This window comes from Mycolicibacterium sarraceniae (assembly GCF_010731875.1).
Lineage (GTDB): Bacteria > Actinomycetota > Actinomycetes > Mycobacteriales > Mycobacteriaceae > Mycobacterium > Mycobacterium sarraceniae.
The window spans coordinates 2,727,327-2,784,170 of record NZ_AP022595.1 but is presented as its reverse complement, the minus strand read 5'-3'; the positions used below and the strand labels follow the sequence as shown (position 1 = coordinate 2,784,170).

At 66.2% G+C, this 56,844-nt stretch carries 49 protein-coding genes and 7 pseudogenes (1 of these 56 cut by a window edge); 25 read left to right on the top strand and 31 right to left on the bottom strand.

Annotation, left to right across the window (positions count from 1 at the left end):
* Positions 1 to 225: 225 nt before the first annotated feature.
* From G6N13_RS13995 to G6N13_RS13980, 4 genes and pseudogenes are all read left to right on the top strand, one after another.
* Entirely contained in the window at positions 226 to 633 is a 408-nt protein-coding gene (locus G6N13_RS13995; protein ID WP_163697892.1) for an integrase core domain-containing protein, read from the top strand.
* Positions 634 to 661: 28 nt separating this feature from the next.
* A pseudogene (locus G6N13_RS13990) lies at positions 662 to 1,405 on the top strand (cytochrome P450); the annotation flags it as partial.
* A complete protein-coding gene (locus G6N13_RS13985; protein ID WP_163697890.1) occupies positions 1,405 to 2,031 on the top strand; it encodes a TetR/AcrR family transcriptional regulator in 627 nt (208 codons plus the stop codon). The pseudogene G6N13_RS13990 and the gene G6N13_RS13985, both read left to right, overlap by 1 nt.
* Positions 2,032 to 2,091: 60 nt before the next feature.
* Positions 2,092 to 2,949: an endonuclease domain-containing protein gene (locus G6N13_RS13980; protein WP_163697888.1), complete on the top strand. Its 858-nt coding sequence runs from the start codon at positions 2,092 to 2,094 to the stop codon at positions 2,947 to 2,949.
* A gap of 71 nt (positions 2,950 to 3,020) precedes the next feature.
* Here the strand turns inward: G6N13_RS13980 and G6N13_RS13975 are convergent, their stop codons facing one another.
* Together G6N13_RS13975 and G6N13_RS13970 are read right to left on the bottom strand one after the other, a co-directional pair.
* Positions 3,021 to 4,160, bottom strand: coding sequence for an acyltransferase family protein (locus G6N13_RS13975; RefSeq protein WP_163697886.1), 1,140 nt, complete (start codon positions 4,158 to 4,160; stop codon positions 3,021 to 3,023).
* On the bottom strand, positions 4,157 to 5,854 hold the full coding sequence (locus G6N13_RS13970) for a DEAD/DEAH box helicase (protein ID WP_163697883.1): 1,698 nt from the start codon (positions 5,852 to 5,854) through the stop codon (positions 4,157 to 4,159). Before G6N13_RS13970 ends, G6N13_RS13975 begins: the two co-directional genes overlap by 4 nt.
* Before the next feature lie 71 nt (positions 5,855 to 5,925).
* On the opposite strand from G6N13_RS13970, the gene G6N13_RS13965 reads away from it, so the two are divergent.
* The 4 genes and pseudogenes from G6N13_RS13965 to G6N13_RS13950 all read left to right on the top strand — a co-directional run bounded on the left by G6N13_RS13965 (position 5,926) and on the right by G6N13_RS13950 (position 12,850).
* On the top strand, positions 5,926 to 6,513 hold the full coding sequence (locus G6N13_RS13965) for an LppP/LprE family lipoprotein (RefSeq protein WP_407663732.1): 588 nt from the start codon (positions 5,926 to 5,928) through the stop codon (positions 6,511 to 6,513).
* 30 nt (positions 6,514 to 6,543) lie between these two features.
* Positions 6,544 to 9,933 (top strand): TM0106 family RecB-like putative nuclease, encoded by a 3,390-nt coding sequence (locus G6N13_RS13960; protein ID WP_163697880.1) that lies wholly within the window; start codon positions 6,544 to 6,546, stop codon positions 9,931 to 9,933.
* A complete protein-coding gene (locus G6N13_RS13955; RefSeq protein ID WP_163697877.1) occupies positions 9,930 to 11,282 on the top strand; it encodes an FAD-binding oxidoreductase in 1,353 nt (450 codons plus the stop codon). Before G6N13_RS13960 ends, G6N13_RS13955 begins: the two co-directional genes overlap by 4 nt.
* Positions 11,283 to 11,453: 171 nt before the next feature.
* Positions 11,454 to 12,850 (top strand): annotated as a pseudogene (locus G6N13_RS13950) (IS1380 family transposase).
* A 205-nt stretch (positions 12,851 to 13,055) separates the two neighbouring features.
* On the opposite strand, the pseudogene G6N13_RS13945 reads toward G6N13_RS13950, so the two are convergent.
* Positions 13,056 to 13,570, bottom strand: a pseudogene (locus tag G6N13_RS13945) (thioesterase family protein); the annotation flags it as partial.
* Positions 13,567 to 14,421 (bottom strand): SMP-30/gluconolactonase/LRE family protein, encoded by an 855-nt coding sequence (locus G6N13_RS13940; protein ID WP_163697875.1) that lies wholly within the window; start codon positions 14,419 to 14,421, stop codon positions 13,567 to 13,569. The pseudogene G6N13_RS13945 and the gene G6N13_RS13940, both read right to left, overlap by 4 nt.
* 85 nt (positions 14,422 to 14,506) lie before the next feature.
* Here G6N13_RS13940 and G6N13_RS13935 point away from each other — a divergent pair.
* Both G6N13_RS13935 and G6N13_RS13930 read left to right on the top strand, forming a co-directional pair.
* Positions 14,507 to 14,826 (top strand): annotated as a pseudogene (locus G6N13_RS13935) (alcohol dehydrogenase catalytic domain-containing protein); the annotation flags it as partial.
* Between the two features lie 80 nt (positions 14,827 to 14,906).
* Entirely contained in the window at positions 14,907 to 15,149 is a 243-nt protein-coding gene (locus G6N13_RS13930) for a hypothetical protein (RefSeq protein WP_163697873.1), read from the top strand.
* 9 nt (positions 15,150 to 15,158) lie between these two features.
* Here G6N13_RS13930 and G6N13_RS13925 read toward each other — a convergent pair whose 3' ends face one another.
* Both G6N13_RS13925 and G6N13_RS13920 read right to left on the bottom strand, forming a co-directional pair.
* The gene (locus tag G6N13_RS13925) at positions 15,159 to 16,913 is read right to left on the bottom strand and encodes an MFS transporter (protein WP_235678075.1); all 1,755 of its coding nucleotides are present in this window, start codon (positions 16,911 to 16,913) and stop codon (positions 15,159 to 15,161) included.
* A 235-nt stretch (positions 16,914 to 17,148) separates the two neighbouring features.
* Positions 17,149 to 18,399: a multidrug effflux MFS transporter gene (locus G6N13_RS13920; protein WP_163697870.1), complete on the bottom strand. Its 1,251-nt coding sequence runs from the start codon at positions 18,397 to 18,399 to the stop codon at positions 17,149 to 17,151.
* Between the two features lie 134 nt (positions 18,400 to 18,533).
* On the opposite strand from G6N13_RS13920, the gene G6N13_RS13915 reads away from it, so the two are divergent.
* Positions 18,534 to 19,274 carry a hypothetical protein gene (locus G6N13_RS13915; RefSeq protein WP_163697869.1) on the top strand — a complete coding sequence of 247 codons (741 nt, stop codon included), beginning with the start codon at positions 18,534 to 18,536 and terminating at the stop codon, positions 19,272 to 19,274.
* A gap of 178 nt (positions 19,275 to 19,452) precedes the next feature.
* Positions 19,453 to 23,190, top strand: coding sequence for a multifunctional oxoglutarate decarboxylase/oxoglutarate dehydrogenase thiamine pyrophosphate-binding subunit/dihydrolipoyllysine-residue succinyltransferase subunit (locus G6N13_RS13910; RefSeq protein WP_163697867.1), 3,738 nt, complete (start codon positions 19,453 to 19,455; stop codon positions 23,188 to 23,190).
* Positions 23,191 to 23,281: 91 nt separating this feature from the next.
* Here the strand turns inward: G6N13_RS13910 and G6N13_RS13905 are convergent, their stop codons facing one another.
* Positions 23,282 to 23,656: a DUF732 domain-containing protein gene (locus G6N13_RS13905; RefSeq protein ID WP_163697865.1), complete on the bottom strand. Its 375-nt coding sequence runs from the start codon at positions 23,654 to 23,656 to the stop codon at positions 23,282 to 23,284.
* A gap of 101 nt (positions 23,657 to 23,757) precedes the next feature.
* Between G6N13_RS13905 and G6N13_RS13900 the strand changes: the two genes are divergently transcribed.
* Positions 23,758 to 24,588 (top strand): SDR family NAD(P)-dependent oxidoreductase, encoded by an 831-nt coding sequence (locus tag G6N13_RS13900; RefSeq protein WP_163697863.1) that lies wholly within the window; start codon positions 23,758 to 23,760, stop codon positions 24,586 to 24,588.
* Between the two features lie 5 nt (positions 24,589 to 24,593).
* On the opposite strand, the gene G6N13_RS13895 is transcribed toward G6N13_RS13900, so the two are convergent.
* Together G6N13_RS13895 and G6N13_RS13890 are read right to left on the bottom strand one after the other, a co-directional pair.
* Positions 24,594 to 25,433: a glycine betaine ABC transporter substrate-binding protein gene (locus G6N13_RS13895; protein WP_170310493.1), complete on the bottom strand. Its 840-nt coding sequence runs from the start codon at positions 25,431 to 25,433 to the stop codon at positions 24,594 to 24,596.
* A 23-nt stretch (positions 25,434 to 25,456) separates the two neighbouring features.
* Positions 25,457 to 26,617, bottom strand: coding sequence for an NAD(P)-dependent malic enzyme (locus tag G6N13_RS13890; protein ID WP_163702101.1), 1,161 nt, complete (start codon positions 26,615 to 26,617; stop codon positions 25,457 to 25,459).
* Positions 26,618 to 26,764: 147 nt separating this feature from the next.
* Between G6N13_RS13890 and G6N13_RS13885 the strand changes: the two genes are divergently transcribed.
* A complete protein-coding gene (locus G6N13_RS13885) occupies positions 26,765 to 27,874 on the top strand; it encodes a magnesium and cobalt transport protein CorA (protein WP_163697858.1) in 1,110 nt (369 codons plus the stop codon).
* Between the two features lie 21 nt (positions 27,875 to 27,895).
* On the opposite strand, the gene G6N13_RS13880 is transcribed toward G6N13_RS13885, so the two are convergent.
* From G6N13_RS13880 to G6N13_RS13855, 6 genes are all read right to left on the bottom strand, one after another.
* Positions 27,896 to 28,492 carry a suppressor of fused domain protein gene (locus tag G6N13_RS13880; RefSeq protein WP_163697856.1) on the bottom strand — a complete coding sequence of 199 codons (597 nt, stop codon included), beginning with the start codon at positions 28,490 to 28,492 and terminating at the stop codon, positions 27,896 to 27,898.
* Complete coding sequence (locus G6N13_RS13875; RefSeq protein WP_163697854.1) at positions 28,493 to 29,662, bottom strand: ABC transporter ATP-binding protein; 1,170 nt, start codon at positions 29,660 to 29,662, stop codon at positions 28,493 to 28,495.
* An 11-nt stretch (positions 29,663 to 29,673) separates the two neighbouring features.
* On the bottom strand, positions 29,674 to 30,498 hold the full coding sequence (locus tag G6N13_RS13870; protein WP_179965152.1) for a carbohydrate ABC transporter permease: 825 nt from the start codon (positions 30,496 to 30,498) through the stop codon (positions 29,674 to 29,676).
* 11 nt (positions 30,499 to 30,509) lie between these two features.
* Positions 30,510 to 31,409 carry a carbohydrate ABC transporter permease gene (locus G6N13_RS13865; RefSeq protein ID WP_163697850.1) on the bottom strand — a complete coding sequence of 300 codons (900 nt, stop codon included), beginning with the start codon at positions 31,407 to 31,409 and terminating at the stop codon, positions 30,510 to 30,512.
* On the bottom strand, positions 31,406 to 32,818 hold the full coding sequence (locus G6N13_RS13860; protein WP_163697848.1) for an ABC transporter substrate-binding protein: 1,413 nt from the start codon (positions 32,816 to 32,818) through the stop codon (positions 31,406 to 31,408). The genes G6N13_RS13865 and G6N13_RS13860 overlap by 4 nt, the downstream gene beginning before the upstream one ends.
* A gap of 177 nt (positions 32,819 to 32,995) precedes the next feature.
* Positions 32,996 to 33,514 carry a general stress protein gene (locus tag G6N13_RS13855; RefSeq protein ID WP_163697846.1) on the bottom strand — a complete coding sequence of 173 codons (519 nt, stop codon included), beginning with the start codon at positions 33,512 to 33,514 and terminating at the stop codon, positions 32,996 to 32,998.
* Between the two features lie 151 nt (positions 33,515 to 33,665).
* Here G6N13_RS13855 and G6N13_RS13850 point away from each other — a divergent pair, with 151 nt between their 5' ends.
* On the top strand, positions 33,666 to 34,259 hold the full coding sequence (locus G6N13_RS13850; RefSeq protein WP_163697844.1) for a DUF4190 domain-containing protein: 594 nt from the start codon (positions 33,666 to 33,668) through the stop codon (positions 34,257 to 34,259).
* A gap of 22 nt (positions 34,260 to 34,281) precedes the next feature.
* Here the strand turns inward: G6N13_RS13850 and G6N13_RS13845 are convergent, their stop codons facing one another.
* Positions 34,282 to 35,250: an HpcH/HpaI aldolase/citrate lyase family protein gene (locus G6N13_RS13845; protein ID WP_163697842.1), complete on the bottom strand. Its 969-nt coding sequence runs from the start codon at positions 35,248 to 35,250 to the stop codon at positions 34,282 to 34,284.
* 24 nt (positions 35,251 to 35,274) lie between these two features.
* On the opposite strand from G6N13_RS13845, the gene G6N13_RS13840 reads away from it, so the two are divergent.
* From G6N13_RS13840 to G6N13_RS13825, 4 genes are all read left to right on the top strand, one after another.
* Complete coding sequence (locus tag G6N13_RS13840; RefSeq protein WP_163697840.1) at positions 35,275 to 36,582, top strand: magnesium transporter MgtE N-terminal domain-containing protein; 1,308 nt, start codon at positions 35,275 to 35,277, stop codon at positions 36,580 to 36,582.
* Positions 36,579 to 37,145, top strand: coding sequence for a DUF1003 domain-containing protein (locus G6N13_RS13835; protein ID WP_163697838.1), 567 nt, complete (start codon positions 36,579 to 36,581; stop codon positions 37,143 to 37,145). Before G6N13_RS13840 ends, G6N13_RS13835 begins: the two co-directional genes overlap by 4 nt.
* Before the next feature lie 115 nt (positions 37,146 to 37,260).
* Positions 37,261 to 38,466, top strand: coding sequence for a lytic transglycosylase domain-containing protein (locus G6N13_RS13830; protein ID WP_163697836.1), 1,206 nt, complete (start codon positions 37,261 to 37,263; stop codon positions 38,464 to 38,466).
* Positions 38,467 to 38,832: 366 nt separating this feature from the next.
* Positions 38,833 to 39,975, top strand: a complete 1,143-nt coding sequence (locus tag G6N13_RS13825; protein ID WP_163702099.1) for an Mrp/NBP35 family ATP-binding protein — start codon at positions 38,833 to 38,835, stop codon at positions 39,973 to 39,975.
* Positions 39,976 to 39,981: 6 nt separating this feature from the next.
* On the opposite strand, the gene tatB is transcribed toward G6N13_RS13825, so the two are convergent.
* From tatB to sigE, 4 genes are all read right to left on the bottom strand, one after another.
* Positions 39,982 to 40,386 carry a Sec-independent protein translocase protein TatB gene (gene tatB / locus G6N13_RS13820; protein ID WP_163697834.1) on the bottom strand — a complete coding sequence of 135 codons (405 nt, stop codon included), beginning with the start codon at positions 40,384 to 40,386 and terminating at the stop codon, positions 39,982 to 39,984.
* 4 nt (positions 40,387 to 40,390) lie between these two features.
* Entirely contained in the window at positions 40,391 to 41,887 is a 1,497-nt protein-coding gene (gene htrA / locus G6N13_RS13815; protein WP_163697832.1) for a serine protease HtrA, read from the bottom strand.
* 79 nt (positions 41,888 to 41,966) lie between these two features.
* The gene (gene rseA / locus G6N13_RS13810; protein WP_163702097.1) at positions 41,967 to 42,371 is read right to left on the bottom strand and encodes an anti-sigma E factor RseA; all 405 of its coding nucleotides are present in this window, start codon (positions 42,369 to 42,371) and stop codon (positions 41,967 to 41,969) included.
* Between the two features lie 113 nt (positions 42,372 to 42,484).
* The gene (gene sigE / locus G6N13_RS13805; RefSeq protein WP_163697830.1) at positions 42,485 to 43,258 is read right to left on the bottom strand and encodes an RNA polymerase sigma factor SigE; all 774 of its coding nucleotides are present in this window, start codon (positions 43,256 to 43,258) and stop codon (positions 42,485 to 42,487) included.
* Positions 43,259 to 43,466: 208 nt separating this feature from the next.
* On the opposite strand from sigE, the gene G6N13_RS13800 reads away from it, so the two are divergent.
* Entirely contained in the window at positions 43,467 to 44,135 is a 669-nt protein-coding gene (locus tag G6N13_RS13800; RefSeq protein WP_163697828.1) for an O-methyltransferase, read from the top strand.
* Positions 44,136 to 44,148: 13 nt separating this feature from the next.
* On the opposite strand, the gene G6N13_RS25155 is transcribed toward G6N13_RS13800, so the two are convergent.
* Both G6N13_RS25155 and G6N13_RS25150 read right to left on the bottom strand, forming a co-directional pair.
* A complete protein-coding gene (locus G6N13_RS25155) occupies positions 44,149 to 44,589 on the bottom strand; it encodes a LysR substrate-binding domain-containing protein (RefSeq protein WP_235677757.1) in 441 nt (146 codons plus the stop codon).
* Positions 44,590 to 44,752: 163 nt separating this feature from the next.
* Positions 44,753 to 44,809, bottom strand: a pseudogene (locus tag G6N13_RS25150) (hypothetical protein); the annotation flags it as partial.
* A 364-nt stretch (positions 44,810 to 45,173) separates the two neighbouring features.
* Between G6N13_RS25150 and G6N13_RS13785 the strand changes: the two are divergent.
* The 3 genes and pseudogenes from G6N13_RS13785 to G6N13_RS25890 form a co-directional block, all read left to right on the top strand.
* Positions 45,174 to 45,584: a hypothetical protein gene (locus tag G6N13_RS13785; RefSeq protein WP_163697823.1), complete on the top strand. Its 411-nt coding sequence runs from the start codon at positions 45,174 to 45,176 to the stop codon at positions 45,582 to 45,584.
* 71 nt (positions 45,585 to 45,655) lie between these two features.
* Positions 45,656 to 46,222: pseudogene (locus G6N13_RS13780) on the top strand (TetR family transcriptional regulator); the annotation flags it as partial.
* Positions 46,218 to 46,627 (top strand): annotated as a pseudogene (locus tag G6N13_RS25890) (DUF4126 domain-containing protein); the annotation flags it as partial. The pseudogenes G6N13_RS13780 and G6N13_RS25890, both read left to right, overlap by 5 nt.
* A 48-nt stretch (positions 46,628 to 46,675) precedes the next feature.
* Here the strand turns inward: G6N13_RS25890 and G6N13_RS13770 are convergent.
* Complete coding sequence (locus tag G6N13_RS13770; RefSeq protein ID WP_163697821.1) at positions 46,676 to 47,368, bottom strand: FadR/GntR family transcriptional regulator; 693 nt, start codon at positions 47,366 to 47,368, stop codon at positions 46,676 to 46,678.
* Between the two features lie 202 nt (positions 47,369 to 47,570).
* Here G6N13_RS13770 and G6N13_RS13765 point away from each other — a divergent pair, with 202 nt between their 5' ends.
* Positions 47,571 to 49,706: a hypothetical protein gene (locus G6N13_RS13765; protein WP_163697819.1), complete on the top strand. Its 2,136-nt coding sequence runs from the start codon at positions 47,571 to 47,573 to the stop codon at positions 49,704 to 49,706.
* A gap of 669 nt (positions 49,707 to 50,375) precedes the next feature.
* On the opposite strand, the gene G6N13_RS24460 is transcribed toward G6N13_RS13765, so the two are convergent.
* Both G6N13_RS24460 and glgC read right to left on the bottom strand, forming a co-directional pair.
* A complete protein-coding gene (locus tag G6N13_RS24460; protein WP_235677756.1) occupies positions 50,376 to 50,771 on the bottom strand; it encodes a transposase in 396 nt (131 codons plus the stop codon).
* Between the two features lie 45 nt (positions 50,772 to 50,816).
* Positions 50,817 to 52,031, bottom strand: coding sequence for a glucose-1-phosphate adenylyltransferase (gene glgC / locus G6N13_RS13755; RefSeq protein ID WP_163697817.1), 1,215 nt, complete (start codon positions 52,029 to 52,031; stop codon positions 50,817 to 50,819).
* Between the two features lie 151 nt (positions 52,032 to 52,182).
* Here glgC and glgA point away from each other — a divergent pair, with 151 nt between their 5' ends.
* Positions 52,183 to 53,346 carry a glycogen synthase gene (glgA, locus tag G6N13_RS13750; RefSeq protein ID WP_179964984.1) on the top strand — a complete coding sequence of 388 codons (1,164 nt, stop codon included), beginning with the start codon at positions 52,183 to 52,185 and terminating at the stop codon, positions 53,344 to 53,346.
* Positions 53,347 to 53,402: 56 nt separating this feature from the next.
* On the opposite strand, the gene G6N13_RS13745 is transcribed toward glgA, so the two are convergent.
* The 6 genes from G6N13_RS13745 to fadD6 all read right to left on the bottom strand — a co-directional run.
* Complete coding sequence (locus G6N13_RS13745; protein WP_068918317.1) at positions 53,403 to 53,570, bottom strand: DUF3117 domain-containing protein; 168 nt, start codon at positions 53,568 to 53,570, stop codon at positions 53,403 to 53,405.
* A gap of 161 nt (positions 53,571 to 53,731) precedes the next feature.
* Complete coding sequence (locus tag G6N13_RS13740) at positions 53,732 to 54,301, bottom strand: DNA-3-methyladenine glycosylase I (RefSeq protein ID WP_163702093.1); 570 nt, start codon at positions 54,299 to 54,301, stop codon at positions 53,732 to 53,734.
* 5 nt (positions 54,302 to 54,306) lie between these two features.
* Positions 54,307 to 54,657: a DivIVA domain-containing protein gene (locus G6N13_RS13735; RefSeq protein ID WP_163697815.1), complete on the bottom strand. Its 351-nt coding sequence runs from the start codon at positions 54,655 to 54,657 to the stop codon at positions 54,307 to 54,309.
* A 52-nt stretch (positions 54,658 to 54,709) separates the two neighbouring features.
* Positions 54,710 to 55,648: a glucosyl-3-phosphoglycerate synthase gene (locus tag G6N13_RS13730; protein ID WP_163697813.1), complete on the bottom strand. Its 939-nt coding sequence runs from the start codon at positions 55,646 to 55,648 to the stop codon at positions 54,710 to 54,712.
* A complete protein-coding gene (gene folP / locus G6N13_RS13725; protein ID WP_163697811.1) occupies positions 55,645 to 56,520 on the bottom strand; it encodes a dihydropteroate synthase in 876 nt (291 codons plus the stop codon). Before folP ends, G6N13_RS13730 begins: the two co-directional genes overlap by 4 nt.
* A gap of 81 nt (positions 56,521 to 56,601) precedes the next feature.
* Positions 56,602 to 56,844: the 3' end of a long-chain-acyl-CoA synthetase FadD6 gene (gene fadD6 / locus G6N13_RS13720; protein ID WP_163697809.1), read on the bottom strand. 1,557 nt of this gene lie beyond the right edge of the window; 243 of the gene's 1,800 nt are visible here — the last part of the coding sequence; its start codon lies beyond the right edge, outside the window — the gene reads right to left on this strand; its stop codon occupies positions 56,602 to 56,604.

Here is a 56,844-nt window from a genome sequence, read left to right as displayed (position 1 = left end):
CGTCGCCAAGGTGATGGCCGAGATGGGCGTCGAAGGCATCAGCCCGCGCACGTTCAAGGTCAAGACCACCGTTGTCGATCCGACCGCATCGTTCCCGCCGGACCGGGTCGGCCGGGTCTTTGACCAAGGGCGTATCGATGCGGTGTGGACCTCTGATATCACGTACTTGACCTGCGGTGAAGGGATGCCTTCCTGTGTGCGATTCGCGATGAACACTCGCGGCGGGTGTTGGGTTGGTCGCTGGCCGACCACATGCGCACTGAGCTGGTCGAAGCCGCCGTCGATGCTGCGGTGTTCATCCGCGCCGGCAACGTCGCCGGCACCATCCTGCATGCCGATCGAGGCGGTCAATTCACCAGCCACGACATGGCCCAGGTTTGTTCTGAGCATGGCTTACTGCGCTCTATGGGAGCGACCGGGATCTGCTGGGACAACGCCGGAGCCGAATCGCTATGGTCGACGGTCAAACATGAGTATTACAAACGCCACGCGTTCACCACGTACGCGAATCTTACTGCAGGACTTGACAATTACATCAGATTCTACAACCATGAAAGGCGACACAGTTCGTTAGGGATGATCTCACCCATCGACTTCGAGATCGCCTCACAGCCACGTCAGCAATCAAGCTAACCGTGTCCACTTTTTCTGGGGAACCTCACGCGACCAGTTCGACGGCTGGACCGACGCCATCGTAGCGGCCAACACCTCTACGGAGGGTATCGGCGGAGCACTGAGCGGCCTCACCGAGGCGCTGGGCCAGATGATGTGCTACTTCACCGAACTGATCGAGCGGCGCCGCCGCGAACCCGAAGACGACACGGTGTCGCACCTGGTGGCCGCCGGGGTCGGTGCGGACGGCGATATCGCCGGCACGCTGTCAGTGCTGGCCTTCACCTTCACGATGGTCACCGGCGGCAACGACACCACCACCGGCATGCTCGGCGGCTCGATGCCGCTGTTGCATCAGCGGCCTGACCAGAGGCGGCTGCTCATCGACCAACCGGCGTTGATCGCCGACGCCGTCGACGAGCTGCTGCGGCTCACCTCGCCGGTACAGGGGTTGGCCCGCACCACAACCCGGGCCGTCGAACTGCACGGCAAGACCATCCCTGCGGACCGTAAGGTACTGCTGCTGTACGGCTCGGCCAATCTCGACGAACGCCAATATGGCCCGAACGCCAAAGAACTCGACGTCACCCGCTGCCCGCGCAACATACTCACGTTCAGCCACGGTGCCCACCACTGCCTCGGCGCGGCCGCTGCACGCATGCAGGCCAGGGTGGCATTGACCGAATTGCTCTTGCGCTGCCCCGATTTCGAGGTCGACGAGGCAGGGATCGTCTGGGCCGGCGGCGGGTATGTGCGCCGTCCGCTGTCGGTGCCGTTCCGGGTGCTTGGCTGATGGCAGGCAACGATTGGCTGAGTTCACGACGCGCTGAAGTGGCCGCCGACCGCATTCTCGACGCTGCCGGCGAGTTGTTCGCCGGTCACAACGTGGGCAGCATCGGGATGAACGATATCGCCCGTGCCGCAGGGTGTTCCAGGGCCACGCTGTACCGCTACTTCGAGAATCGCGACGTGCTGCACACCGCGTATGTACACCGCGAAGCCTATCGGTTGCACAAGCAGATGTCCGAGCTGACCGGCGGCATTTCCGATCCGCGCGCGCGGCTACTGGCCGGGCTGACCACATCGATGGCGTTGGTGCGCGAAAGCCCCGCGCTGTCATCGTGGTTCGCCACCGCGGACTCCCCCATCGGCGCCGAGATGGCTGAGCAGTCCGAGGTCATTCAGGCGCTGACGTCGGGCTTCCTGCTGTCACTGCGGCCCGACGACCCCGACGTCGTGCACCGCCGCGCCCGCTGGCTGGTTCGAGTACTGACTTCGCTGCTGATCTTCCCGGGCCGCAACGCCGATGATGAGCGCGCGATGCTCGAGGAGTTCGTCGTTCCGATGGTGTGCCCCAGCGAAACCGAGCCCGCGACCACCGCATCGAGTCTGTCCACAGATAGCACTTCATCCCCATAAACGCGCACTGCGCGCAGGCTCGGTAGACATCGTGTCGGGCTCCGGTCCGACGCTGTCGGCATGGATATCGAAGGTCCCTTCATCGGCAGCGAAGCCATCGCCAATGGAGTTGTGCGAAGCCATCAGTTGCGCGCCCACTATCGCGCCGTCTTTCCCGACGTGTACGCCCTGAAGGGATCACAGCTCACCCTTCACCAGCGCGCCCGGGCCGGATGGCTTTGGTCGCATCGGCACGGCATCGTCATGGGCCTCACCGCGGCCGGCCTGCATGGCGCGAAGTGGCTGGATGACTCCCTACCGGTCGAACTCGTCGCGGCAAATGCCAGGCCGCCGCGCGGCGTAAGCACCCACGATCTGTCCCTCCAAGTCGGGGAGCGGATGGTGTTGGGCGGCTTACCTGTCACAACGCCGCTGCGCACGGCGTTCGACATCGGCCGGCGCCGTCCCACCCGAGTAGCGGTCGCTCGGATGGATGCACTGTTGCGCGCGACGGGTATTGGAGTTCCAGATATCAGCACGATGGCCATGCAACACCCTGGTGCGCGGGGCCTTCGCCAACTGGAGTCGGTATTGGCGCTGGTCGATGCCGGCGCTCAATCCCCGAGGGAATCCTGGCTGCGCCTTACGCTCATCAATGCCGGGCTTCCCCGGCCGCAGACGCAGGTACCTGTTCAGTGCCCCGACTCGTTCACGACCTATTACCTCGACATGGGATGGGAAGACATCATGGTCGGCGTCGAGTACGACGGCGACCATCACCGCACAGATCGTTGGCAGTACGCCAAAGACAATCGCCGACGCGAAGATCTGGAGCGCCTCGGTTGGGTCGTCATTCGCGTGCTTGCTTCAGACACGACGGGCGATATCGTGCACCGCGTGCGCGATGCGTTCGCACGTCGAGCATCGAGTCTGCGATGAGCGCACCGAGTCTGCAGCCAGCGCGGGATTTTAGGGAAAATTGCGCGCTCACCGCAGTCTCGGCGCAACAACTATGTGCGCACCCGGGTGAACCGGTGCAGCACCCAGGCCACCGGGATCGTCATCACCAGCGTGACCACGAACAGCGCCGGTGCCGACCCGGTGTAGACCGGCCAGCCCAGCACTTCGACCATGGCGATCTCCATCACCACGAGGTGAACGAGGAAGATTTCGTAGGAGATCTCCCCGAGCCACACCATCGGCCGGCTGCCCAACAGCCGGGCGTACCACCCCCGGTTGCCCAGTGCCAGCGGCGCGACCACCAGCGTCGCGATCGCAGCGTAGAACCCGGTTTTGACCAACGCCTCGGACAGACCTGTCGGTGAGGTGGTCGGCTCCCCGGCGATCGGGGTGGACACGATGAGGAAGCTGACGATCGCCAGCGATACCGCGATGAAGCCATAGACCCGAACTCCCATGGCCTGCAACACCGTCAGCAGCATGCCGCCGATGAACCACGACAGGTAGCCGGGCAGCCAGAGCCGGGCACCGCTGGGCAGGAAATCCGTCGTGTGCACCAGCACCATCCACGCCAGGCTGACGAGCGCGAGCACGACCAGCCCGGTCAGCAGCAGCCAGGGCCGCCACCGTCGCCGGCACACCACGACCAGCAGCAGCCACGCCAGCACCGGCAGAACGGCGTAAAACGCCACCTCGACGGCCAGGCTCCACATCTGCGTAAGTCCTTGGTGCAGATAGCCGTTGAACATGTAGTTGTCGGTATAGATCTGGGTCAACGTCAGGTTTCGCAGCAGGCCGATCCAGGTATGGCCGGGATTCGGCCCGGCGGAACGGAAGTGGTAGATCAGGTAGGCGGCCAGGACGGTGACGACGTAGGCCGGCATGATTCGCCGCACCCGGTGCCAGGCATAGCGGCGCACCGACGGACCTGTCCCACCGCTCGCCGCGGCCCGCACCCAGGGCCCGAACAACAGATAGCCCGATAGCACGAAGAAGATCGGCACACCGATCTCCAGGCGCGAATACACCAGGCCTACAAAGCCATGCGTGTACTTTCCAGTGGTGTAGGCCGCGTGAGTACCCAGCACCAGCAGTGCGGCTAACGCACGGACGCCGGTCAACGAGGCAACCCGGTGGACGCCGGAGACTGCTTCCAGTCCGCCTTGGTCTACCCGGCTGGACGCGGTCATCGACTCGTGCGCCGGGGCTTCCCGCCGGTGGGACGCGACTCGGGACGCGTGTCGTAGCGTGGACTGCCACGGTCGGGCTTCAGGTCGATCAAGATCCCGGAAATCCGGGTATTCTCAAGGGCTTTCAGCGTCTGCTTGGACAACGTCGCCGGCAGCTCGACCAACGAGAAATCGCTCTTGATGGTGATGTGCCCGAAATCGCTGCGGTGCAGCCCACCCTCGTTGGCCAGCGCGCCGACGATCGAGCCGGGACCGACCTTGTGCCTCTTGCCGACTGCGATGCGATACGTCGCCAGGTCGTCGCGAGTCTTGCGCGGCGCGCGTTCCCGCTCGTCGCGGTCGGGCCGCTCTCTACGCTTCTCGGGCGGCGGCTCGGTCATCAGGAATTCCGCACCGTCACGACTTTGTAGCGCCAGCGCCGCGGCAATATCGGCCATCGGCACGTCATTGTCGCGCTCGTAGTCCTCGATGAGGCGACGGAACATGTCGAAGCCTGGTGCGTTGAGCGCCTCGGTGATCGAGTCCTGGAACTTGGCCACCCGCTGGGCGTTGACGTCCTCGACACTGGGCAGCTGATCTTCGGTAACCGGCTGGCGGGTCACCTTCTCGATCGACTTCAGCAGATGACGTTCCCGCGGGGACACGAACAACAGCGCGGTCCCGGATCGCCCGGCTCGCCCGGTGCGCCCGATGCGGTGCACATAGGACTCCGGATCGTGCGGGATGTCGTAGTTGAGCACATGGGAGATGCGTTCGACGTCCAGCCCGCGTGCCGCCACATCGGTGGCGACCAGGATGTCGATCGCGCCGCTCTTGAGCGCAGCGATGGTCCGCTCACGAAGCGCCTGCGGGATATCACCGTTGATGGCGGAGGCGGCGAACCCGCGGGCCCGCAGCTTCTCGGCGACCTCCTCGGTGGCTTGCTTGGTCCGGACGAACACGATCATCGCCTCGAACGGTTCCACCTCGAGCAGCCGGGTCAGCGCATCCATCTTGCGCGGCCCGGCGACCTGGATATAGCGCTGGGTGATGTTTTCGGCGGTGGCGGTTTTCGACTTGACCGCCACCTCGACGGCGTCGTGCAGGTACTTAGAGGTGATCTTGCGGATCGCGGGCGGCATGGTGGCCGAGAACAGCGCGACCTGCTTGTACTCCGGGGTATCGGCCAGGATCCGCTCGACATCCTCGGCGAAACCCATCTGCAGCATCTCGTCGGCCTCGTCGAGTACCAGATAGTCCAGGTGCGACAGGTCCAGGCTGCCCTTTTCCAGGTGGTCGATGACGCGTCCCGGGGTTCCGACGACGACCTGCGCGCCGCGCTTGAGGCCGGCCAGCTGCGGGACGTAGGAGGAGCCGCCGTAGATCGGAAGCACATTGATGTTTCGGTGCGCGCCGTAGCGGCTGAATGCCTCGGCGACCTGCAATGCAAGCTCACGCGTCGGGGCCAGCACCAGCGCCTGCGTGGTGCGGCTGGTCGGGTCGATCTTGGAGAGAATCGGGATCGCGAATGCCGCGGTTTTCCCGGTTCCGGTCTGGGCCAGACCGACGACATCGGAGCCCGCCAGCAGCGCCGGGATGGTGGCCGCTTGGATCGCCGAGGGCGTTTCATAGCCGACGTCGGCCACGGCCTGCAGTACGGCGGGGTGGATCTGCAGGTCGGCGAAGGTCTGGGGGGTGTCGTCCGGGGATGTCATCGGATCTGCAGTCTACTGCCGGAGCGTGCCGTAATCGCGCTCCGCCCGCAAAGGCCGGTAGCGTCGCCCCTGTGTGGTACGAGCCGGCGGGCGGGAGCGCAGCGACCCGGGCAATAGGACTGACCATCGCAGCGGCGGGAGCCGCGCTGGCCGCCGCGCTCGCGGGCTGCAGTTCAGGCGACTCGACGGTGGCCAAGACCCCCCAGCCGACGACCACCGCTGTGACCACCACCGAGGCTCCGCCACCGCCACCGCCAGCGCCTCCCCCGACCACCACTCCGCCGCCGGATCCATGTGCGGTGAACCTGGCCGCACCGACCATTGCGCAGACCGTCTCTGAACTTCCCCGCGACCCCCAGAGCAATCAGGGCTGGAATCCCGAGCCCATCGCCGGCAACTACAACGAGTGCGCGCAGTTGTCGGCGGTGATCATCAAGGCCAACACAAACGCTGACAAGCCCAACACCCGCGCGGTGATGTTCCACCTGGGCAAGTACATCCCGACCGGAGTTCCCGACACCTACGGCTTCAACGGTGTCGACACCACCCAGAGCACCGGCGACACCGTCGCGCTGGCCTACACCAACGGCCTCGGCATGAGCAGCGTGGTGAAGTTCCGATGGAACGGCAATGGCGTCGAGCTGATCGGCAACGGCTGACCCGTCGGCCCGCGCGCCTACAGTAGGGCTGTGTTCGTCGCCGACGACCGCGTCATCTACAGCGCATCCGATCTCGCCGCCGCCGCACGCTGCGAGTATGCGCTGCTGCGCGCCTTCGATGCCAAGCTAGGCCGTGGCCCTTCGGTCTCGGTCGCCGACGAGCTGCTGGCCCGTACGGCCGAGCTCGGCGACCAGCATGAGGAACGTCACCTCGACGAGCTGCGCGCGACGACCGATATCACCGTCATCGGTCGGCCCGCCTACACAGTGGCCGGGCTGACCGCGGCCGCGCATGCCACTCTGCGCGCCGTCGAGCAGCGCGCGCCCGTCATCTACCAGGCCGCGATGTTCGACGGCCGCTTTGCCGGATTCGCGGACTTCCTACTGCTCGATGCCGACCGCTACCGGCTGCGCGACACCAAGCTCGCCCGTTCGGTGAAGGTGGAGGCGCTATTGCAGCTGGCCGCCTATGCCGAGACGTTGTCTGCCACGGGCGTGCCCGTGCACGACGAGGTGGAACTGGTGCTCGGCAACGGAATTACGCGGGGTTACCGGGTTGACGAGTTGCTGCCGGTGTACCGATCGCGCCGCACCGCGCTACAAGATCTGCTGGATCGGCACCTGGCCGGCGCCGTCGCGGTCAGCTGGGAGAACCAATCCGTGCGCGCCTGCATGCGCTGCCCGGAGTGCGAGGCGCAGGTCCGCGAGCACGACGACCTGTTGCTCGTGGCGGGCATGCGCGTCAGTCAGCGGGCTCGCCTCATTGACGCCGGCATCACCACGGTGGCCGAGCTTGCCGGCCACCAAGGCCCGGTGCCCGATATGCCGGCCCGCGCCGTCGCCGCGCTCAGCGGTCAGGCGCGGCTGCAGATCTCGCCCCGAGTGGAAGGCAAGCCGCCGTTCGAGGTGGTCGACCCGCAGCCGCTGATGCTGTTGCCCGATCACGATAAGGGCGATCTGTTCTTCGATTTCGAAGGCGACCCGCTGTGGACGGCCGACGGCACCGACTGGGGCTTGGAGTACATGTTCGGCGTGCTCGGTGCCGGTGGCGAATTTCGGCCGCTGTGGGCCCACGACCGCCGCGGAGAACGCAAGGCGCTCAAGGGCTTTCTGGAGATGGTCCGCAAGCGGCGCAAGCGGTACCCGAAAATGCACATCTACCACTACGCAGCCTACGAGAAGACCGCGCTGCTGCGGCTGGCCGGCCGTTACGGCGAGGGTGAAGACGAAGTCGACGACCTGCTGCGCAACGGTGTCCTGGTCGACCTGTATCCCTTTGTGCGCAAGAGCATTCGGGTTGGCACCGAGAACTACAGCCTTAAATCGCTCGAGCCGTTGTACATGGACGCCGAACATCGGGTCGGTGACGTCACCACCGCCACCGATTCGATCACGATGTATGCCCGCTACTGCGAGCTGCTGGCCGACGGCAACGACGACGAGGCCGCCACCGTGCTCAAGGAGATCGAGGAGTACAACCACTACGACTGCCGGTCCACCCGTCGGCTTCGGGACTGGTTGCTGCACCGCGCTTTTGAAGCCGGCATGCCACCGCTGGGGATGCAGCCGGTGCAGGACGGCGCACACCTGGATGTCGACGACGAGCTGGCGCGCAGACTTGGCTCCTTCGCCGGCGACGACGTCACGGCACGCAGTCCGCAGCAACGCGCGGTCGCGATGATCGCCGCGGCCCGCGGGTATCACCGCCGCGAGGACAAGCCGTTCTGGTGGGGACATTTCGACCGGATCAACAGCCCGGTCGACGAATGGTCGGACACCCCTGGTGTTTTCCTCGCCGATGCGGCAGTGGTCGACACCGAATGGCACGTTCCCCCGCGCGCCCGCAAGCAGCAACGCCGGCTGACGCTGACCGGGACGATCGCCGCCGGCGAGCTGAGCAGCGACATGTACGCATTGTACGACCCGCCGACACCCTCGGGCCTCTCCGACGACCCCGAGCGGCGGGCCTACGCCTCGGTGACCGTGCTCGGCTGCGATGACCCGGCGGCACCCACCGAAGTACTGCTCATGGAGCGAGAACCGAAGAACGGTGGGCCCTTTGACGCGGTGCCGTTCGCTTTGACGCCTGGCCCGCCGTTTTCGACCAAGGCGTTGCGCGAGTCGATCGACAGTGCGGCGGCCCAGATCGCGGCCGGACTGCCCGACCTGCCGTCGTCGGCCGTCGTCGACATCCTGCTGCGCCGCCCGCCGCGCACCGGCGCACCGCTGCCGCGCACCGGCGACAACGTCGCCGACATCACCGCCGCACTGCTGGCGCTGGACTCGTCGTACGTGGCAGTACACGGCCCGCCCGGCACTGGCAAGACGTACACCGCCGCGCGGGTCATCGCCAACCTGGCCAACGAGCATCACTGGCGCATCGGCGTTGTCGCTCAGTCACATGCCGTGGTGGAGAACCTATTTCGCGATATCATCGACGCCGGAGTGAATCCGTCCCTGGTGGCCAAGAAGCCCAGCGGCACCGGCCCGTGGACCTCTATCGACGAGAAGACCTACTCCGCATTCATCGCCGACCACGACGGCTGCGTGATCGGCGGCACCGCATGGGATTTCGCCAATCAGAACCGGGTGCCCCCGGGCTGCCTGGACCTATTGGTGATCGAGGAGGCCGGCCAGTTCTGCCTGGCCAACACGATCGCCGTCGCGCAGGCCGCCGACAACCTGCTACTGCTGGGCGACCCGCAGCAGCTCCCCCAGGTCAGTCAGGGCACCCATCCCGAGCCGGTGGACGCCTCTGCGCTGGGCTGGCTGGTCGACGGGCATCACACGCTGCCTGAGGATCTCGGCTACTTCCTGGACCGGTCGTACCGCATGCATCCGGCGGTGTGCGGCCCGGTGTCCCGACTCTCGTATGACAATCGGCTGCATTCGGTCGAAGAGCGCACTGCGGCCCGCCACCTCGCCGGATTCGATCCCGGGGTACGGGTGCTGGCCATCGAGCACGATGGCAACTCGACGGACAGCCGCGAGGAGGCCGAGGCGATCGTCGCCCAGATCACCCGCATGCTCGGATCGGCCTGGACCGATGAGGACGGCACCCGAGACCTACGCCCCGCCGACGTGTTGATCGTGACGCCCTACAACGCCCAGGTGGTGTTGTTGCGGCGGCTGCTGGACGCGGCGGGACTGTCCGAGGTGCAGGCCGGCACGGTGGACAAGTTCCAGGGCCGGCAGGCCCCGGTGGTGTTCGTCTCGCTGGTGGCCTCCTCGATCGCCGAGGTGCCGCGCGGAATTTCCTTCCTGCTCAACCGCAATCGGCTCAATGTCGCGGTGAGCCGGGCGAAGTATGCTGCGGTGATCGTGCGGTCGGCGATGTTGACCGACTACCTGCCGTCGACACCGGCGGGGTTGGTGGAGTTGGGGGCTTTCCTGGCCATGTGTGGTAAACCCACGGCATGAGTTCCTCGCTGCCCGAACGACTCCAGGCCATCCTGGGTGCCGCACACGTCGTCACCGACGCCGACGTCCTGGACGGCCGCAGCGTCGACCACACCGGGCGCTACCGCGGAAAGGCCAGTGCGCTGGTGCGTCCCGGCTCGGCTGACGAGGTGGCCGCGGTACTCAGGGAATGCCGTGACGCCGGGGTGTCAGTAACGGTGCAGGGCGGGCGCACGTCGCTGGTGGCCGGAACAGTGCCCGAGCACGACGATGTGCTGCTGTCGACCGAGCGGCTGACCTCCATTGGTGAGGTCGATGTCGTCGAGCGCCGAATCCGGGTCGGGGCCGGGGTGACGGCGGCGGCCTTGCAACGGGCGGCGGCGGCACAGGGACTGCTGTTCGGGGTGGACCTCGCCGCCCGCGATTCGGCCACGATCGGCGGGATGGCGTCGACCAACGCCGGCGGATTACGAACGGTGCGCTACGGCAACATGGGCGAGCAGGTGATCGGGCTGGATATCGCGCTGCCCGACGGCTCGCTGGTGCACCGGCACAGCCAGGTTCGCGCCGATAACACCGGTTATGACCTGGCCTCGTTGTTCGTCGGCGCCGAAGGCACACTGGGAGTCATCACCGGTGTGGACCTTCGCCTACACCCGGTGCCTGCATACCGGGTGACGGCAGTCTGCGGATTCGCCGACCTGACGTCGTTGGTGGCCACCGGCAGAGCGTTGCGCGACACCGAATCCATTGCCGCGCTGGAACTCATCGACGGGCGCTCGGCGGCGCTGGCGGCGGAGCACTTCGACGTGCCGGTGCCGACGGCCGGCGACTGGCTGCTGCTGATCGAGCTGGCCGGGGATACCGACCTGACCGAGCGGCTGGCCGACACGCTGGCAGACGCCGAACTGTGCGGCGAGCCGGCGGTCGGCATGGACAACGCCGCCCAGCAGCGGCTCTGGCAGGCCCGCGAGTCCACCGCCGAAGTGGTCGGCCTGTTCGGTCCGCCACTGAAATTCGATGTCTCCCTGCCTTTGTCGGTGATCCCGGCGTTCGCGTCAGATTCGGCCGCACTGGTCGCCGAGCACGCCGCGGATGCCATCCCGGTGCTGTTCGGCCACATCGGGGAGGGCAATCTGCACCTGAACGTGCTGCGCTGTGGCACCGAGCAGGAGGCCCACCTGTATGCAGCGATGATGAAACTCATTGCCGCCCATGGCGGTAACGTCAGCTCGGAGCACGGGGTGGGCAGCCGCAAGCGGGCCTACCTGGGCATGGCGCGTTCGGACGCCGATATCGCCGCGATGCGCACGATCAAAGCCGCCTTCGACCCGACGGGCTATCTCAATCCCGCGGTGCTGTTCGACTAGGCGCGCGGCGGCGGCTTCACGAGATTGAAATCACGCAGGAAAAGTGCGACTAGCCTGAATTTTTCGTAAAACGCGCTGGTCGGAGTGTGTTGATAGGCGAAAGTGCCTGTCCTGCAAGGCATGATGGGACTTGTCGAGAGTCCATGATGCGAGCTGGAAGGCACTTCGCAGGTGAAGAGTATCGCAGCGGTTTCCCGGGTGAAAGTCTCTGCGGACGGTCATGGTGTCGTGTCCCATGCCGGAATGGGCATGCTGCGGGAACTGGCGGAGCTGTCCGGGTTGTCGGCAGGGGTCACCGCGGCGTTGGCCGACACCTATCGGGGCCCGTGGATCTACCCGCCGGGCGCGGTGTTCGCCGATCTCGCCGCGGCGGTCGCCGACGGCGCGACCTGCATCGACGGGGTCGGACAGTCGTGCGGGGACCGTGAGCACGTGTTCGGTCCGGCCGCCTCGACCACCACAATGTGGCGGCTGGTCGACGAGCGGATCGACGCCGCCCACCTGCCCGCAATCCGTGCGGCGCGATCGGATGCGCGGGCCGCGGCGTGGGCCGCCGGGGCCGCGCCCGCCGGCGACGGGTGGCTGCACATCGACATGGACGCCACCATCACTATCGACCATTCCGACAACAAGCAGAACGCGGCCGCGACCTGGAAGAAGACCTATGGTCACCACCCGCTGCTGGCGTTTTTTGGACCGCCCCGAGGTCGCCGGCGGTGAAGCGTTGGCCGGGCTGCTGCGAGCAGGCAACGCCGGGTCCAACACCGCCGCCGATCACATCACCGTGTTGGGTCGGGCGCTGGAATCGCTGCCGGCCGCCTACCGACCCGACCCCGACGACCCCGCCGCCCAAAAAGATCCTGGTGCGTTCGGATTCGGCCGGCGCGACGCACAAGTTCGCCACCGAATGCCGCCGCCAAGGCGTGGGGTTCTCGTTCGGGTTCGCCGTCGACGCCCGCGTACGCGACGCGGTCGACACCCTCAACCTCGCCGACGCCTGGTATCCGGCGATCGACTCCGGCGGCGGGATCCGCGACGGCGCGTGGATCGCCGAGGCCACCGGCCTGGTCGACCTGAGCGGCTGGCCGGCCGGCACCCGGCTGATCCTGCGCAAGGAACGTCCCCATCCCGGCGCGCAACTGAACTTCACCGACGCCGACGGGATGCGGGTCACCGCCTTCATCACCGACACACCCAACGGCGTCATCGACGGGCAACTCGCCGGTCTGGAATTACGTCACCGCCAACACGCCCGCGTCGAAGACCGCATCCGCGAGGCCAAGGCCACCGGGCTGCGAAACCTACCCTGCCACGGTTTCGACGCCAACAATGCCTGGCTCGAAATCATCCTCGCCGCCACCGACCTCGTGGCATGGGCCACATTGATCGGCTTCACCGAGCATCCTGATCTGGCCACCTGCGAGATCGACACCTTCCGCTATCGGGTCCTGCACGTGGCCGCCCGCATCACCAAAGCCCGCCAAATCCGGCTGCGCATCGACGCCACCTGGCGCTGGGCGGCAGCCATCACCGCCGCCTGGCACCGACTCCGCGACGCCTTCCCCTGAATCCCCGCACCGACCTGTCCCAACGACTACGAAAGACCTACCGGCCCTTGGAAAGCCCGCCCAACCCGACGACACGGGACGACCAAACACGCCCCATGTCGAAAAGACCGAAGAAACCGGCCACCCCAGCCCAACCCGCAACCGAAATCGACCGGCATGCAAAATCGAGGCTAGACGTCTGCGTCATTTCAATCTCGCGGCGGCCGTGGACGTGCACCGCCAGATCGGTGTTGAGGAACGTGTGCTTTCTGATGTCGATCTTGGAGCCGATGCCGTTGGCGTCGTCAGCGACGGCGAACAGCCGCTCCAGCGGCGTCAGCCGCTCTAGCGGCGTCAGCCGCTCTAGCGGCGTCAGCCGCTCTAGCGGCGTCAGCCGCTCTAGCGGCGTCAGCTGCTCACCCTGCACCAGATCGGCCAGCGGCCGCAGCCACGACTCCCCCGGACCAGGCGCGAGCGGTTCGGTCAACCACAGCCACTCCAAGCTGTGCACGTAGTTGCGATCGACATTGTCGGCCAGGTTGCGGTTGATTCAGTCCGCCCGCGGGCGCAACGGCTCGACCGGCGCCGACAGCAGCGCTCCAGCGCGCGAACCAACAACGCCGACACCGGGCCGGCGTGCTGGATCTGCGGCGTCCAGGTGCTGCGAACCACGTCGGTGGCCCGAAACTTCTCTCCGCGCGGATCATCTGGGGCGACGAGTTCGTAGTAGCTGTCGGTCATGCTCGCCTTTCGATGAACGGGAAGCCCGCGCCGGGGATGTCGACCCTGACGGTCTCGACCCACGACCCGCTGGTACCGATCAGTCGCTGCGGATAGGCATCCGGTGTCGTCACCAGGAACAGGGTGTGCCGGTCCGGGCCGCCGAGCATGCACGCGATGGCGGCGCGGTCGCCGATGTCGATGCGGTCGGTGACCTCGCCGCCGGCCACGACCCGCTCGAACTGGTGGGCCAGCGTCATCGACGTCCACACCCCGCCCGCTTCGTCGAGAGCGATGCCGTCCGGCGGCCCGTCGAGCCCATCGGCGAAGACCCGGCGCCCGGACAACCCGCCGTCGGCGTCGATGTCGTAGGCGGTCAGCCGCCGACCGATCGATTCGGCGACGATCAGCGTGCCGCCGTCCGGCGTGATGACCATGCCGTTGGGGAAGTCGAGACCGTCAGCCACCACCGTGACCGAGTCGTCGAGGTCGAGCCGCGCGATGATGCCGCCCTTGCGTGCCTGCGAGCCGATATAGGCCCGGCCGGCAGCGTCGACCACCATGTCACCGAGATTGGCCGACGCGATCCCGGAGAGGTCAGCGATCTCGGTCACCGCATCGCCGTCGTAACGCAGTACCACCCGGCGCTCGGTCGATACGATCAGCAGCGTGCCATCGGGACGGAAGCCCAGGCCCGCCGGCGCGTGGCCAGGCAGCTCCAGCGTGGTCACCGAGCCGTCCAGCGTGACGGTGTGCACCGCCTCGCCGAGCATGTCGGACAGCCACAGCAGGCCTTCGAACCAGCGCGGGCCCTCACCGAAGCAAATGCCCGCAGCCAGCTGTGCGCGCGCCGGAGAACCGATTACCGTCATGTCGCAACTTTACAAAACATTGGTTAAGTGTCACGCTCCGTACGTCCCACTGTCAACGCGCCACGCGTTGTCGGAGGCCTAACCGGTGTGGTGTTATCGGCTATCGCGCCGGGTACGTTCGAGCGGGTCACAGTTCCCGCACCGTCGTCCGATCGGCTGCGCGACGGTCAGGTGCTGTTGAAGTTCCTCGCCGCGGGAATCTGCGGTAGCGATATCCCCGGTTTCACGGGTGTACAGGGCCGGCCTCCCGGTGACACCGGCGCGCGCGCGGCCGAGATGGCCGGCTTCCCGGTCCATGAGATCGTCGGCGACGTTCTGGCCAGTTCCCACCCCGGCCACCGCATCGGTGACCGGGTCGTCGGCTGGGCCTCGGGCTTCGACGGGCTGATGGAGTTCGTGGTCTCCGGCGTCCCCGAGGTGCAGGACGCCTTCGAGTTCGCCTGCCGTCCGACCCCAGGGCGGGTCAAGATCTCGATCGTGGCCTCATGACTGCCAGCAAGCTGCAGCAGGCACTGGCCGACAAACCGCAGGTATGGCCCGCCCCCGCATCCGTGGGCATCGCACCCACCACGAGCTGCGCCGACGCGCACGACGGCGGATTGTCGTCCGCGCACCTCGGCGAGCACACCAGGGGTGCCAACACCACTATCGTGCCCGCCAACGCCTGGTTGATCGTCATGAAATCAGTGCAGACGGCCTATGCCGCCACCGATCCCAAAACGACATGAATAGTCGGATCAGCCACCCGACCGCGAGTGGCGGCCGTAGGTCTCGACCTCATCGCGTTCGTCGCGGTAAGGGCGGGCGGTCCGCGGCTCGCCCAGGTCGGTGAGGCGATGGCGCGACGGCCGCGCGGGTGCGGGTGAAACGCTGTCCGGCGGCCAGGAGTGCGAGTCACTGTCGAGATGGAAACCGTTGTGCACGAATCCAATCGGATCAACCAACGGGTCCGGCTCGGGCTCAGGTTCGGGTACCGACGCCGGCCGGTAGCTCGGCTCCACCACGTACTCGACGTAGTCGTCATCGTCATAACCGTCGTCGTAGGCGGGGATCTCGTCGGTGATGTCGTCGTCATCCATCGCGGAGCGAGCCGAGCGGGCGCCCAGCCCGCCGACCACGAACAGGGCAGCAATGATGCCGAACAGTGCAACGAATGCCGGGAGCAGCATCGACTGCGCCAGCGCAGCCGAGAACGGTTCGTGCAAGAACCTCGGAAGCTTCAGCGCGGCCATCTCGCTGGGCGATGCGTCGGCTGGTGCGGCGGGCATTTCGTCGCTGATCCGGGAGGCCATGAACGCGGCTATCCCCGCACTGCCGAGCACCGAACCGACCTGCCGGGTCGTGTTGTAAACCCCGGCACCCGCACCCGCCAGGTGCGGCGGCAGGTTTCGGGTCGCGGTGGTGGCCAGCGGCGCCCAGATGAACGCCATGCCGACGCCCATCGCGATCAGCGGCAGCACCAGCCGCCAGATCGGCGTCGTCGGCGTCATATCGATCGACAGCCACGTCAGTGCGACCGCCACCACCGAGAAGCCGAACCCGAGGATCGGGCCGGGATGAGCCCGATCCACCAGCTGGCCCACGAACGGAGCCAGCACGCCGCTGAAAATCGCCATCGGCGCGATCAACAGCGCCGAGCGCGTCGGCGACAGCCCGCATACCACCTGGGCGTAGAACATGATCGGCAGCATCATCGCGGTGACGACGAAGCCGATCACGGCCACACCGAGGTTGGACAGGGTGAAGTCGCGGTCGGCGAATATTTGCAACGGGATCAGCGGCTCATTGCGGTTGATCGACTGCCAGTACACGAATGCGGTGAAGAATCCGATCCCCGCGACGATGACCGCCCAGATCCAGGCCTGCCAGTGATGGCTCTGACCTTCCTGCAGACCGAACACCACCAGGAACATGCCGAGCCCGGACAGCACTACGCCAAGGACATCAAACCGGTGCTTGCTGGTCGGCAGCGTGGGGATCAGCCAGACCGCCAGTGCCAGGCCGATGACCCCGACCGGCACATTGACGAAGAAGATCCACTCCCAGCCCAGGCGGCCGACCAGGACACCACCGGCCAGCGGGCCGACCAGGGTGGCCACTCCGGCGGTGGCCCCCCACATGCTCATCGCCACACCCCGGCGCTCGGGCGGAAAGATGCGGGTGATCGTCGACAGGGTCTGCGGGGTCAGCAGGGCCGCGCCGATTCCCTGCGCGACGCGCGCGGCGATCAGCATGTCGATCGAGCCGGCCAGCCCGCACCACAACGATGACGCGGTGAAGACGGCCAGGCCGATGATGTAGAGATTCTTCGGGCCGAAGCGATCGCCGAGTCGCCCGGCCAGTAGCAGCGGTACCGCGTAAGCCAGCAGATAGGCGCTGGTCACCCAGATGACGGTGTCGTAGTCGGTGATCTCCAGCCCGTCCATGATGCTGGGATTGGCGACCGCGACGATCGTCGAGTCGACCAGGATCATGAAGAAGCCGACGAGCATGGCCCACAGCGCATGCCACGGATTCGCGGGCGCGTCGGGCTGGTCCGCCGACTCGGGGTCCAAGTCCACGTCCGGTGCCCCGCCGGCCATGTGCCTGGTCATATCGCTACCTCGTTTTTCGGCCTACTGAAATGGTGTCGGCCTGCGCCTGTCAAACCGTCATGGGTTCCCGCGCCTCAATGCCGTCACGCCACCGGATCGAGCCTATCGGCCCGTCGAACAGGACCGTCAGGTGCTAGTGCTCGACGGCTTCCTCGCCGGTGCCCACTGCCAGCAGCGCCAGCAGCGCGATCGCGACACCCCCGGTCATCACCACCGACAGCGCGATCTCGTTGTTGCCCATCAAGCCCACCACTGGCGCGATCACCGCACCCACGCTGAACTGCGCCGCACCCAGCAGGGCGGCGGCGGTCCCCGCCGCTTCGTGGTGGCGCGAGAGCGCGACCGCGGGTGCGTTGGGGATGACGAACCCCATCATCGCCAGCACGCCCCAGACCGGAATCAGGAAGCCGTAGACGCCGCCGGTGTGGGTCACCGACACAGCGATGAACACTGCGCCGATAACGGTCGCCGCGGCCAGTGCGCCCACCAGGATCCGCTGGGGTGAGAACCGGCGCAGCAACACGACGTTGAACTGGGTGGCGGCGACGAAGGCGATCGCGCCCGCGCCGAACACCAACGCGAAGGTCTGCTGATCGAGACCGTGGCGGCCCTGCAGGACGAATGCTGCGCCGGCGATATACGCGAAGAGCCCCGCCATCCCGAGCGCGCCTACCAGCACCAGGATGACGAAGCGTAGGTCGCACAACAGGGTCAGGTATGTCGACCCGATCGACCGGACCCGCAACGGAAGTCGCTGCGCACGCGGGAGGGTCTCCGGCAGCGCCAACGCCGCGACCAGCAGCAGCACACCGGCCAACACGATCAGCACGGCGAACACCCAATGCCAGGACGCCTTGAGTAGCACCGCCGCCCCGAGAGACGGGGCGACGATCGGTGCCACCCCGAGAACAAGCATCAGCCGCGACATCGCCGTGGCCGCTTCGGAGTCGTCGAACAAGTCGCCGACGATGGCGACGGCCACCACCATCGCGGCCGCAGCGCCCATCCCTTGCAGCCCGCGCGCCACGCTGAGCACCTCGATATTAGGCGCGAACAGGCAGAGCACCGAGGCCAGCATGTGCAGAACGATCCCGGCCATCAACGGGCGGCGCCGGCCCAGCGAGTCCGACAGCGGGCCGACGATGAGCTGGCCCACCGCCAGACCCGCCAAGGTGCCGGTCAGCGTCAGCTGTGCCACCGACGAGGACACCCCGAGATCGTCGGCGATCCGCGGCAGCGCGGGTAGGTACATGTCGATGGTCAGCGGACCCAACGCCACCATCGCACCCAGCACCAGGATCGTTCGCACCTGGCTGGGAGGTGCCACCGCCGCGGTCTGGGCCGACGGGTTCTGGGTGGCAGTCACAGTCCGGGATGTTGCCATGCCCACCCACAGCGCGCGCCACTCGATCTTTGTTCCTCCTGGGGCGATCCGACCCGCGTGACCGGGATCACCGCAGGGCACCTTTGCGTGGCCGTCGTTCGTTAGCCTGAAGTCACCAGCAGGAAGGCTCGCCCATGAAGGTCCGCCGCGAGAACGTGCCCGCACGGGTCGAGGACGACCCGACCATGTCAGCACGGGCGCTGTCCCGGGTCATCGAGCGCAGCACGCGCGTACAAGCGCCGGTAGTCAAGGCCTATGTCGCCCGGCTGCGCCGCTCCAACCCCGAGGCCACCCCTGCCGACATCGTCATCAAGCTCGAAAAGCGGTATCTGGCCGCGGTGATGGCCAGCGGCGCCGCCGTCGGATCGGCCGCCGCGGTTCCCGGTATCGGCACGCTGGCAGCCCTGTCCGCGGTGGCCGGCGAGACAGTGGTGTTCCTGGAGGCCACCGCGGTCTTCGTGCTCGCTATCGCCGAAGTCCACGGCATCCCCCTCGATCAGCGAGAGCGTCGCCGCGCGCTGGTCTTGGCGGTGCTCGTCGGCGACGAGAGCAAGGGGGCGATCGCCGATCTCCTCGGCCCGGGCCGCACCAGCAGAGCGTGGCTGGCCGAGGGCGCCGAGATGCTGCCGCTACCGGCGTTGTCACAACTGAACACCCGACTGATGCGGTACTTCGTCAAGCGGTACACGCTCAAACGCTCGGTGATGGCATTCGGGAAAATACTGCCCGCCGGCATCGGTGCCGCGGTCGGCGGCGGCGGCAACCGAATGATGGGCAAAAAGATAGTGAACAATGCCCGCACGGCGTTTGGGCCCGCGCCGGCCCGATGGCCGGTAAGCCTGCAGCTGTTACCGGCCATCGAGCCCGGACGATAGCCGTTCACCGATGCCTGACTACCGGTTGTCGGATTAGTGCAGGGCAAGGTGCTGACGTGCTCCGGGAACGCGGGAGACGAGTTAGCCTTTTAGGCGGCGATATGTCGGGGCACAACAGTGGGGGCAAACCGTCCGAGCGCGGCTAGCCCAGATGAAGGAATTGAGGCGAGCAACTGCCGTGAGCAGTACGAGTTCACCATTCGGCCAGAACGAATGGCTTGTCGAGGAGATGTACCGCAAGTTCCGCGACGACCCCTCGTCGGTCGATGAGAGTTGGCACGAGTTCCTTGTCGACTACAACCCCGAGCCGACAACCGAAACGGTCGCGACCGGCAACGGCCTGTCGACCGCGGCAACGGCACCGGTTTCGCGGCCGGAACCCGCGCCCGCTCCTGCCCCGCCCAGCCCGGCCAAGACCGCACCCGCGGGCAACGGCGCCGCCGCGCCGGCAGCGCCGGCCAAGGCACCCACCCCGGCCCCGGCCCCGAAGACCGCTGCACCGGCGTCGTCGGACAGCGGCGCAGAGAAGCAGGTGTTGCGAGGCGCGGCCGCTGCCGTCGTCAAGAACATGAACACCTCGCTGGAGATCCCGACCGCGACCAGCGTGCGGGCCATCCCGGCGAAATTGATGATCGACAACCGCATCGTGGTCAACAACCACCTCAAGCGCACCCGTGGCGGCAAGGTGTCGTTCACCCACCTGCTGGGCTACGCGATCGTCCAGGCGGTCAAGTCGTTCCCCAACATGAACCGCCACTTCGCCGAGATCGACGGTAAGCCCAATGCCGTCACCCCCGAGCACACCAATCTGGGTCTGGCCATCGACCTACAGGGCAAAAACGGAAGCCGGTCGCTCGTCGTCGCCGCGATCAAGAACTGCGAGACCATGCGGTTCGGCCAGTTCATTGCCGCCTACGAGGACATCGTGCGGCGCGCCCGCGACGGCAAGCTCACCGCCGAGGACTTCGCCGGTGTGACGATCTCCCTGACCAACCCCGGCACCATCGGCACCGTGCACTCGGTGCCCCGGCTGATGGCTGGCCAGGGTGCGATCATCGGCGCCGGCGCGATGGAGTATCCAGCCGAGTTCCAGGGTGCCAGCGAGGAACGCATCGCCGAACTGGGCATCGGCAAGGTGATCACGCTGACGTCGACCTACGACCACCGGATCATCCAGGGTGCGGAGTCCGGCGACTTCCTGCGCACGATCCACGGCCTGCTGCTCTCCGACGACTTCTTCGACGAGATCTTCTTCGAGCTCGGCATCCCCTACGAGCCGGTGCGCTGGCGCACCGACAATCCCGACACGATCGTCGACAAGAACGCCCGGGTTATGGAATTGATCGCGGCCTACCGCAACCGCGGGCATCTGATGGCCGATATCGACCCGCTGCGGTTGGACAAGACCCGTTTCCGCAGCCACCCTGACCTGGATGTCAACACCCACGGCCTGACGCTGTGGGATCTGGACCGGGTGTTCAAGGTCGACGGGTTCGCCGGCAAGGAATACAAGAAACTTCGTGACGTCCTCGGGCTGCTCCGCGACGCCTACTGCCGCCACATAGGTGTGGAGTACACCCACATCCTGGAACCCGAACAGCAGAAGTGGCTGCAAGAGCGTATCGAGGTCAAGCACGAAGGCCCAACCGTCGCCCAGCAGAAGTATGTGCTGTCCAAACTGAACGCCGCCGAAGCCTTCGAGACCTTCTTGCAGACCAAATACGTTGGCCAGAAGCGATTTTCGCTCGAAGGCGCCGAGACCGTCATCCCGATGATGGATGCGGCCATTGATCAGGCCGCCGAGCATGCCCAGGACGAGGTCGTGATCGGCATGCCGCACCGCGGCCGGCTCAACGTGCTGGCCAACATCGTCGGCAAGCCCTACTCGCAGATCTTCAGCGAGTTCGAAGGCAACCTGAATCCGTCACAGGCGCACGGCTCCGGTGACGTCAAGTACCACCTCGGGGCCACCGGCAACTACATCCAGATGTTCGGCGACAACGACATTCAGGTGTCACTGACCGCCAATCCGTCGCATCTGGAGGCTGTTGACCCGGTGATGGAGGGCATCGTCCGGGCCAAGCAGGACCTGCTGAAATACACAGGAGACGGCGGTTCCGATGAGTCTCGGGCCTTCACCGTCATGCCGATGATGCTGCACGGCGATGCGGCCTTCGCCGGACAGGGCGTGGTCGCCGAGACGCTGAACCTGGCGCTGCTGCGCGGCTACCGTACCGGTGGCACGATCCACATCGTCGTCAACAACCAGATCGGTTTCACCACCTCGCCACAGGACTCGCGCAGCTCGGAGTACTGCACCGATGTCGCAAAGATGGTGGGAGCCCCCATCTTCCACGTCAATGGCGACGATCCCGAGGCCTGCGTCTGGGTGGCGCGGCTGGCGGTCGACTTCCGGCAGAAGTTCAAGAAGGACGTCATCATCGACATGCTGTGCTACCGCCGTCGCGGGCACAACGAGGGTGACGACCCGTCGATGACCCAGCCCTACATGTACGACGTGATCGACACTAAGCGCGGTGTGCGAAAGACCTACACCGAAAGCCTGATCGGCCGCGGCGACATCTCGATGAAAGAGGCCGAGGACGCCCTGCGCGACTACCAGGGCCAGCTTGAGCGGGTGTTCAACGAGGTTCGCGAGCTCGAGAAGCACGATATCGAGCCCAGCGAGTCGGTCGAGGCAGACCAGATGATCCCGCGGGGTATGACCACCGCGGTGGACAAGGCACTGCTCGCCCGCATCGGCGATGCGCACCTGGCGTTCCCCGAGGGCTTCAACGTGCATCCGCGCGTGAAGCCGGTGCTGGAGAAGCGCCGGGAGATGGCCTACGAGGGCAAGGTCGACTGGGCGTTCGGCGAATTGCTGGCGCTCGGAACATTTTTGGCCGAGGGCAAGTTCATCCGGTTCTCTGGACAGGACACCCGTCGCGGAACCTTCACCCAGCGGCACTCGGTGATCATCGACCGCAAGACCGGCGCCGAGTTCACCCCACTGGATCTGTTGACCATCAACCCCGACGGCACGCCGACCGGCGGCAAGCTTGAGGTGTACGACTCGGCGCTTTCTGAGTACGCGGCGGTGGGCTTCGAATACGGCTATTCGGTGGGCAATCCGGATGCACTGGTGCTGTGGGAGGCGCAGTTCGGCGATTTCGTCAACGGTGCGCAGTCGATCATCGACGAGTTCATCAGCTCCGGTGAGGCCAAGTGGGGCCAGCTCTCCGATGTCGTGCTGCTACTCCCCCATGGCCACGAAGGCCAGGGTCCCGACCACACCTCGGGACGCATCGAGCGGTTCCTGCAACTGTGGGCCGAGGGCTCGATGACGATCGCACTGCCGTCGACCCCGGCGAACTATTTCCATCTGCTGCGTCGGCACGGCCTGGACGGGGTGCACCGTCCACTGATCGTGTTCACGCCGAAGTCGATGCTGCGCAATAAGGCTGCCGTCAGCGATATCCGGGACTTCACCGAGCAGAAGTTTCGGTCGATCATGGAGGAGCCGACCTATACCGACGGCGAGGGTGACCGCGACAAGGTCAGCCGAATCCTGTTGACCAGCGGCAAGATCTACTACGAACTGGTCGCACGCAAGGAGAAGGACAAGCGTGACGATGTCGCGATCGTGCGTATCGAGCAGCTGGCCCCGCTGCCCAAGCGGCGGCTGAGCAACACACTGGACATCTACCCGAACGCCAAGGAGTTCTTCTGGGTGCAGGAGGAGCCGGCCAACCAGGGCGCCTGGCCGACGTTCGGTCTCACGCTGCCAGAGTTGTTGCCGGAGAAGCTGTCCGGGATCAAGCGGATCTCACGACGGGCGATGTCGGCACCGTCGTCGGGATCGTCGAAGGTGCACGCCGTCGAGCAGCAGGAGATCATCGACGAGGCCTTCGGCTAACCAGCTGAGCGCCGCTTCAGTGTGCGGTTTCGTACGCCGCGACCGGCGCGTCGCGGATGAAACCGCACACTCGGGAGTTTGAGGCGTGCAGCTAAAAGCCGAGATTGCCCAGGAACGGCAGCGGGATGGGCGAGGTGCTATTGGCCAGATCCTGCACCGCGCGCGGACAGAAGAAGGACACCGCAAGGCCGGTGAACATGGTGGCCGGTCCCAGCGGCCGGCCCAGCCGGTCGGACACGGTGGAGGCGATATCGGCGGTGTTCTGGCTGCGATCGGCCAGCAGCGGGCAGATCGACTGCCCCAGCTCGACGGCTTGTCCGGGATCGATCCCGGTGATACCGGCACTGGTCAGCGAGTTCAGGAAATCGTCGGCGGTGGTGTCGGCCTGAGCAGGCGCTGCCAGCGCCATCGCACCGGCGATCACACCAGCGACCACACCCGCGTCGGCCAAACGGCGAAACTTCATGTTCTCAGCATCGCGCACGGGTATCCCCCTGTTACTCGCGGGGGGCAGCCCGATACCCTTGGTCCCATTAAACACGCGTCGAACAACTCGAAGGAGCGTTCATGCAGGGGTTCGCCGGAAAGGTAGCGGTGGTGACCGGGGCCGGGTCGGGCATCGGCCAGGCCCTAGCGATCGAGCTGGGGCGATCGGGCGCCAAGCTCGCGATCAGCGATATCGACACCGAAGGGCTGGCCGCGACCGAGGAGCGACTCAAGTCGATCGGCGTCGCGGTTAAGGCAGATCGGCTCAACGTCACCGAGCGGGAGGCCTTCGGAGCCTACGCCGACGGCGTCAAGGCCCACTTCGGCAAGGTCAACCAGATCTACAACAATGCCGGGATCGCGTTCTCCGGTGGTGTCGAGATCAGCCAGTTCAAGGACATCGAGCGGGTGATGGATGTCGACTTCTGGGGTGTCGTCAACGGCACCAAGGTCTTCCTGCCCTACCTGATCGAGTCCGGGGACGGCCACGTCGTCAACGTCTCGAGCCTGTTCGGCATCTTCTCGGTGCCCGGCCAGGCCGCCTACAACTCGGCCAAGTTCGCTGTTCGCGGATTCACCGAGGCGTTGCGCCAGGAGATGATCCTGGCCAAGCACCCGGTCAAGGTGACCACAGTGCACCCGGGCGGTATCAAGACCGCGATCGCCCGTAACTCCACGGTGGCCGACGGCCTCGACCAGGCCGAGATGGCCAAGGCGTTCGATAAGAAGCTCGCCCGCACCACACCGGAACGGGCCGCGCAGATCATCCTCGACGCTGTCCGCAAGAACAAGGCTCGGGTGTTGGTCGGCGCCGACGCCAAGATCCTCGATGTGATCGTGCGCGTCACCGGTTCGGGCTATCAGCAACTGTTCGCCACGGTGCTGCCCAAGCTCGCCCCACCGATGCGCTGAGTCCCCTAGCGGCCCAAGGGGTGTGCCGATAGCCAGTCCTCGGCGACCGACCGCGGATCGCGGCCATCGGCAACATGCCGGCGCATGTCGACCAGGGACCCGGTATCCAGCACGCCGGCGAGTTCGTTGATCGCGCGAACCTGCTGCTGGTCGAGTTCATTGCGCCGATACAGCGGCACCACGTTCTCGGCCATCACCAGTGCCGGTTTGCGGTCGGCAAGTACCACCAGCTCGCTCGGTATGCCGGTGTCGGCGGTGCCCGTCCAGCCTGCCGTGATGTCGCCGGCCCGCAGCGCTTCGAACATCGTTTTCTGGTCCGGGAATTCGCGCACCGCCGGCAAGGTACAGGTGCCCACCGCGGTCGGCAGCCCGCGGGCGTGCGCGACGGCACCGACCCGCAGTCCGGCACAGTGACTCACCAAAGCGATCAGATCGCGGCTGCCCCATGCCGCGGCGGTCGTGTCGGTGACGGCCAGTGCGGGCTTGTCCTCAGCGGAGGTGGCGTAGTCACCTGAGGCAATGCCTTCGGGCAACACCCCGACCATGGCGCGATACACCTGCTCGTCCGAGCGGACCGTCGCGCCCGGAGCGAACTGTTGCAGCAGGCGCCCGGTGAACCCCGGCACCACACTGACCGCGCCGGAATCCAGTGCCGCCAATGGATCGTCGACGACCTGCACGTGCGCGGCGCTGCCATAGGACCGCAGCGCCGCGGCGTACAGCTGCGCCAGCAAGGTCATTTCCGGGTCGGCCGTCGCGCCGACCGCCAATGACGTTCCCGGCGAAGGAGATCCGCACGCCACGACCACCAGAGCCAGCAGTCCCAGCACCAGCCGGCGAAACATCGTCGGCCTCAAGAGATCTCGCCTCAGGATTCGGACGCCGCGGCCACCGCCGCAGCAACCGCGGGCCCGACCCTCGGGTCCAACGGGCTCGGCACGATGTGGTCGGCCGCAAGATCGTCACCGACGACGCAGAAGATCGCCTCTGCCGCTGCGACTTTCATCTTCTCGGTGATGCGCCGCGCGCCGGCGTCGAGCGCACCGCGGAACACCCCGGGGAACGCCAGGACATTGTTGATCTGGTTGGGGAAGTCGCTTCGCCCGGTCGCGACGACGGCAGCGTGCCTGCGCGCTGCGTCCGGATGGATTTCGGGATCGGGGTTGGACATCGCGAACACGATGCCTCCCGGCGTCATCGTGGCGATCAATTCCTCGGGCACAAGCCCGGCCGAGACACCCAAGAACGCGTCCGCGCCGTTGAGAGCTTCGGCGATTCCACCAGTGAGCCCCCGCGGGTTGGTCCGCGCGGCCAGCTCTGCCTTGACCGAGTTCATATCGTTACGACCGGTATGCAGGATGCCTTGGCTGTCCAGCACCGTGATGTCGGTGATACCCGCCGCGAGCAGGATGTTCGTGCAGGCGACGCCCGCGGCACCCGCACCCGACATGACCACCTTCAGCGTGCGCATGTCCCGATCAAGGAACGTGGTGGCACCCAGCAGCGCGGCCAGTACCACGATCGCGGTGCCGTGTTGGTCGTCGTGCATAACCGGGCAGTCCAGCGCCTCGATCAGACGCTGCTCGATCTCGAAGCAGCGAGGAGCCGAGATGTCCTCGAGGTTGACGGCACCGAACGTCGGGCGCAGTCGGATGATCGTCTCGACGATCTCGTCAGGATCCTTGGTGTCAAGCACGATCGGGATCGAATCCAAGCCGCCGAACGTCTTGAACAGCGCGGACTTGCCCTCCATCACCGGAAGCGACGCGGCGGGACCGATATCACCGAGGCCGAGGACCGCAGTACCGTCGCTGATCACCGCGACCAGGCGATTGGCCCAGGTGTACTTCTTGGCCAGGGTGTGGTCGGTCGCGATCGCGCGACTCACCTGGGCTACGCCCGGGGTGTAGGCGATCGACAGGGCGCGCTGAGTGTCCAGCGGCGCCTTCAGTTCGACGGACAGCTTCCCGCCCACGTGAGCGGCGAAGATCTCTTCGTCATCGATGACGACGCGGGGGGTACTCACCATTTCTGACACGGCGTCAGGGTACTCGCCCCGGAAACCTCACCGAGCGGGGTTCCCCCGAGGTGAACCAAGCCCCCAACGCTACTGGCGCGTAGCATTTCCACTCGGGCCCGCCGGGGCCTCACCCGTTGTGTGAGGGGAGGTCGCATCATGCCGTCGTTCCGGCCTATACCACCGTCGTTACTCGGCCCCAGCCGATCTGCTGCTGATCACCCTGAGGTGGACGCCCGCCGGATCCATGTGCCCGTCGCCCGTGCCATGGTCGACTGCGCGATCTACGTCGACGGGGAACGACTGCCGGGCAAGTACACCCACGCCGCCGCATTGGCCAAGGTTCACGAACTGCGGGCCGAGGGACAGAAGGCATTCGTGTGGCTCGGTTTGCATGAGCCCGACGAACATCAGATGGCGTCGGTGGCGGACACCTTCAATCTGCATCCGATCGCGGTCGAGGATGCCGTGCATGCCCACCAACGGCCCAAAGTGGAGCGCTACGACGACTCCCTGTTCCTGATCGTCAAGACGGTGAAGTACGTGCCACACGAATCCGTGGCGCAGGCCCGTCAGATCGTCGAGACCGGCGAGATCATGGTGTTCGTCGGAGTCGACTACGTGGTGACCGTCCGCCACGGCGACCACACCGGCCTGGCCGGGCTCCGTCATCATCTGGAAGCCGAACATCTTCAGCTCGCCCACGGCCCGTATGCCGTGATGCATGGGATCGCCGAGCACGTGGTCGAAAGCTACCTCGATGTCGCACGTCTGATGGAATGCGATATCGACACCATCGAGGAAGAAGCCTTCTCCCCCGATTTGAAGACCGATATCGCCCAGATCTACATGCTCAAGCGCGAAGTGGTCGAAATGCGGCGCGCGGTTTTCCCGCTCACCAGCGCACTGCAGAAGATCACCAGCGAGCACAAAGACCTGATGACCAAGGAAGTTCTGCGCTACATGCGGGACGTGCTCAGCTTGCAGACCCAAGCCGGCGACCAGATCTCCAGCTACGACGAGTTGCTCAGCTCGCTGGTGCAGGCCGAGCTCGCCAAAGTTGGCCTCCAACAGAACCTCGATATGCGCAAAATCTCGGCGTGGGTGGCGATCGCGGCCGTGCCGACGATGATCGCCGGCATCTACGGCATGAACTTCGAGCACATGCCAGAGCTGTCCTGGACGTACGGTTACCCGGCCGTGCTTGCGCTCATGGTGACGGTGTGCGGGTCTCTGTATTTCAACTTCCGCCGTAATCACTGGCTGTAGAACGAACTCCGGCGTCAGCCGCTACCCCGGCTGGGCCGCAGGTCGATTCGGGTCCGAGACGTCGACACCGTCGTCGACCCAGGCCTGCCGCATGGCATCGGCACCCTTGAGCCGAATCCACGCGGCCTCGGTCGGGGTGACCGGTATGGCCGCCAGGAACTGAACCGGATCCCGGGGTGCCTCCAGCGGCAGGTCATCAATCGCCGAATCACCCAGCAGCACAGCGGTGAACGCGGCACCATCCCAAAGCGGTGCGGACAAATCGATCAACGAGTCTGCGACGAGCACCACACCTTCCACCGCCGGTGTCGCCGCCACCACGGCCAGGCTGCGGGCCAACCCGCTCGTGAGCGTACCGGTGCGCAGCGTGAGCACGACCTCGGCCCGCGGGCCGCGCAGGGGATCGGCGATACCGGACGCCGCTTCGGTCATGGGGTGCCGCGAACACCCCAGCGTCACATAATGAGCCGCGCCGTCAGCATCCGGGCCGAACCGCAACACCTCGAGGCGTTCCAGCCCGAGGAATGTCACGCTGGCCGAATCCGGCTCGGCATCGATCCCAGCTTCGGTGAAGTGGCCGCGCACATGAGCGCGCGCCAGGTCCAGGGGCTGACTCACTTAGACCGGCGGGATCGTCAGGTTCACACCGCTATCGGCGTCGAAGATCTGCACCTTGGTGGTGTCGAACGCCAACTCGATGGTTTGCCCGATGGCGACCTTCGACTCCGCGGAAAGTCTTGCCACGAACTCGTTCTCGCCGGCACCGGTCTCCAAGGCCAACTCCGCCAGCTGAGCCGACTTGGCTCCGTCACCGGAGGTCGTGAAGTACACATACTTGTCGGCCCCCAGCGATTCAACCAAGTCGACTGTCACCTCGAAGGTGACCGCCTGGATGCGTTCGTAGGCGTCAAGAAGCGCGGCGTCCTCGAAGTGTTCGGGGCGCACCCCGACGATCACGTTCGCGGGTGTCGGATGCCGGCCCACCACATCCTGGACCTCCTGGCTCAGCGTCACTTCGCCGAACGGGAGTTGCAGCCCCACCCCGGTGAGTGAGGCCGGGAAGAAGTTCATCGACGGTGAGCCGATGAACCCTGCGACGAACAGGTTCGCCGGCCGTTCGTAGAGCTCTTCGGGAGTACCGATCTGTTGCGCCTCACCGGCACGCATCACCACCACCCGGTCGCCGAGCGTCATCGCCTCGGTCTGGTCGTGCGTGACGTACACGGTGGTGGTGCCCAGCCGGTTCTGCAGCCGGGCGATCTCACCGCGCATCTGGACGCGCAGCTTGGCGTCGAGGTTGCTCAACGGCTCGTCCATGAGGAACGCCTTGGGCTGGCGCACGATGGCTCGGCCCATCGCCACCCGCTGGCGCTGGCCGCCCGACAACTGCGAAGGCTTGCGATCCAGAAGTTCGGACAGATCAAGGACTTTCGCCGTCTCCTGGACCTTCTGGGCGATCTCGGCCTTGTTCAGCTTGGCCAAAGTGAGCGGGAACGCGATGTTCTGTCGAACAGTCATATGCGGGTAGAGCGCGTAGGACTGGAAGACCATCGCGATATCGCGGTCGCGGGGCGCCTTCTCGTTGACCCGGCTTCCGCCGATGCGCAATTCCCCGGAACTGATGTCCTCCAGCCCAGCGATCATGTTGAGCGTGGTGGACTTACCGCAGCCGGACGGTCCGACCAGGATGACGAATTCGCCGTCGTCGATCGTCAGGCTGAGGTCCTTCACGGCAACGGCGCCGTCCGGGTAACTCTTGGTGACATGGTCCAGAATGATCTCGGCCATTGAAAACCTCGCTACCCCTTCACCGCGCCGGAGGTCAACCCGGCAACGATCCGTCGTTGGAAGATCAGAACGAACACGATGATCGGAACTGTGATCACCATCGCGCCCGCAGCGATTGAGCCGGTTGGCTCCTCGAATTGCGAACTGCCGGTGAAGTTCGCGATGGCGACCGGCGCGGTGATCGCGGCGTTGGTGGCCGTCAGCGACAGCGCCAGCAGCAGGTCATTCCAGGCGAAGATGAACACCAGGATGGCCGCCGTCACGATGCCCGGCGCGGCCAGCGGAGCGATCACCCGCCGAAAGGCCTGAGCCGGTGTGGCGCCGTCCATCTTGGCGGCCTTCTCCAGATCCCACGGGATCTCTCGGAAGAACGCCGAGAGCGTGTAAATCGCCAGCGGCAGCGCGAACGTGATGTAGGGGATGATCAACCCGGGCCAGGTGTCGAACAATCCAATCCGCCGCTCGATGTTGAACAGCGGTGTCACCAGCGAGATCTGCGGGAACATCGCGATCAGCAGCGCCACACCGACGAGCGCCTTCTTACCAGTGAACTCCAGCCGGGCCACGGCGTAGGCCGCCATCCCGCCGATGACCACCGCGATCACCGTGGTGATGAGACCGATACCGATCGAGTTGATCAGCGCGGAGCTGAACGCATCGCCGTTGAAGATGCCCTTGTAGTTGTCGAACGTGATCTGGGATGGAATCAGCTTGCCATCCTTGACCGTTGACGTGGGCTTGAGTGACAGGCTCAAGATCCACAGCACGGGGAACAGCGCGTAGACAACCACGATGGCGTCGATGACCACCCAGCTCGCCGCCCGCTGGCCGCCAATGCGTTGGGACATCAGCGCACCTCACTGTCTGCGCCGGGCGCCGATGCGCCGAACAGCTTGATATAGATGAACGCGATGACGGCGACCGATGCGAACACCAGCACGCTGATCGCCGAACCGAGCCCGATATTGAACGCTTTGAACAGGTTGTCGTAACCCAGGATCGACACCGACGCGGTGTCGTTGGCACCCGCGGTGAGCACGTAGATGTTGTCGAAGATGCGGAACGCGTCGAGTGTGCGGAACACCAGTGCCACCAGGATCGCCGGTTTGATCAACGGCAACGTCACCTTGATCAGCCGCGTCCAGGGCCCGGCCCCGTCCATCTGGGCCGCCTTGAGCAGATCTTCGGGCACCAACGCCAGCCCCGCCAGCAACAGCAGCGCCATGAAGGGTGTGGTCTTCCAGACCTCGGCGAGGATGATGATCGCAAGCGACGGAATCTGTTGCGTCAGTGGCGCACTGCCGTCGGGCAGCAGGTTGGCGAGGTAGCCGGTGCCCGGCGTCCAGGCGTAGTACCAGCTGTAAGAGGCGGCGACGGTGACGATGCCGTAGGGAATGAGGATCGCGGTTCGCACCAGCCCTTTACCGAAGATGGTGCGGTGCATGACAAGTGCCAGCGCCATGCCGAGCACGAACTCGATGGCCACCGAGATCACCGTGATGACCAGGGTGACCACGAACGCCGTCCACCAGTACTGGTCGGTCAAGATGGTCTGGTAGTTCTCGAACCAGATGAACTTGGTGTCGGCCGGACTGACGAGGTTGTAGCGCTGCAGGCTCAGCCACAGGGCATACCCGATCGGGTACCCGGTGACCGCGAGCATCAGCACGACGGCCGGCGTGATCAGCAGATAGGCCAGCTTGCGCTGGGACCGGCGATCGTCGGTGCGGGGCGTCGCGGTAGTCATGGGATCAGCCCCTTTCCGTCAATCGCCTTCTGCACCTGCGCGGTGAGCTCGTCTGCTGTCTTCTCCGGATCGATCTGAGTGATCGGGGCCAGGGTGGCCGAGATGCGGGTCGACACCGCTTGATAGTTCGGCGTCGCCGGGCGTACCGCCGCGGTCGTGAGCTGATCGCGGATGATCGCGTACTGCGGATACTTCTTCTGGAACTCCGGATCGTCGTACAGCGAGCTGCGCACCGCGGGCAGACCGCCCTCGATCGAGGTGTACTTCTGGTTCTGCAGATTCCGGATGCAGCGCACCGCTTCGAACGCCTCGGCCGGATGACGGGTGGTCTTGGCCACCGCGATATTCAACCCACCGAGGGTGACCCGGGTCGGCTGGCCCGGGATCACCCCGGGGTACGGCGCGAACCCGAATACCTCTTTGGCGGCGTCGAACGCGACGGTGAATTGATCATCGGTCGGCGAGAAGGTGCCGGCGTCATTGATGCTGCCCGCCAGTTCCGGCTTCTCGTTGAGCGGCAGGAACGGCACACCGCCCTTGACGGCGTTCTCCAGCATCGAGGCGAACACGAACGGCCAGTTGACCTCCAGCGCCGCCTTGCCCTGCTCAAGGGCCAGGCGCGCGGTGCCCTCGTCGGTCTGAGTGACCGACGGATCGGCTCCTGGTGCAGTCGCCACCGCCTTGATGAGCTGCAGCGCCTTGACCGTCGCTGCCCGGTGCTCAGCGGTGTCGGTCAGGGTGACACGTTTGCCGTCATCGGAAAGCACCTGTCCCCCAGCACTTTCCAGCAAAGTGTTGAACCAGACGACCAAGCCTTCGTACTGCTTGGCCTGCACCGCGATCCAGCTGGGCTTACCCTCGGCGTGCAGGCGGGTGGCCTCGGCCACCATGCCATCCCAGGTGTCCGGCGGTGGGGCAACCAAATCTGCTCGATACCAAAGCAATTGGGTGTTGGTTGTGACCGGCGCGGCAAACAACTTGTTCTGCCACTTGGCCGTCGCCAGCGGCCCGGGCAGGGTGTTATCGGTCGCGTCCGCCTCGGCCCGGCCGGCGGGATCGTCGGATAACGGCAGCGCCCAGCCGGCCTCGGCGAACTCGGCGGTCCACACCACATCCAGTGCCATCAGGTCGAGGGTGCGGTCGTTGCCGGTGAGCCTGCGGGCCAGCTGCAGCCGCTGATCGTCGGCGGCCTTGGGCAGGCTGCGCTGTTGGATGCGGAACCGGCCACCGAGCTCGTCGTTGCACCGTTTGGCGACGGCGGTGAAAGTCGCAGTCTCGCTGGCGGGTGTGTAGAAACTGACGACGACGCCGTGGTCGCCGGAGCTGCAGGACGACACGACCGAAGCAGTGGTCAACGCGGCTAGCGCGGCCGCGCCCACCCGCCGAGCGCGTTCGCCTGGGCAAGCCATCCGCAAACCGCCTCCCGCCTTCTGGACTCGCGCCGCAGCTGTCCGGGTTTCGGCGCAGGCTGCATTACGACAGGGCATCACCCTGCGGGCAAACCGTAGAGCCCAACCGGCGTGATGTGCAACACTTCCACGCCGTATGCCGCGAAATCGTGACGCCGCACGTCCCGATTAGCGGGTCTAAATCTTCAAGCGCGCCAGCATGTCCCGCGCCTGTTCCGCACTCTGCGGATCACACAGCACGTCGTAACGGCCGGCCACCAACTGCATCGTCGAACTGAAATCCCTTGTGCCACGGGCCATCGCGTACGGAACAGCCGAGGTGATCAAGCCGAAGATCACACCCGCCACAACACCGGTGATCAGCGACGCCCACGGATTGGGACTGAAGAACCCCAACACCAAGCCGATGAAGATGCCCAGCCAAGCGCCGGTGATGACGCCACCGCCGAGCACCTTGGGCCACGACAACCGGCCGGTGACCCGTTCGACCTGCATCAAGTCGACGCCGACGATCGTCACCTGCTGCACGGGGAACTGCTCGTCGGACAGGTAGTCGACGGCCTTCTGCGCCTCGGCGTAGGTGGGATAGGAACCGATCGGCCAGCCCTTGGGAGGCTCCGGCAGGCTTACGGGCCCGCGCCGGGACGCGGCGGACGCGCCGCCGGAACGTTGACCGGGTGGGAAGGGACTGGTCATATCTGCACATTCTCCTGTCGCGCGCATCGTTTGTCGCGTCGTGCGGGGCCGACGGTAAGCGGTCCTTTCCCTGCTCAACGTGCCATCGCAGGCGAAGGTGCCCCAGGACAGGTCCGCCTCGGGCCACCTGCACATACGCTAGGTTGTCAGCATGACAGCTTCCGGCGGTGAGCCCGGCGAAAAGTCGCAGAACGCGGGCTATCAGGGGCCTTCGGACGGGACCTACGAAGCACCGCCGATCGAGCAGAGCCCACCGCCGGCGGGCTATCCGGCCGCCCCCCCGGGCTTCGAGCCGTCGCCGCCCGCGTACGAGACCCCGGGCGGTTACCCGCCGCCTTCGGGATACCCCCCGGTGGACTATCCGGGCAGTTACCCACAGATGCCGCCGCCGGCGTACCCGTCGCCGTATCCGGCCCCGACGGGCTACGGATATCCCCCGCCCGGCTACGCCCCCGATCCCTACGATCCGTACCGGCCGACCAAACCGCCTGGCACCAATGGTAAGGCCATCGCGTCGTTGGTCACCTCGGTCGCGGGCCTGGCGTGCGGGCTTCCTGCGATCGCTGGACTGATCCTCGGAATCATTGCGATGCGCGAGACCAAACGCACCGGCCAGGACGGACACGGGCTGGCGATCGCCGGTCTGGTGATCGGTGCCCTGGTGACAGCCGGAATGGTGCTCTACATCCTGTTCGTGATCGTCATGATCATCGTCGCCGGGTCGTCACCGGACTACCAGCCATAGCAAATCCAGGCAGGCGTAGGCGCTAGGCCGGCGGCGTGAACCGCTCACCTTCGCGCGTCATCCCGGCCGCCCGACCCTTGCCTGCGATCACCAGCGCCATCTTGCGGCTGGCCTCGTCGAGCATCTCGTCGTCGAGCATCACCGCCCCGCGGGAACCGCCAGCCTTGGAGGTGTGCCATTCGTACGCCTCGAGAATCAGTTCGGCACGGTCGTATTCGGCTTGGCGGGGACTGAAGATCTCGTTGCCCGCCGCGATCTGATCCGGGTGCAGCACCCATTTGCCGTCGTACCCCAGCGCCGCGGCCCGCCCGGCCACCCGCCGGAACGCGGCCACGTCCCGCACCTTCAGGTAGGGACCGTCGATCGCCGCGACTCCGTGCGCCCGCGCGGCGACGAGGATCGTCATCAAGACGTGGTGATAGGCGTCACCGACGTCGTAACCCTCCGGCTGCTCGCCCACCACCAGGGTGCGCATGTTGAGGTTAGCCATCAGATCCGCCGGACCGAGCACCAGCGCCTGAACCCGCGGCGCGGCCGCAATCGCGTCGATGTTGTTCAGCCCCTTGGCATCTTCGATCTGAGCATCGATCCCGATCCCGCCGACCGGCAGACCGTGCGTCAGCTCCAACTGCGTCAGCAGCAGGTCCAATGCGCGAACGTGGCTGGCGTCGGTCACCTTCGGCAACACAATCACGTCGAGGTGGCCGTCACGGGCGGACGCGACCTCCGACACCACGTCGATCACATCGGCGTACGTCCACGGCGTGGTCCAGCCGTTGACGCGGACACCGCGCAGCTGGCCAGCCCAGCCCGGGCTGGCCAGGGCCGCCCCAACGTGTTTGCGGGCCTGCGCCTTGGCATCTGGTGCGACCGCGTCTTCCAGGTCGAGGAACACCTCATCGGCCGGTAAACCCTTGGCTTTCTCGATCATCTTGAGACTGCTGCCCGGAACGGACAGGCAGGTTCGACGGGGTCGGTAAGCGTTCTCCACGCCTACACTCCTACCCTTTGAGACATGGCGTCGGTGAACAGGGTCTACGCGGCACGACTGGCCGGGCTGGCCGTGCTCGGGCCGGACGGTGAATCCCTCGGCCGGGTCCGGGACATCGTGATCAGCATGAGCATCGTGCGCCAGCAACCGCGAGTCCTCGGCCTGGTCGTCGAAATGCCCACCCGCCGAAGGATTTTCGTTCCCATCCTGCGAGTCACCGCCATCGAGCCCAACGCCGTGACACTCACTACCGGCAATGTCTCGCTGCGTCGGTTCGCGCAGCGCCCCGGCGAGGTCCTCATCCTCGCCCAGGTTCTGGACAGCCGGGTCCGGGTCAGCGATCCCGAGCTTCCGCAGATGGCCGGCGTCGACGTCACGGTGGTCGACTTGGGCATCGAACAGAGCCGAGTCCGGGACTGGGTGGTAACCCGCGTGGCCGTGCGGAGCGTCCGCCGATTGGGGCGGCGCTCAACGGTCCAGGTAGTCGATTGGGACAACGTGCAAGGCCTCAACCCGACCGCTTTGGCGATGCCCGGCCAAGGCGTCGCCCAGCTGCTGCACCAGTTCGAAGGCCGGCGCCCGATCGAGGTGGCCGACGCCATCCGCGACCTGCCGGACAAGCGCCGCACCGAGGTGGTCAACGCGCTCGACGACGAACGGCTGGCCGACATCCTCCAGGAGTTGCCCGAGGACGACCAGAGCGTGCTGCTCCTGCAGCTGGACACCGGGCGGGCAGCCGACGTGCTCGAAGCCATGGAACCCGATGACGCGGCCGACTTGCTCGGCGTGCTGAATCCGGTCGAGGCCGAGGCGCTGCTGCGCCGCATGGACCCCGAAGACTCAGAACCGGTGCGGCGGCTGCTGAGCCACTCGCCCGACACCGCCGGCGGCCTCATGACCTCTGACCCGGTGGTGCTCGCACCCGACACCACGGTGGCCGAGGCGCTGGCGCGGGTCCGCGATCCAGATCTGACGCCGGCGCTGGCGTCGCTGGTGTTCGTCGTGCGCCCACCGACCGCCACCCCCACCGGCCGCTACCTCGGCTGTGTACACCTGCAGGCACTGCTGCGTGAACCGCCCGCCAATCTGGTCAGTGGCATCGTCGACACCGACCTGCCCAGCCTCACCCCCGGCACCTCGCTGACCGGGGTGACGCGGTACTTCGCCGCCTACAATCTGGTCTGCGGTCCAGTGGTCGACGAGCAGAGTCATCTGTTGGGCGCGGTCTCCGTCGACGACGTGCTTGATCATCTGCTGCCCGACGACTGGCGAGACAGCTTCGAGGAACCGCAGCAGTCCGATCAGGTGATCGGCGCGGTGGGGACCACATGAGCGAGTCGTCGTCGCGGCAGCGCCTCGACACCCCGCGCACCTCGCGTCGGCTCTTCACCGTCGACCCGGAAGCCGTTGGCCGGTTCAGTGAGTCGATCGCCCGGTATCTGGGCACCGGACGCTACCTGGCCTGGCAGACGATCATCGTCATCGTCTGGATCGCCCTGAACCTGTTCGCGGTGAGCTGGCAGTGGGATCCCTACCCGTTCATCCTGCTGAATCTCGCGTTCTCCACCCAGGCCGCCTACGCTGCGCCGCTGATCCTGCTGGCGCAGAACCGTCAGGAAAACCGGGACCGGGTCTCGCTGGACGAAGACCGCAGGCGGGCCGAACAGACGAAGGCCGACACCGAGTTCCTGGCCCGCGAACTCGCCTCGCTGCGGTTGGCGGTCGGCGAGGTGGCCACCCGCGACTACCTGCGCCGCGAGCTCGAAGAGATCCGCGAGTTGCTGGAGTCACTGCAATACGACGCAGGGACCAAACCCAAGAAGGACAAAGCCAAGAAAGCCCGAACGGGAACCGACCCGGCAATCGACCCCCTGACCGACGAGGTGAGTTCGTGACAAAGGTGACCATTGGATACCACTGAGGTCTAGAAGGTATGTATGGTGACTTGGTTCACAGGGGCATGGCTTTGTTGAGGACGGACGAGTGGGCATAGGACACCGCGTCACCCAGATGGTGCGGAAACCTGCGTTCGGAATTGCTGTCCTCACGCCTGTCGTACTGGCCGGAGCCGTCGGCGCGGCCCCTGATCTTCACCACCCGCCGGTCGTCGGCACCGAAGTCACCCCGCTGGCTGCGGTGTCACCGCAGACCGGTAGCTCGGGTGCCACCGTCGTTGCCCTTGCCAAGCAGCCCACCAACTTTCATTTCGCGGCGGCATCAGCTCCGTCGGTCCCGCCGCCGGCCATCGTGGTCAGCTCACCGGGATCGATGCGGATCCCCGCGGTCGCGCTGGCCGCCTACCGCAATGCCGAGCAGGCCATGGCGTCCACGGCACCGGGCTGCGGGCTGAGCTGGAACTTGCTGGCTGGGATCGGCCGCATCGAATCCGGGCACGCCAACGGCGGCGCCACCGATGCGCGCGGCACCGCCATCAATCCGATCTATGGTCCGACGCTCGACGGCACGCTGCCGGGCAACGAGGTGATCGTGCAGACCGTCCAGGCCGGTCGGCCGCTCTACGCCCGGGCGATGGGACCCATGCAGTTCCTTCCCGGTACCTGGTCGCGGTATGCAGCCGACGGCGACGGTGACGGCAAGGCCGACCCGCAGAACATCTACGACGCGGCGCTGGCCGCGGCCCGCTACCTGTGCAGCGGCGGCCTGAACCTACGTAACCAATCACAGGTGCTGACCGCGATCCTGCGCTACAACAACTCGATGGCCTACGCCCAGAACGTGCTGGGCTGGGCCGCCGCCTACGCCACCGGGGTAGAACCGCTGAACCTTCCACCGATCGTCGGGCCCGCACCTGCCCTCGGTGATGCCCACCTGGAGAACCCGGAAGGTCTGGGACCGGGCCTGCCGCTCAATGCGATCGGCCTGCCGTCCACCGATCCGCTGACCCAGCTGCCGCTGATCAATCTCGGCAACTCCGAGACCGCGGGTTCGCTCGCGCTGGGCCCGCTGCCCGGACCGGCCAGCGCCCTGCCAGGACTGCCCTGCCAGGTGATCTGCCTCGGCACCCAGGCACCGCCGCCGGTCGCGGTCGAGGCCGCACCGGAAGCGCCGGCACCGTGGCCGCCCCCATGGCAGCCGCCCTGGGCATTACCGCCACCGCAGCCTGCGCCCGCGCCGGCTCCGGAATTGATCGCCCCCGCCGCTGCGCCCGCGCCGCTGCCAGCCGTACACGGCGCGCTGCCCGGCCCCACCGGCTAGTTCGCACAGCAGCCGGACAGACGGCGGCGATACAGCTGCGTGGTCGGCACTCCGCTCACGCAGGTCGTCGGGGAACGATTCCGTACCGCCGCAGACAGTCCGAGCGCCGAGGACACCCGGCAGCAACGGCGGATCGATGTCCGGCTGTCCGCGATGTGGGGAATCGGTCTTCGGCTCGAGGTCGCCATTCGCCTGGCGGTGATCGGAGCTGTGTCCGTCGATACCGCCAACGGGGTCAATTCGGCGATCACCCCTGTCGTCATCGGCCTTCTCATGCTCGCGACCGTCGTCATCGGGCACCGAGCTGCACCGACGCCGGTCTACGCCGTTCGGTTCGCGTCCTCGCACGACCTAGACTCGGCGCTGATGTCTGAAAACAACGAGCTGCAGTCCAAGGTGCGCGCGGCGCTGGCCAAGGTGATCGATCCTGAGCTGCGCAAGCCCATCACCGAGCTCAACATGGTCAAGAGCATCGACGTCGGCGACGGCGGCGACGTACACGTCGAGATCTACCTGACCACCTCGGCGTGTCCGAAGAAGACCGAGATCAGCGAGCGGGTGACACAGGCCGCCTCCGACGTGCCCGGCACCGGCGCGGTCACCGTCGTCCTGGACGTCATGAACGACGAACAACGCACCGAACTGCGCAAGCAACTGCGCGGCGACGCGGCCGAACCGGTGATCCCATTCGCCCAGCCCGGTTCGCTGACCCGGGTTTATGCCATCGCCTCCGGTAAGGGCGGTGTCGGAAAGTCCAGCGTGACGGTCAATCTCGCCGCCGCGCTGGCGGCCCGCGGCCTGTCGGTCGGGGTGCTCGACGCCGATATCTACGGCCACTCGATACCGCGGATGATGGGCACCGACGAACGGCCCACCCAGGTCGAGTCAATGATCGTGCCGCCGATCGCCCACGAGGTGAAGGTCATCTCGATCGCCCAATTCACCCAGGGCAACGCGCCGGTGGTGTGGCGTGGACCGATGCTGCACCGCGCGCTACAGCAGTTCCTTGCCGACGTGTACTGGGGCGATCTCGACGTGCTGCTGCTGGATCTGCCGCCGGGGACCGGCGATGTGGCGATCTCGGTGGCGCAGTTGATTCCTGGTGCCGAGATCCTGGTGGTGACGACTCCACAGCTTGCGGCGGCCGAGGTGGCCGAGCGGGCCGGCGCAATCGCGCTGCAGACCCGTCAGCGCATCGTCGGCGTGGTGGAGAACATGTCCGGGCTGCTGATGCCTGACGGCACGACGATGCAGATCTTCGGCGAGGGCGGCGGCCGCCAGGTCTCCGAGAGCCTCAGCCGGGTTGTCGGCGCCGATGTCCCGCTGCTGGGCCAGATTCCGCTGGACCCGGCGCTGGTCTCGGCCGGAGACGCCGGGGTGCCGCTGGTGTTGTCGGCGCCCGATTCAGCGGCCGGCAAGGAACTGCGCGGTGTCGCCGACAAGCTGGCCGCGCGGCGGCGCGGACTGGCCGGGATGTCGCTCGGCCTGGACACCACCCGGCACGGCTAAGCGACGCTAGGTCGCGTCCGCGTCGAACGGGGCGGGCGTACCCGGTGCCAACGGCTCAACCTTGGGCGGGGCCGGCTGCGGCGGCGGTGCGCTATGCGGCTTCTCGGTGCCCGGCTGCTGGAACGCCTCGCCGATCCACGAATCGTCGCCGTCGAGTAGGTGTTTGGTGAGCGCGGCCCGCGGCGTCATCCCCCGCAGCTTCTGCAGTTCACTCAAAGGCTGGCGGAAATCCTCGAACTCAGGACCCAGATCATCGCGCAGCTGGCTGGTCGCGCCGCTGATGTAGTCGCGGGCCTGCCGCAGGGTGCTAGACGTCCACCTGATGGCACCCGGCAGCCGTTCCGGGCCGAGAATCACCAGCCCGACGACGACCAACAGGAGCATTTCGCCCCACCCGACGTTGGCGAACATCGCGTCAGTTGTCCGGCGCGGGGTTCACCGTCAGCGTGACCTTGCGGCCGTCGCGAATCACCTCGATCGGAGCGTCCTGGCCCATCTTTAGCTGGCGGATTGCGACTGCGAATTCGTCGGCGTCAGCCACCGTCCGGTTGCCGACCTTGACGACGATGTCGTTCTCGAGGATGCCGGCCTTCTCGGCCGGGCTGCCGGCCTTCACATTGGCCACCTGGGCGCCCTGCGCGAGGTCGTTGCTCACCGACCGCGCCGAAAGACCGAGCGTCGGGTGCGAGATCTTGCCGTCCTTGATCAACGCCTCGACCGTCGCCTTCACCTCGTTGACCGGGATCGCGAAACCGAGGCCACTTGCACTGTCGGACAACGACTTTCCGGCGGTGTTGATGCCGATCACTTCGGAATCCATGTTGATCAGCGGGCCACCGGAGTTGCCGTGGTTGATCGAGGCGTCAGTCTGGATGGCATCGATGACGGTGTCGGTGTCCGAGCCTTCACCCGAGAGCGGGATCGGCCGGTGCAGCGCGCTGATGATGCCGTGGGTGACAGTGCTGCGCAGACCCAGCGGAGCCCCGGCAGCGATCACCTCATCTCCGACGTGAACCTTGTCGGAGTCGCCGAAGCGGGCCACCGTCAGGTTGTTGACGTTGTCGACCTTGAGTACAGCCAAGTCGGTCTTGGGGTCGCGGCCGACGAGGTTGGCCGGCACCGACTTGCCGTCGTTGAACACCACCGAGATCTTGAACTTGCTCGGGTTGTTCGCGGCATCGGAGATGACGTGATTGTTGGTGACGATGTAACCGCGGCCGTCGACGACGACGCCGGAACCCTGAGCACCCTCGTCGTCACTAACCGCCTCGATGGTGACCACGGAGTCGGCCACCGAGGCTGCGACCTTGGCGAACCGGCCGGGCGGTACCTCGCCGGTGCTGGTGGTGGCCAGCGAGACCTTGGACGTGGTGAAGGCTTCGACGACCTCGGCCGTCTTGCGCCCCACCCATCCGCCGGCGAACCCGATGAGCAGCGCGATGATGCCCAGCACCGCCAGCGAGACATACGACACCCGGCCGCCGAACAGCACCTCGCGCACGCCCAGTTTGCCGGTGGGCCCGGCTACGACGACGGGTGCGGCCTGCTGAAGCGCCGGTGTTCCCAGCCCGGCAGCCGCGGCCGGATCCCGCCACGGATCGTCAGCCACGTCGGATTCGTCGGCGCCCGCCTCGAGGGCGCCTGCATCGGCGGGGTGGCGCTGTAACGAGTCGCCGTTACCCGGCGGCCGCCCAAACGCCTCACCGAGCACCGGATCGGGCGGGTGGCCCTTGGGCTGGAACTCGACTTCGCCACGGAACTTGGCCGGGCGCAGCTCCTCGGCGACGAAAGAGCCGTCGACCCCCTTAGGGCGCCCGAACGTGCGGGTGGCGGCCGGGTCGACGGCGGGTCGCGAGACCGGACGCGGAGCCAGGCGGGGGCTGCTTCCGGAGTTGTCCTGATTGGGGCTCAAGTTCAACCTCTATCCAAGCGCTCAGCCACGAACGCGCGTGATGGGACCGAGCACGACGCTGCTCGACTTCACATCCACCCTACCGGCGCTTACGACGGTCGCGGTCTGTGCCTTCAGCTAACTGGTCGGCGAGTCCCGGCGGGGGGCCGACCGGCTCATCCGGCGTGGACTGCGGGATCCGCGACAGCAAGCCCAACAGGCTGCTCGGCATGCTGATCGGCAAGGAGTCGCGCAGCGCGGTGCGGGCCTGAGTCTGCCCCTCCACCTCGGACGCGCACTCGGCGCACAGCGACAAATGATGCGCTGCGCGCAGGTGGGCATTCATCCGCAGCTCACCATCGACGAAGGCGGCGATCGCCTCGGTGGACAGGTGCTCGGTCGAGCGGAACTGGCGCGGCGCACCGACGGGCGCATCGCTCTGGGAGGCAAATTGAGAGGGCAGCCAGGAGAACGCACGCCGGAACATGTGTCCCCGATCGACCATCGCTGCGCTCCTCTCGGTGTCGAACGTGCGCACCGTTAGATCGAATGTAGCGCGCGCAGCGTCATGGAACATGACATGACGGTCACAATGTCCGGTACCCGGCCGATGCAGAGCTATGCCGATTCGGCGTTGACGTCCGCCATTTCGCGCTGACCCGAGCGGGCTGCGAGATAGTCACGAAGCGCCTGCCGGCCACGATGGATGCGGCTGCGCACGGTGCCAAGCTTGACGCCGAGCGTCGCGCCGATCTCCTCGTAGGACAGACCTTCGATATCGCACAAGACCACCGCAGCACGGAATTCCGGCGCCAACGAGTCGAGGGCGGCCTGCAAATCCGGGCCTAGCCGCGAATCGTGGTAGATCTGCTCGGGATTGGGCTCATCGGCCGGCACCCGGTCGTAGTCCTCGGGCAGGGCCTCCATGCGGATGCGACCGCGACGGCGAACCATATCGAGGAACAGGTTCGTGGTGATGCGGTGCAGCCAACCCTCGAACGTGCCGGGCTGGTAGTTCTGCACAGAGCGGAACACCCTGATGAAGGTCTCCTGGGTGAGGTCCTCGGCATCATGCGGGTTGCCCGACAGGCGGTATGCCAGCCGGTAGACCCGGTCGGCGTGCTGACGCACCAACTCGTCCCAGGACGGCATGGCCGTCCGGTCCCCGGTGGCATCGAACACCGCGGTGCCCTGCAGTTCCTCGGACGGCTCAACCCACTCCGCATCCCCGTACTGCTCGGGGTGCGCCATGTGCGCCGGAACCATCAGTGTGGTGGTCGTCGGATCCTCCTGATTGATCTGCGTGGGCGGCTCGACGCCGTCGATCGCATCAAGCGAGACAACACGAAGGCCCTTTGGCATATTCCCCGACCAGCGTTGCCCTTGTTCCATGCCCGTCACCGTTCCCCATACCGGTGTGGGGGTGATGGGAGCTAAGTAAGGTTTGATTAAGAAATACATTCGTTATCAATTCGTGCTCTGATCTGACACTTCACGCGCGGCGCGCCGAACTTGACAGGCGACGTCTAGCCCTCCGCCCCGGCCGATCACCTGGCGCGCCTGCCCACCCCTGGATCCCATTAGCCCTACGCTGCTCAGAATGGCCACTACCAAGGACCAATCAGGCCAACCGGAGCCCAGTCGCGCCGACCGGATTCTCGCTCACGCAGAGGGTTCGATCTCCGAGGACGCCATCGTCGGGGCCGCCCGGGAACGAGCCCTCGACGCGGGCGCCGGAGCGGTCACCCCGGCGGCTGGAGCGCTGCTCAGCGTACTGGCGCGGCTGTCGGGCGGCAAAGCTGTCGTCGAGGTCGGCACGGGTGCGGGCGTGAGCGGGCTGTGGCTGCTGTCGGGGATGCGGGACGACGGCGTCCTGACGACGATCGACATCGAGCCCGAGCACCAGCGCATCGCCAAGCAGGCGTTCACCGAGGCCGGGATCGGCCCGTCGCGCACCCGGCTGATCGCCGGACGGGCACAGGACGTCCTTACCCGGCTCGCCGACGAGTCCTATGACCTGGTATTCCTCGACGCCGCACCGTCCGATCAGGCCGACTTCGTGATCGAGGGCGTGCGGCTGCTGCGGCCCGGTGGCGTGATCGTCGTGCACCGCTCGGCCCTGGGCGGCCGCGCCGGAGACCCGGCGGCCAATGACGCCGAGGTCGCTGCGGTGCGGGAAGCGGCCCGCCTGATCGCCGAGGATGAGCGCCTCACCCCGGTGCTGATCCCGCTGGGCGACGGGATTCTGGTCGCCGCCCGCGACTACTGATCCCGTAGATTCCTCAGCCGGCCCGCGCCTCGTCGCCGTGGTGCACGGTTCCCGGTGAACTCATGATGATCTCGGCCAGCCGTGCCGTCGCCCGGCCGATCTCCTTCGACGGCCGCGACGCCAGGTAGGCCCGCCAGAGCACGGGCTCGGCGAGTTCGATCCGGTGCAGCCCCGGCATCCGCCGTGACTCACTGTCCGGCACGATCGCGCTGCCGACCCCGCGCCGAACCAGCTCGGCGATCTCCGGAAAGCCCAGTGTCAGCTCGTGCTGGGTCGGTACCTCCAGCCCGACGGAGTGGAACGCCTCGTCGACGACACTGCGCAGGCCAAAGCCGGGCGGGAAACCGACGAGAGCATCGCGCGCGAGATCGGCGACATCGACCCTCGCGCACCCGACCAATGGGTGATCCGGCCGGCATAAGAAGACCAGCGAGTCCTCGAACAGTCGGCTCATCTCGAGCTGCGGGGGAAGCGCTGCGGCTACCTGCCCGCACTGGTCGAAGGCTCGCTGGACCTGGCGCTGATATCGGCGTGGGCGACTTCGCCGCGGAGAACCCTCGCGTCCGGCTCCGGTCGAACAACTGCACGCCGAGTTCGTGCTCTAGTTTGCTGATACTCGTCGACAGTGCAGATTGCACGACGTTCGCCCGCTCCGCCGCCCGGGAGAAACTCATCTCACCAGCGACAACCATGAAGTATTCCAGCTGGCGAAGTTCCACCCGCGGAACTTATCAGATGATTCTCTCAGCATCTGATTGTTTTCTGCATATCGCAGTAGTGAAATTCTAGCAAACTTTTATACGACCATTCATCGCCCTTTTTAATAAGCCTGATCTTGAACCGAGATGTCATCGCAATCGAGAATGACCGTTATCGAAAAATTCGATTGGACATGCAATAACCTCGCTGCTTACATGGTCATAGCCACCCCAAAGGTGCTGTGTACCAATACATTGCGAGCAGGTTTCAAACTGGTCGGAAACGGTTGCATAGGGTGGCCAAAGGGGGTAAGACATGGATCCACAACTCAGCCCCGTTATGGTGGCGGTATTGGTTACACCCTTCATCCTGTTCGGAATTGCCGCTCTGTGTCTCGACCTCTCGCAAAGCCGACGCGATCGCGCAGAGCGCGTCATCGCAAGCTGGGGCGAACCGCGTATCACGCCGAGCTTTCTGATCGTGGGCTACCACCGGAACGTTCGGAAAATTCCGCTGGCCGGCCTGACGGTGCGCGTCACAGAGACCGGCTCGCCGACCGACGGCCCCCGCGGTCACCTGGTCGAGGTGACGGTCGGGGGCGTCGCCGGAGAGAGCCTGCAGCGCAGCCAGCCGTACTCATACGGTTCGATCACTGCGGCCCGCATGTTCGAGATCTTGTTCAACCGGACAGTCCCGGCCCCCGCTGCGCCCGTCGCCACCGAGGCGCCCGTGCTGCGCCGGGCTGCCTGATCCACATTCCCGTCAGCTCGACCGGGGTGGATGCTTGACGTCCCATTGAACGAGTGTTTAGCATCCTGAACATTCGTTCAGCTGACCTGACGACGGTGGCCCGGATCCGCGCTGCCGCCATCGAGCAATTCGGCGCGCACGGTTTCACCGTCGGGGTGCGCGCGATCGCCGAGGCCGCCGGGGTCAGTCCCGGGCTGGTGATCCACCACTTCGGTTCCAAGGACGGGCTGCGCCAGGCATGTGACGACTTCATCGCCGAAGAGGTGCGCAGCGAGAAGTCCGAGACCATCCGCTCGACGGACCCCGCCACGTGGCTGGCCGCGGCGGCCGAGATCGAGTCGTTCGCGCCGATGATGGCCTACCTGGTGCGCAGCATGCAGTCGGGCGGCGAGCTGGCCAAAAACCTGTGGCGCACGATGTTCGCAGGAGTCGAGAGCTACCTCGAGGAGGGCGTCCAGGCCGGCACGATCAAGCCCAGCCGCGACCCGGCCGCCAGGGCGAGGTATCTCGGGATGGCCGGCGGCGGCGCCTTCCTGCTCTACCTGCAGCTGCACGACAACCCGACGGATCTGCGGGCCGTGCTCCACGACTACGCCAACGAGATGATGCTGCCGGCCCTCGAGCTGTACACCGAGGGCCCCCGCACTCGACTCCGTCAACGACGTCGTGCAGACGTTCGTTCGCCCGACCGCGGGCGGGATCGTGTTCGGTTCGAGCACCGCGGCACAGACCGCGGCGGTCACCGACCCCGGTTCGCCCGTACCGGGCAATGGGTTCCGATCGCGATTGGCGTCGTCACGGCGTTGGTCGTGCACCCGACGAAGACCACGGTGCGGCCCGCGGCCAACGTGGCCACCGCCGGGGTCGCGGCACCGGTGCTGAGCACGCTCGAGGACATCGCCAGTGCAGCTCTGGTGTTCATCGCGATCCTGATTCCCGCGCTTGTTCTCGTGGTGCTGATCGCGTTGGCCTGGGCGGCAGCCGGGTTGTGGCGACGGCGACGGCGGCGCACCGCCGCGCGCAGAACCGCGGGGCCGGGATAGCCCCAGAGGCCTTACGGCTGCATGCGGCGACGATTAGCTGTCGGTCCGCTACGGGTTCACCAGTTGGGAAAGCTGGACATGGGCCAATCGTGCTGCGGTGTCAGCGTCCCGCGCGGCGATTGCAGCCGCCAGACCGACCTGACCGTTGCGGTCGGCGAGCACTTCGGCGTTGAGACCCCTCACCAAATCGGCGCCGATTTCTTCGATCGAGCGCATCAACATGTTCAGCGCCAACCGGTAGGCGATGTTGCCCGATCCGACGACAATCGCCGTCCACAGGACCAACTCGGCCTCTGCAAGCGCCTGCAACGTTCCGGTCTCCGGGTAATCCGCAGCCGCCTGGGTGACGGCGGCGAGCTGTTCTTCAGAAGCGTTGAGCGCGCACAACCGTGCCGCATCGACACCTATCGTTCGCCGCAGTACCGCGGTGTCGTGAAGGATGTCTGCGAACGGCACGGCCCCGGCTGAGATCAGGGCGAATCCCATGTCCAAGCCGGCGTGCACACGCCAGTCCAGAACGACCGTGCTCCCGCCCTGAGCGATGCGGACCAGGCCGGCCTGTTGGAGCCGCTTGAGCGCCTCACGAACCACATGGCGGGTGACGTGCAGTGTCGCCGCCAGTTCACGTTCGGACGGCGCAGCTTCGTTCGGCGGCCAGCGGCCACCGAGAATCTCATGCAGCAGCGTGGCGTACACGCTGCTGGACAGCGTCTCGCTGCGCGGAACTGGACTCAACGGCATCGCCCCATCCTTGCATCGGATCGCTGATCGGCATGTCGCACGTCTGTGCCCGTCGACTCGGCGATCGATGACGACCCCAAGCGAGTGGTACGACCTGAGCGAAACTGGCTGCACCAGTTACGGCCATCGTTTAGGTTCCTGTGAACTGCGTTGCGTTTCCTAGTCCGGATCGAGAGCACGCCACTACCCAAGGAGCGTTCCCATGAGTGAGACTCCCGCCTCAGGTTCACAATCCCGCCGCCGCACTCTTCCCGTGGTCCGCTGGCTGCAGGCTGGCGCAGTCGCCGCGGGTGTGGGGGTGGCTCTCGTCGCCGCACCGGGGACCGCTGCCGCCGACGACACCGGGGCAGATTCCTCGACCTCTTCGGCCAGCGGCTCCACAGCTAAGCCGGCCGCGTCACACGCCACCGGCCGCGCCACCACGTACCGGCGCGGGGGGTCACTGCACAACACCGCCACACCAAGCCCAAGCACCGGCTCGAGCGCCGCAACCCGCGTGCTGCGCAACCAGGCGTCGATGGGCGCCCCCACCGCCGCGTCGTCCACGATCAGCGCCCCCGCAAAGGTCGCCACCGCAACCACAGCGCGTTCGACCGGCCCCACCGAAGCGTCAGTGATCTCACCTTCAGCAGCCGTCGCGCCGACCGCATCGGCCGTGCACTTCGATCCATTCGGTCAGATCACAGCGTTCTTCGGCCTGCCCGGTGCGCCCCCGACCTCGGCTCCAAGCCTCGGCGCGATCTCGATCCTGACCCGATTGACAGTAGAGGACCTGGTCAGCGGCACTGGTCCGGCGCAAGTCACCAACCCCACCGCGGTAGTCACCGGTCTCTTCAACGAGGTGCTAAGGACCAACCCGACCAGCGACGAACTGCAGACCTACCTGGGCATCCTGAACCTGACCGGAGTCAACGGCGTCGTCGCCGGCCTGTACAGCTCGACGTTGTTCCGCCAAACCGAGGTAAACAACTACTACCTGCAGCTGCTCAACCGTACCGCCACCGCCCAGGAGTTGGCCTGGAACACCTCAGCACTGATGTGGGGCATGCCCGAACCCCTGTTCGTCGCCTCGATCGTCGGCAGTCAGTCGTTTTACAACGCCAGTGCCGCTGGCGGCGGAGCCCTCGGACCCAAGCCGACCTCGATCAGCTACGTCGACAACCTCTACCGGACCCTGCTGGGCACCCCGGCAAATCCCGCTGCGGCGGCCGCCTACATCCAGCAGCTCAACGCCGGGTTGCCGCTCGCGCTGGCGGCGTGGCAATTCGTCACCACTGAGACCTACCGGCAAGCCAAAGTCGAGCAGATCTACTCAGTGCTCGACCAGACCGCCACCCAGGCACAACTCGACGCCGCAGTGCAGAACTGGTTCTGGAACGGTGGGCTGACCGGCATCGCCACCAGCCTGCTGGCCACCGCCGCAAACGTATCGCAAATCGAGGCCAACCCCGACGGGTTTCTGCCCGATATGACCGCCGCCGCTCAATTCCAGCAGATCCTGTTGGCGGCCTACACCAGCAACGAAGACGGCTTCGTCAAGACACTGAATCAACTCCTCGGTAACACCGACACGAGTACATGCCCGTCGGGCCCCACCTGTAATACCGCGCTCTACACGTTGCTGACTACCGGCGGCCAGATCCGCGGGCTCACCAACGGCGCGGTCACCATTACCTACGGCACCGCCAGCGTCGCCAACCTGATCCCCACCCAGAACGAGATCGACCTCGCGAAATCGCTGAAGTTCACGCTGCAGGACCCCGCCGCCATCAAAAAGGACTTCGACGGCGGCGTCATCACCCCCTTCGGCGATGCCCCGGTGATCACCGCCGACGACGGCGCCTACATCGTCGACGGGCACCACCGCTGGTCGAGCATCTACTTGATCAACCCCTACGTCGAGGTCAAGAGCGTCGACATCGGGTACGTCCCCAACCCGCAGACCGCTCTGAAAGAGACCCAGGTCGGCGTGGCCGCTCAGCTCGGTTACCTCAAGGTCGCCACCGGCGGCGGTATCAACGTCTACGACGTCAGCCAGAGCGAGTTCAACACCTCGGTCAACGGCTGGATCACCACCGGAACCGAGAAGGATGCCGTGCTAGCCGTCTTCCGTGAGAACCTCGGCATCCTAGATACCGCGACCGAGGCCGAACAGCTTGCGGCCATCGACAGCTATCTATGGAGCAATGTGCTCCGGATGCGGGCGCTGAACCCGTCCATCCCGAATGCCACCAACCGCGAGGTCATGCCGCAGGCCGAACCGCTCACCCCGATCCTGTCGCTGATGGGTAGCGGCTCGCTGAGCTACTCCTTTCCAGCCATCCCGTACCTCGGCTAAGCCACCGGTCCCATCCCCTCTGCAGAACGGTACGCGCCAACGCTCCACGCTGGCGTGAATACGGTCTTGACCTCAGCGGGCTGAGCAGTCCAGGCGTTGCACGACAACGTGATTCGGCGACTACCAGGGGAACCGGACATCGCCCTCACCTGGGATCCGAGGGCACCGAGAAACGCCAACTCGTCAGCTGGTACTACGCCAACTTTCTTCCTCCACACAGAGGCACCGAATCCAAACTGCGCCAAATGATTCCGCCGTGGACCAATCCCGCCGATCCCCAGCCGTTCGCGCAACCCCCAGGCCCCGGGGGCTAGGGCCTGTCTGATAAATAGGGCAGCCAGATCGTGATTGCTCTGAGGACGGCTGCGCCACGGTAGACGATGGCCAGTTTGTCGTAGCGGGTGGCCAGGTCCCGCCATTGCTTGACGGTGTTGAAGCTTCGCTCGATAACCTTGCGGCCCTTGCAATCCTGAGGGTCGAAGCCTGGCGGCCGGCCGCCGCGCGAGCCCGGCGCAGCTCGGCGCGGATGGCACGGCTGGAGTAGGCCTTGTCGCCGCGAAGACGGTCCGGGCGGGTGCGTGGCTGACCCCACCCTGGGCCCGGCGCTCGCGATGGGCGATCTGGTCGGAGGGGCTGGTCAATCCGCCGCGGGAACGGCCAATGCCGTGGTCAGGCGGCTCGACGCGGGGATTGTTGTAATTCGACCCAGCCCCCTGTGTGGCGGGCGACGTTCGTGGCGTGCCGATGAGCCCGGGCGATGGTGGAATCCACCGACACCGCCCAATCGATGACTCCGGCCGACTCCGCGGTGGCCAGCAGCCGAGCCAACACCACATCCCAGGTGCCATGAGCGCTCATGCGCCGATGCCACGTCCAGATCGACTGCCACGGCCCGAAAACCTCCGGCACATCACGCCAGGCGATCCCACACCGATACCGGTAGATGATCCCCTCCACCATGGAACGAGCATCCTGAAAAGGCCTGCCCCGCTTACCCGTGCGGACCGGCAACAGGTCCTCAATCAACGACCACTGAGAATCAGACAACAACTGAAACCGCGACATGACTAAGCCTCAGGCACAACACCCGAAACCTTTGTCAGACACGCACTAGATCCAAACGCCCTTGCCGACGGCCACCACGCCGCCGGTGCTCAACGCGAACCGTTCGCGGTCCTTCTCCGGGTCGACACCGACCATCTCACCGGGCCCCACGACGACGTTCTTGTCCAGGATCGCGTGGCGGACCACCGCACCGCGGCCCACCCGCACCCCCGGCATCAACACGCTGCCTTCGACGATCGCCCCGTCCTCGATCACAACACTGCTCGACAGCACCGAATTACGCACCGACGCCGCGGAGATGATGCTGCCGGCACCGACCACCGACTCCTGAGCGGATCCACCGTTGACGAACTTCGCCGGGGCTAGGTTCTCCGACTCACCGCGGATCGGCCAGCGCTTGTTGTAGAGGTTGAACACCGGATGGACGGAGACCAGATCCATGTGTGCGTCGTAGAACGCGTCCAGCGTTCCGACGTCACGCCAGTAGCCGTGATCGCGTTCGGTGGCGCCGGGCACCTCGTTGTTGCTGAAGTCGTAGACCGCGGCCATGCCGTCGGAGACCAGCCGCGGGATGATGTCGCCGCCCATATCGTGATCGGAGTTATCGTCGTCGGCATCGGCGCGGATCGCGTCGATGAGCACCTTCGTGGTGAAGATGTAGTTGCCCATCGAGACGAACGTCGCCTCCGGATCGTCCGGTGTCCCGGGTGGGTCGGCAGGTTTTTCGACGAACTCACGGATGCGGCCGGACTCGTCGGCGTCGATGCAGCCGAATGCATGCGCCTCAGCCCGCGGCACCCGGATGCCGGCCACCGTGGCACCGGCGCCGCTTTCGATGTGGAACTTGACCATCTGCTCGGGGTCCATCCGGTACACGTGGTCGGCGCCGAAAACCACGATGTAGTCGGGATCCTCGTCGTAAATAAGGTTCAGCGACTGGTAGATGGCATCGGCCGAACCCGTGTACCAGCGTGGCCCGAGACGCTGCTGGGCGGGCACCGGCGTGATGTACTCGCCGGCCAGGCCGCTCAGTCGCCAGTTCTGCGAGATGTGCCGGTCGAGCGAATGCGACTTGTACTGGGTGAGCACGCAGATCCGCAAGTACCGCGCATTGACCAAATTCGACAACACGAAATCGATCAGCCGGTACGCGCCGCCGAAGGGAACAGCGGGCTTCGCCCGGTCCGCAGTCAGCGGATACAGACGCTTGCCCTCTCCGCCGGCCAGGACAATGCCCAGCACATGTGGCAATTCCCTCATGCTGCAAACCTAATGGCACGGGCAACAGACGGCTAGGCCATCGGGACTATTGCACGTCGCTGTGTCGCGGCAGCAACGACTTTGGGGCGATGCGCAACAACGTTGACCCACAAAGCTGCGGCAGGAGGCCGGTGCTACTACCGTCGGGCGTATGCGGGTGGCGATGATGACTCGGGAGTATCCACCCGAGGTGTACGGCGGGGCGGGCGTGCATGTGACGGAACTCGTCTCGCAGTTGCGCCGCCTCTGCGAGGTCGACGTGCACTGCATGGGTGCACCCCGCGCGGGGGCCTTCGTCCACCAACCCGATCCGGTCCTCAAGGCGGCCAACCCGGCGCTGTCGACGTTGTCGGCGGATCTGGTGATGGCCAACGCGGCCGCCGAGGCGACGGTGGTGCACTCGCACACCTGGTACACCGGGATGGCCGGTCACCTGGCCGCGCTGCTGTACGACGTGCCGCATGTGCTGACCGCCCACTCCCTCGAGCCGTTGCGGCCGTGGAAGGCCGAGCAGCTCGGCGGCGGCTACCGGGTGTCGTTATGGGTGGAGCGCACCGCGGTCGAAGCCGCCGACGCGGTGATCGCGGTCAGTTCGGGAATGCGCGAGGACGTGTTGTCGGTCTATCCGGGCCTGGACCCCAACCGCGTTCACGTCGTGAAAAACGGAATCGACACCAGCGTCTGGTATCCGGCTCCGCCGGTGCGCGGCGAATCAGTGCTCGCCGAGCTCGGCGTCGACCCGTCGCGGCCGATGGTGGCGTTCGTCGGCCGGATCACCCGGCAAAAAGGCGTGCCGCACCTGATTGCCGCGGCGCACCGCTTCGATCCAGAGATTCAGCTGGTGCTGTGTGCCGGCGCGCCGGACACCCCGGAGATCGCGGCCGAGGTCAGTTCGGCCGTGCAGGAGCTGGCCAGTGCCCGCAGCGGCGTGTTCTGGGTGCAGGAGTTCCTACCGATCGCCAAGATCCGGGAAATCCTTTCGGCGGCAACAGCTTTCATCTGCCCATCGGTGTATGAGCCGCTCGGGATCGTGAACCTGGAAGCGATGGCGTGTGGCACGGCGGTGGTCGCCTCAGACGTCGGCGGCATACCCGAGGTGGTCGCCGAGGGGGTGACGGGAACGCTGGTGCATTACGCCGCGACGGATCCGGCGGGCTTCGAGGCCGGTTTGGCCGAGGCCGTCAACGCGTTGGTGGGTGATCCGGATAAAGCCCGCGACTTTGGGGCAGCCGGACGGCAACGCTGTATCGACGAGTTCTCGTGGGCGCACATCGCCGAGCAGACGTTGGAGATTTATCGCAAGGTGTCGGCTTAAGCCGACCGGCAAACCGAAACCCCGCGCGCCCACGCGGGGTTTCATTGGTGGATCAGTTAGCCGGTGACGTTCTTGAGTTCGTCACCGAGGGCGGCGGCTTCGTCAGGCGTCAACTCGACGACCAGTCGTCCACCGCCTTCTAGCGGTACCCGCATCACGATGCCTCGCCCCTCCTTGGTTGCTTCTAGCGGACCGTCACCAGTCCGGGGCTTCATCGCCGCCATCGAGTGCTCCCTCCAAATTCAAGCCGGCCCGCCTTCGCAGACCCGATCGGATGCCGGTCATGGCTGGTGCGTCCGGCACTGAACTGCTTGTTTTCGATTCTATTGTTCCCTATCGGCGGGCATGAGTGTGAAAGACCCAATTGAGACCAATGATTTGCGCCTCAGGCCGCCGCCGCGGGCGGAACAAAGCACGTTACGAGATGGTCGTCGACCATGCCGGTGGCCTGCATCAGCGCATAGGCCGTCGTAGGCCCGACGAAGCGGAACCCGCGCTTCTTGAGGTCTTTGGCCATGGCCTGCGACTCCGGGGTGATGGACGGCACATCAGCCAGCGTCGTGGGCCGCGGGCGGCTCGGCGGGGCGTAGGACCACAGCAGATCGGAGAGGTTGACCTGCTGGTCGAGGACCGCCCTGGCGTTGGCGATCGTGGCGTCGATCTTGGCGCGGTTGCGCACGATCCCCTCATCGGCCATCAGCCGGGCGACGTCAGCATTGGTGTACGCGGCGACCTTCTTCAGGTTGAACCCGTCGAACGCCTTCCGGAAGTTGTCCCGCTTGCGCAGGATGATCAGCCAGGACAGGCCGCTCTGAAACGCCTCAAGGCTCATTCGCTCGAACAGCGCCACCTGGCCGCGCAGCACCCGGCCCCATTCCTGGTCGTGGTAGTCGCGGTAGAGGACTGACGACGTCTGAGCCCAGTCGCAGCGGGTGCGGCCGTCGTCGACGGCGATTTCGGTCACGCCGGCTCCTCGTCGACACCGGCCGCGGCGTGGTGGGTGGCCACCGGCTCCTCGAGCCCGGCAGCGGCACGCACCGCGGACAGCTCACCGCGCAGTTGGTCGAGTTCGGCGCCGAGGCGGTCCAGAACCCAATCCACCTCACTGGTCTTGTAGCCGCGCAACACCTGGGTGAACTTGACGGCGTCGACGTCCTCGCCGGTGACGCCGGAAGCCGGCAGGACGGTCGCCGTCGTCGCGCGGGGCAGTGGCGGCAGCGTCTCACCGCGCCCGAAGATCAGACTGGCCACCCCGAACAGGACGACGCCGATCAGGATCAGCACCACGAGGTACAGCAGGATCAATGTCACATCACCGATATTGCCTTAACCGGCCGACACGGTCGGCCGCGCGGGTGCGAACTCAGCGCAGAGTGTTCATCGGCGGGCGGTCGGCCAGCGAGACCGTCGTGGTCCGCGGCAGATAGCCGTCGTGGCCGTCGGGCAGGAACTGCGTCAGCCCGGCACCGGAATCTGCGATGCCGCAGCGGGACAGCAGCGTGGCGATGACCTGGCGGCTCATCGCGCCCAGCTCGATCAGCGGCCGGTTGCGGTGGCTGCGCACACCCAGGTTGACCTGAGCGATCGCATCCAGGCCGAGCCGGTCGTAGGTGTCGACCAACAGGCCGATCTCCACGCCGTACCCCGGCGCGAACGGCACCGAGGTCAGCAGCTCACGGGTGCCGGCGTATTCGCCGCCCAGCGGCTGCAGCACGCAGCCCAGCTCGGGGCGCAGCGCGGCCAGCAGCGGGCGGGCGACCAGCTCGGTGACCCGGCCGCCGCCGTTGGCGTCCTCGCCCTTGCCGACCTTCAGCGGCCGCCGGTAGAAGCCTTTGACCAGATGTACGCCGTCGGCAGTCAGCAGCGGGCCGACCAGCCGGGGCACGAACATCGGATCTGGGTCGATGAGGTCGGAGTCGACGAACACGATGATGTCGCCGGTCGTGGCAGCTAGCGAGCGCCACAACACCTCACCCTTGCCCGGCTGCGGTTCGATCTCGGGCACCGCCTGCTCCCGGGTGACCACGCGGGCTCCGGCGGCGATGGCTTCGATCTCGGTGTCGTCGGTGGAGCCCGAATCCAGCACGATCAGCTCGTCGACCAGGCCACCCAGCAGCGGGCGGACACTGTCGACCACCGAACCGACCGTCTCCTCCTCATTGAGCGCCGGCAAGACGACGGAAATCGTGCGGCCCCGCTTGGCGGCGACCAGTTCATCAATGGTCCAGGTCGGCCGGCTCCAGCTGTGGTCAGACAGCCAGGTGTCGCCGGGAAGTGTGTCGTTGGAGAAGAGATCGGTCATGCCAGGCCCCTCACCGTCCGCGCCGGGGGACGCTCCCCACGGATCGACGCGACCATTTCCAGCACGCGCCGAGTGGGTCCCACTTCGTGCACCCGGAACATCCGGGCTCCGTCGGCAGCGGCCAGGGCGGTCGCTGCCAGCGTGCCCTCGAGGCGTTGAGTGAGCTCCACACCCAAAGTCTCCCCGACGAAATCTTTGTTGCTCAGTGCCATCAGGACGGGCCATCCGGTCTTAACAAGATCTTTTACGTGGCGCAACAAAGTAAGGCCGTGGTGAGTGTTTTTGCCGAAATCGTGGGTCGGATCGATCAATATCGCGTCCCGGGCGACCCCGATTTTCACGGCACGTTCGGCGGCGGAGGTGACTTCGGCGATGACGTCGTCGACCACACCGGTCACAGTGGTCCCGTAGGTGACCCGGAACGGCCGAGTCCGCGGCTCCGCACCGCCGGTGTGTGAGCACACCAGCCCAGCCCCGAACTCCGCCGCGACCTCGGGCAACGCCGGATCGGCGCCGGCCCAGGTGTCGTTGATCAGGTCGGCTCCGGCCGCGCAGGCCTGTTTGGCCACCGAGGCGCGCCAGGTATCGACGCTGATCAGCTGGTCGGGGTATTCGCCACGCAGCCATTCGATGAACGGCACCACACGGGCGATCTCCTCGTCGGCGTCGACCAGGCTGCCCGGCCCCGCTTTCACTCCCCCGACATCGACCACATCAGCGCCGTCGGCCACGACGCGGTGGGCGGCGGCCTTTGCTGCCTCATCGGTGAAGGTGGCGCCGCGGTCGTAGAACGAGTCGGGTGTGCGGTTGACGATCGCCATGATCAGCGCGCGATCACCGGCCACCGGCCGTCCGCAGAACGTCGACTTCACCCCACTATGGTGCCTGCCGACGCCGAGATCGACGAAATTGCGACCGGCGGGCAGGAGCGAAGCGACCCGGGAATTTTGCCCCTAGCCCTTGGGGCGAGCGCCGGAGGCGACTTCCTCGGGGTACTCCGGGTAGAACGGCACGTAGCCGTCCTCCTTACCCTTCAGCACGTACAGCGGGTCCTCGATCTCTTCGCCGTCGCCGCCGTAAGCCTGCTTGCGCAGGTCGACCTTGCGGCTCTTGAACGTCGACGTGGTCTCCAGTGACTCGACGATCCGGATGAACAGCGGTATCGCGAAGCTGGGCAGCTTGCCGTACACCGTTGC

Excerpts from the sequence above, each read along its gene's own strand:
- glgA (WP_179964984.1), top strand. The coding sequence starts at position 52,183 with ATGCGGGTGGCGATGATGACTCGGGAGTATCCACCCGAGGTGTACGGC.
- G6N13_RS13785 (WP_163697823.1), top strand. The coding sequence starts at position 45,174 with ATGGTGGCGGTATTGGTTACACCCTTCATCCTGTTCGGAATTGCCGCT.
- G6N13_RS13835 (WP_163697838.1), top strand. The coding sequence starts at position 36,579 with ATGAGCGAGTCGTCGTCGCGGCAGCGCCTCGACACCCCGCGCACCTCG.
- rseA (WP_163702097.1), bottom strand. The coding sequence starts at position 42,371 with ATGGTCGATCGGGGACACATGTTCCGGCGTGCGTTCTCCTGGCTGCCC.
- G6N13_RS13745 (WP_068918317.1), bottom strand. The coding sequence starts at position 53,570 with ATGGCGGCGATGAAGCCCCGGACTGGTGACGGTCCGCTAGAAGCAACC.
- G6N13_RS13825 (WP_163702099.1), top strand. The coding sequence starts at position 38,833 with ATGTCTGAAAACAACGAGCTGCAGTCCAAGGTGCGCGCGGCGCTGGCC.
- G6N13_RS13865 (WP_163697850.1), bottom strand. The coding sequence starts at position 31,409 with ATGACTACCGCGACGCCCCGCACCGACGATCGCCGGTCCCAGCGCAAG.
- G6N13_RS13840 (WP_163697840.1), top strand. The coding sequence starts at position 35,275 with ATGGCGTCGGTGAACAGGGTCTACGCGGCACGACTGGCCGGGCTGGCC.
- tatB (WP_163697834.1), bottom strand. The coding sequence starts at position 40,386 with ATGTTCGCCAACGTCGGGTGGGGCGAAATGCTCCTGTTGGTCGTCGTC.
- G6N13_RS13885 (WP_163697858.1), top strand. The coding sequence starts at position 26,765 with ATGCCGTCGTTCCGGCCTATACCACCGTCGTTACTCGGCCCCAGCCGA.
- G6N13_RS13975 (WP_163697886.1), bottom strand. The coding sequence starts at position 4,160 with ATGACCGCGTCCAGCCGGGTAGACCAAGGCGGACTGGAAGCAGTCTCC.
- G6N13_RS13860 (WP_163697848.1), bottom strand. The coding sequence starts at position 32,818 with ATGGCTTGCCCAGGCGAACGCGCTCGGCGGGTGGGCGCGGCCGCGCTA.
- G6N13_RS13765 (WP_163697819.1), top strand. The coding sequence starts at position 47,571 with ATGAGTGAGACTCCCGCCTCAGGTTCACAATCCCGCCGCCGCACTCTT.
- G6N13_RS13980 (WP_163697888.1), top strand. The coding sequence starts at position 2,092 with ATGGATATCGAAGGTCCCTTCATCGGCAGCGAAGCCATCGCCAATGGA.
- G6N13_RS13850 (WP_163697844.1), top strand. The coding sequence starts at position 33,666 with ATGACAGCTTCCGGCGGTGAGCCCGGCGAAAAGTCGCAGAACGCGGGC.
- G6N13_RS13800 (WP_163697828.1), top strand. The coding sequence starts at position 43,467 with ATGGCCACTACCAAGGACCAATCAGGCCAACCGGAGCCCAGTCGCGCC.
- G6N13_RS13985 (WP_163697890.1), top strand. The coding sequence starts at position 1,405 with ATGGCAGGCAACGATTGGCTGAGTTCACGACGCGCTGAAGTGGCCGCC.
- G6N13_RS13830 (WP_163697836.1), top strand. The coding sequence starts at position 37,261 with ATGGTGCGGAAACCTGCGTTCGGAATTGCTGTCCTCACGCCTGTCGTA.
- G6N13_RS13930 (WP_163697873.1), top strand. The coding sequence starts at position 14,907 with ATGACTGCCAGCAAGCTGCAGCAGGCACTGGCCGACAAACCGCAGGTA.
- G6N13_RS13925 (WP_235678075.1), bottom strand. The coding sequence starts at position 16,913 with ATGCTCGTCGGCTTCTTCATGATCCTGGTCGACTCGACGATCGTCGCG.
- sigE (WP_163697830.1), bottom strand. The coding sequence starts at position 43,258 with ATGGAACAAGGGCAACGCTGGTCGGGGAATATGCCAAAGGGCCTTCGT.
- G6N13_RS13915 (WP_163697869.1), top strand. The coding sequence starts at position 18,534 with ATGAAGGTCCGCCGCGAGAACGTGCCCGCACGGGTCGAGGACGACCCG.
- glgC (WP_163697817.1), bottom strand. The coding sequence starts at position 52,031 with ATGAGGGAATTGCCACATGTGCTGGGCATTGTCCTGGCCGGCGGAGAG.
- G6N13_RS13900 (WP_163697863.1), top strand. The coding sequence starts at position 23,758 with ATGCAGGGGTTCGCCGGAAAGGTAGCGGTGGTGACCGGGGCCGGGTCG.
- G6N13_RS13895 (WP_170310493.1), bottom strand. The coding sequence starts at position 25,433 with ATGTTTCGCCGGCTGGTGCTGGGACTGCTGGCTCTGGTGGTCGTGGCG.
- G6N13_RS13940 (WP_163697875.1), bottom strand. The coding sequence starts at position 14,421 with ATGACGGTAATCGGTTCTCCGGCGCGCGCACAGCTGGCTGCGGGCATT.
- G6N13_RS25155 (WP_235677757.1), bottom strand. The coding sequence starts at position 44,589 with ATGAGCCGACTGTTCGAGGACTCGCTGGTCTTCTTATGCCGGCCGGAT.
- G6N13_RS13905 (WP_163697865.1), bottom strand. The coding sequence starts at position 23,656 with ATGAAGTTTCGCCGTTTGGCCGACGCGGGTGTGGTCGCTGGTGTGATC.
- G6N13_RS13770 (WP_163697821.1), bottom strand. The coding sequence starts at position 47,368 with ATGCCGTTGAGTCCAGTTCCGCGCAGCGAGACGCTGTCCAGCAGCGTG.
- G6N13_RS13920 (WP_163697870.1), bottom strand. The coding sequence starts at position 18,399 with ATGGCAACATCCCGGACTGTGACTGCCACCCAGAACCCGTCGGCCCAG.
- G6N13_RS13855 (WP_163697846.1), bottom strand. The coding sequence starts at position 33,514 with ATGACCAGTCCCTTCCCACCCGGTCAACGTTCCGGCGGCGCGTCCGCC.
- G6N13_RS13875 (WP_163697854.1), bottom strand. The coding sequence starts at position 29,662 with ATGGCCGAGATCATTCTGGACCATGTCACCAAGAGTTACCCGGACGGC.
- G6N13_RS13955 (WP_163697877.1), top strand. The coding sequence starts at position 9,930 with ATGAGTTCCTCGCTGCCCGAACGACTCCAGGCCATCCTGGGTGCCGCA.
- G6N13_RS13970 (WP_163697883.1), bottom strand. The coding sequence starts at position 5,854 with ATGACATCCCCGGACGACACCCCCCAGACCTTCGCCGACCTGCAGATC.
- G6N13_RS13890 (WP_163702101.1), bottom strand. The coding sequence starts at position 26,617 with ATGGTGAGTACCCCCCGCGTCGTCATCGATGACGAAGAGATCTTCGCC.
- G6N13_RS24460 (WP_235677756.1), bottom strand. The coding sequence starts at position 50,771 with ATGTCGCGGTTTCAGTTGTTGTCTGATTCTCAGTGGTCGTTGATTGAG.
- G6N13_RS13730 (WP_163697813.1), bottom strand. The coding sequence starts at position 55,648 with ATGACCGATCTCTTCTCCAACGACACACTTCCCGGCGACACCTGGCTG.